Source organism: Acinetobacter sp. ANC_7634 (genome assembly GCF_056779875.1).
The window spans coordinates 115,343-169,244 of the sequence record NZ_JBWYIT010000005.1; the positions used below are offsets into that span (position 1 = coordinate 115,343).

47 protein-coding genes and 2 pseudogenes (1 of these 49 only partly in view) are annotated in these 53,902 nt (G+C 39.0%); 21 read left to right on the plus strand and 28 right to left on the minus strand.

The window, feature by feature from the left end:
* Positions 1-548: the 5' portion of a serine hydrolase gene (locus AC1M9A_RS07415; RefSeq protein ID WP_481597448.1), read on the minus strand. Its footprint begins 514 nt before the window's first position; 548 of the gene's 1,062 nt are visible here — the first part of the coding sequence; the start codon lies at positions 546-548; the stop codon falls past the left edge of the window.
* 217 nt (positions 549-765) lie between these two features.
* Between AC1M9A_RS07415 and gacA the strand changes: the two genes are divergently transcribed.
* The 4 genes and pseudogenes from gacA to AC1M9A_RS07435 form a co-directional block, all read left to right on the plus strand.
* Positions 766-1,401 (plus strand): response regulator transcription factor GacA, encoded by a 636-nt coding sequence (gene gacA / locus AC1M9A_RS07420; protein ID WP_092767334.1) that lies wholly within the window; start codon positions 766-768, stop codon positions 1,399-1,401.
* 18 nt (positions 1,402-1,419) lie between these two features.
* Positions 1,420-2,991 carry a sensor histidine kinase gene (locus AC1M9A_RS07425; RefSeq protein ID WP_481609959.1) on the plus strand — a complete coding sequence of 524 codons (1,572 nt, stop codon included), beginning with the start codon at positions 1,420-1,422 and terminating at the stop codon, positions 2,989-2,991.
* Between the two features lie 17 nt (positions 2,992-3,008).
* A pseudogene (locus tag AC1M9A_RS07430) lies at positions 3,009-4,137 on the plus strand (sigma-54-dependent transcriptional regulator); the annotation flags it as partial.
* 107 nt (positions 4,138-4,244) lie between these two features.
* Positions 4,245-4,424 (plus strand): annotated as a pseudogene (locus tag AC1M9A_RS07435) (helix-turn-helix domain-containing protein); the annotation flags it as partial.
* Between the two features lie 28 nt (positions 4,425-4,452).
* Here the strand turns inward: AC1M9A_RS07435 and AC1M9A_RS07440 are convergent.
* From AC1M9A_RS07440 to lptF, 4 genes are all read right to left on the minus strand, one after another.
* Positions 4,453-5,628, minus strand: coding sequence for a S41 family peptidase (locus tag AC1M9A_RS07440; RefSeq protein ID WP_228143113.1), 1,176 nt, complete (start codon positions 5,626-5,628; stop codon positions 4,453-4,455).
* Positions 5,629-5,647: 19 nt separating this feature from the next.
* Positions 5,648-7,192, minus strand: coding sequence for a 2,3-bisphosphoglycerate-independent phosphoglycerate mutase (gene gpmI, locus AC1M9A_RS07445; RefSeq protein ID WP_035263895.1), 1,545 nt, complete (start codon positions 7,190-7,192; stop codon positions 5,648-5,650).
* Between the two features lie 123 nt (positions 7,193-7,315).
* The gene (lptG, locus tag AC1M9A_RS07450) at positions 7,316-8,386 is read right to left on the minus strand and encodes an LPS export ABC transporter permease LptG (RefSeq protein ID WP_035263894.1); all 1,071 of its coding nucleotides are present in this window, start codon (positions 8,384-8,386) and stop codon (positions 7,316-7,318) included.
* A complete protein-coding gene (gene lptF / locus AC1M9A_RS07455) occupies positions 8,386-9,486 on the minus strand; it encodes an LPS export ABC transporter permease LptF (protein ID WP_035263893.1) in 1,101 nt (366 codons plus the stop codon). Before lptF ends, lptG begins: the two co-directional genes overlap by 1 nt.
* Positions 9,487-9,629: 143 nt before the next feature.
* Here lptF and AC1M9A_RS07460 point away from each other — a divergent pair, with 143 nt between their 5' ends.
* The 4 genes from AC1M9A_RS07460 (at position 9,630) to AC1M9A_RS07475 (ending at position 12,443) form a co-directional block, all read left to right on the plus strand.
* A complete protein-coding gene (locus AC1M9A_RS07460) occupies positions 9,630-11,069 on the plus strand; it encodes a leucyl aminopeptidase (RefSeq protein WP_481609960.1) in 1,440 nt (479 codons plus the stop codon).
* On the plus strand, positions 11,069-11,476 hold the full coding sequence (locus AC1M9A_RS07465; RefSeq protein ID WP_092767347.1) for a DNA polymerase III subunit chi: 408 nt from the start codon (positions 11,069-11,071) through the stop codon (positions 11,474-11,476). The genes AC1M9A_RS07460 and AC1M9A_RS07465 overlap by 1 nt, the downstream gene beginning before the upstream one ends.
* Positions 11,477-11,506: 30 nt before the next feature.
* Positions 11,507-12,115 carry a cell division protein BlhA gene (gene blhA, locus AC1M9A_RS07470; protein ID WP_481609961.1) on the plus strand — a complete coding sequence of 203 codons (609 nt, stop codon included), beginning with the start codon at positions 11,507-11,509 and terminating at the stop codon, positions 12,113-12,115.
* A 109-nt stretch (positions 12,116-12,224) separates the two neighbouring features.
* The gene (locus AC1M9A_RS07475) at positions 12,225-12,443 is read left to right on the plus strand and encodes a hypothetical protein (protein WP_481591496.1); all 219 of its coding nucleotides are present in this window, start codon (positions 12,225-12,227) and stop codon (positions 12,441-12,443) included.
* Positions 12,444-12,487: 44 nt separating this feature from the next.
* On the opposite strand, the gene AC1M9A_RS07480 is transcribed toward AC1M9A_RS07475, so the two are convergent.
* The 7 genes from AC1M9A_RS07480 to glnK form a co-directional block, all read right to left on the minus strand.
* On the minus strand, positions 12,488-13,036 hold the full coding sequence (locus AC1M9A_RS07480; protein ID WP_481609962.1) for a VTT domain-containing protein: 549 nt from the start codon (positions 13,034-13,036) through the stop codon (positions 12,488-12,490).
* Positions 13,037-13,147: 111 nt separating this feature from the next.
* Positions 13,148-13,807 carry a riboflavin synthase gene (locus AC1M9A_RS07485; RefSeq protein ID WP_092767353.1) on the minus strand — a complete coding sequence of 220 codons (660 nt, stop codon included), beginning with the start codon at positions 13,805-13,807 and terminating at the stop codon, positions 13,148-13,150.
* Positions 13,808-13,835: 28 nt separating this feature from the next.
* Positions 13,836-15,128, minus strand: a complete 1,293-nt coding sequence (locus AC1M9A_RS07490; RefSeq protein ID WP_481609963.1) for a DNA adenine methylase — start codon at positions 15,126-15,128, stop codon at positions 13,836-13,838.
* Positions 15,125-16,222 carry a bifunctional diaminohydroxyphosphoribosylaminopyrimidine deaminase/5-amino-6-(5-phosphoribosylamino)uracil reductase RibD gene (ribD, locus tag AC1M9A_RS07495; protein WP_481607885.1) on the minus strand — a complete coding sequence of 366 codons (1,098 nt, stop codon included), beginning with the start codon at positions 16,220-16,222 and terminating at the stop codon, positions 15,125-15,127. The genes AC1M9A_RS07490 and ribD overlap by 4 nt, the downstream gene beginning before the upstream one ends.
* Before the next feature lie 31 nt (positions 16,223-16,253).
* On the minus strand, positions 16,254-16,718 hold the full coding sequence (nrdR, locus tag AC1M9A_RS07500) for a transcriptional regulator NrdR (protein ID WP_092767359.1): 465 nt from the start codon (positions 16,716-16,718) through the stop codon (positions 16,254-16,256).
* 138 nt (positions 16,719-16,856) lie between these two features.
* On the minus strand, positions 16,857-18,251 hold the full coding sequence (locus AC1M9A_RS07505) for an ammonium transporter (protein WP_481591498.1): 1,395 nt from the start codon (positions 18,249-18,251) through the stop codon (positions 16,857-16,859).
* Positions 18,252-18,310: 59 nt separating this feature from the next.
* Positions 18,311-18,649 (minus strand): P-II family nitrogen regulator, encoded by a 339-nt coding sequence (glnK, locus tag AC1M9A_RS07510; RefSeq protein ID WP_004650081.1) that lies wholly within the window; start codon positions 18,647-18,649, stop codon positions 18,311-18,313.
* A 272-nt stretch (positions 18,650-18,921) separates the two neighbouring features.
* On the opposite strand from glnK, the gene AC1M9A_RS07515 reads away from it, so the two are divergent.
* Both AC1M9A_RS07515 and AC1M9A_RS07520 read left to right on the plus strand, forming a co-directional pair.
* Entirely contained in the window at positions 18,922-19,149 is a 228-nt protein-coding gene (locus AC1M9A_RS07515; RefSeq protein ID WP_092767430.1) for an accessory factor UbiK family protein, read from the plus strand.
* A gap of 89 nt (positions 19,150-19,238) precedes the next feature.
* Complete coding sequence (locus tag AC1M9A_RS07520; protein WP_092767363.1) at positions 19,239-20,723, plus strand: YifB family Mg chelatase-like AAA ATPase; 1,485 nt, start codon at positions 19,239-19,241, stop codon at positions 20,721-20,723.
* Positions 20,724-20,766: 43 nt separating this feature from the next.
* On the opposite strand, the gene AC1M9A_RS07525 is transcribed toward AC1M9A_RS07520, so the two are convergent.
* Entirely contained in the window at positions 20,767-21,507 is a 741-nt protein-coding gene (locus tag AC1M9A_RS07525; RefSeq protein ID WP_481609964.1) for a TorF family putative porin, read from the minus strand.
* 689 nt (positions 21,508-22,196) lie between these two features.
* Here AC1M9A_RS07525 and AC1M9A_RS07530 point away from each other — a divergent pair.
* The gene (locus AC1M9A_RS07530) at positions 22,197-23,510 is read left to right on the plus strand and encodes an OprD family outer membrane porin (protein WP_481609965.1); all 1,314 of its coding nucleotides are present in this window, start codon (positions 22,197-22,199) and stop codon (positions 23,508-23,510) included.
* A 101-nt stretch (positions 23,511-23,611) separates the two neighbouring features.
* Here AC1M9A_RS07530 and ppa read toward each other — a convergent pair whose 3' ends face one another.
* Complete coding sequence (ppa, locus tag AC1M9A_RS07535; RefSeq protein ID WP_005233448.1) at positions 23,612-24,148, minus strand: inorganic diphosphatase; 537 nt, start codon at positions 24,146-24,148, stop codon at positions 23,612-23,614.
* Between the two features lie 121 nt (positions 24,149-24,269).
* A complete protein-coding gene (locus AC1M9A_RS07540) occupies positions 24,270-24,668 on the minus strand; it encodes an MAPEG family protein (protein WP_035268067.1) in 399 nt (132 codons plus the stop codon).
* Positions 24,669-24,768: 100 nt separating this feature from the next.
* On the opposite strand from AC1M9A_RS07540, the gene AC1M9A_RS07545 reads away from it, so the two are divergent.
* Entirely contained in the window at positions 24,769-25,152 is a 384-nt protein-coding gene (locus tag AC1M9A_RS07545) for a hypothetical protein (protein WP_035268065.1), read from the plus strand.
* A gap of 39 nt (positions 25,153-25,191) precedes the next feature.
* On the opposite strand, the gene AC1M9A_RS07550 is transcribed toward AC1M9A_RS07545, so the two are convergent.
* Both AC1M9A_RS07550 and parC read right to left on the minus strand, forming a co-directional pair.
* Positions 25,192-26,865 carry a long-chain-fatty-acid--CoA ligase gene (locus AC1M9A_RS07550; protein WP_481591500.1) on the minus strand — a complete coding sequence of 558 codons (1,674 nt, stop codon included), beginning with the start codon at positions 26,863-26,865 and terminating at the stop codon, positions 25,192-25,194.
* Between the two features lie 150 nt (positions 26,866-27,015).
* A complete protein-coding gene (gene parC / locus AC1M9A_RS07555) occupies positions 27,016-29,232 on the minus strand; it encodes a DNA topoisomerase IV subunit A (RefSeq protein ID WP_180028852.1) in 2,217 nt (738 codons plus the stop codon).
* Positions 29,233-29,476: 244 nt separating this feature from the next.
* Here parC and AC1M9A_RS07560 point away from each other — a divergent pair, with 244 nt between their 5' ends.
* Positions 29,477-31,207 carry a hypothetical protein gene (locus AC1M9A_RS07560; RefSeq protein WP_092767373.1) on the plus strand — a complete coding sequence of 577 codons (1,731 nt, stop codon included), beginning with the start codon at positions 29,477-29,479 and terminating at the stop codon, positions 31,205-31,207.
* Between the two features lie 34 nt (positions 31,208-31,241).
* Here the strand turns inward: AC1M9A_RS07560 and niaP are convergent, their stop codons facing one another.
* The 4 genes from niaP to AC1M9A_RS07580 all read right to left on the minus strand — a co-directional run bounded on the left by niaP (position 31,242) and on the right by AC1M9A_RS07580 (position 35,519).
* The gene (niaP, locus tag AC1M9A_RS07565) at positions 31,242-32,561 is read right to left on the minus strand and encodes a niacin transporter NiaP (protein WP_481597437.1); all 1,320 of its coding nucleotides are present in this window, start codon (positions 32,559-32,561) and stop codon (positions 31,242-31,244) included.
* A gap of 143 nt (positions 32,562-32,704) precedes the next feature.
* Positions 32,705-33,349, minus strand: a complete 645-nt coding sequence (locus tag AC1M9A_RS07570) for a trimeric intracellular cation channel family protein (RefSeq protein WP_035268119.1) — start codon at positions 33,347-33,349, stop codon at positions 32,705-32,707.
* Positions 33,350-33,410: 61 nt separating this feature from the next.
* Positions 33,411-33,878: a YchJ family protein gene (locus tag AC1M9A_RS07575; protein ID WP_035268120.1), complete on the minus strand. Its 468-nt coding sequence runs from the start codon at positions 33,876-33,878 to the stop codon at positions 33,411-33,413.
* Positions 33,879-33,932: 54 nt separating this feature from the next.
* The gene (locus AC1M9A_RS07580; RefSeq protein ID WP_035268121.1) at positions 33,933-35,519 is read right to left on the minus strand and encodes a TerC family protein; all 1,587 of its coding nucleotides are present in this window, start codon (positions 35,517-35,519) and stop codon (positions 33,933-33,935) included.
* A 349-nt stretch (positions 35,520-35,868) separates the two neighbouring features.
* On the opposite strand from AC1M9A_RS07580, the gene AC1M9A_RS07585 reads away from it, so the two are divergent.
* On the plus strand, positions 35,869-36,495 hold the full coding sequence (locus AC1M9A_RS07585) for an LOG family protein (RefSeq protein WP_481609966.1): 627 nt from the start codon (positions 35,869-35,871) through the stop codon (positions 36,493-36,495).
* Between the two features lie 89 nt (positions 36,496-36,584).
* On the opposite strand, the gene AC1M9A_RS07590 is transcribed toward AC1M9A_RS07585, so the two are convergent.
* Positions 36,585-38,426, minus strand: a complete 1,842-nt coding sequence (locus tag AC1M9A_RS07590; RefSeq protein WP_035268125.1) for a choice-of-anchor I family protein — start codon at positions 38,424-38,426, stop codon at positions 36,585-36,587.
* Positions 38,427-38,590: 164 nt separating this feature from the next.
* Here AC1M9A_RS07590 and mdtD point away from each other — a divergent pair, with 164 nt between their 5' ends.
* From mdtD to AC1M9A_RS07615, 5 genes are all read left to right on the plus strand, one after another.
* Complete coding sequence (gene mdtD, locus AC1M9A_RS07595) at positions 38,591-39,982, plus strand: multidrug transporter subunit MdtD (protein WP_179998909.1); 1,392 nt, start codon at positions 38,591-38,593, stop codon at positions 39,980-39,982.
* An 88-nt stretch (positions 39,983-40,070) separates the two neighbouring features.
* The gene (locus AC1M9A_RS07600) at positions 40,071-40,835 is read left to right on the plus strand and encodes a glycoside hydrolase family 25 protein (RefSeq protein ID WP_481609967.1); all 765 of its coding nucleotides are present in this window, start codon (positions 40,071-40,073) and stop codon (positions 40,833-40,835) included.
* Positions 40,836-40,933: 98 nt separating this feature from the next.
* Complete coding sequence (locus AC1M9A_RS07605) at positions 40,934-41,944, plus strand: MBL fold metallo-hydrolase (RefSeq protein WP_481609968.1); 1,011 nt, start codon at positions 40,934-40,936, stop codon at positions 41,942-41,944.
* A 42-nt stretch (positions 41,945-41,986) separates the two neighbouring features.
* Positions 41,987-43,048, plus strand: coding sequence for a DNA polymerase IV (gene dinB, locus AC1M9A_RS07610; RefSeq protein ID WP_481609969.1), 1,062 nt, complete (start codon positions 41,987-41,989; stop codon positions 43,046-43,048).
* A 364-nt stretch (positions 43,049-43,412) separates the two neighbouring features.
* Complete coding sequence (locus tag AC1M9A_RS07615; protein WP_481591509.1) at positions 43,413-43,766, plus strand: RidA family protein; 354 nt, start codon at positions 43,413-43,415, stop codon at positions 43,764-43,766.
* Between the two features lie 47 nt (positions 43,767-43,813).
* Here the strand turns inward: AC1M9A_RS07615 and AC1M9A_RS07620 are convergent, their stop codons facing one another.
* Both AC1M9A_RS07620 and AC1M9A_RS07625 read right to left on the minus strand, forming a co-directional pair.
* Positions 43,814-44,359 carry a DUF2726 domain-containing protein gene (locus AC1M9A_RS07620; RefSeq protein ID WP_092767397.1) on the minus strand — a complete coding sequence of 182 codons (546 nt, stop codon included), beginning with the start codon at positions 44,357-44,359 and terminating at the stop codon, positions 43,814-43,816.
* A gap of 426 nt (positions 44,360-44,785) precedes the next feature.
* Positions 44,786-47,182 (minus strand): YgiQ family radical SAM protein, encoded by a 2,397-nt coding sequence (locus AC1M9A_RS07625; RefSeq protein WP_035268131.1) that lies wholly within the window; start codon positions 47,180-47,182, stop codon positions 44,786-44,788.
* 326 nt (positions 47,183-47,508) lie between these two features.
* On the opposite strand from AC1M9A_RS07625, the gene AC1M9A_RS07630 reads away from it, so the two are divergent.
* A complete protein-coding gene (locus AC1M9A_RS07630) occupies positions 47,509-48,534 on the plus strand; it encodes an alpha/beta fold hydrolase (protein WP_481609970.1) in 1,026 nt (341 codons plus the stop codon).
* A 489-nt stretch (positions 48,535-49,023) separates the two neighbouring features.
* Positions 49,024-49,566 carry a type 1 glutamine amidotransferase domain-containing protein gene (locus AC1M9A_RS07635; protein ID WP_481597428.1) on the plus strand — a complete coding sequence of 181 codons (543 nt, stop codon included), beginning with the start codon at positions 49,024-49,026 and terminating at the stop codon, positions 49,564-49,566.
* A gap of 40 nt (positions 49,567-49,606) precedes the next feature.
* Here the strand turns inward: AC1M9A_RS07635 and AC1M9A_RS07640 are convergent, their stop codons facing one another.
* The 4 genes from AC1M9A_RS07640 to AC1M9A_RS07655 form a co-directional block, all read right to left on the minus strand.
* Positions 49,607-49,918: an ankyrin repeat domain-containing protein gene (locus AC1M9A_RS07640; RefSeq protein ID WP_092767432.1), complete on the minus strand. Its 312-nt coding sequence runs from the start codon at positions 49,916-49,918 to the stop codon at positions 49,607-49,609.
* A gap of 30 nt (positions 49,919-49,948) precedes the next feature.
* The gene (locus AC1M9A_RS07645; protein WP_213032612.1) at positions 49,949-50,581 is read right to left on the minus strand and encodes a hypothetical protein; all 633 of its coding nucleotides are present in this window, start codon (positions 50,579-50,581) and stop codon (positions 49,949-49,951) included.
* Positions 50,582-50,646: 65 nt separating this feature from the next.
* On the minus strand, positions 50,647-51,996 hold the full coding sequence (locus AC1M9A_RS07650; RefSeq protein ID WP_092767403.1) for an aromatic acid/H+ symport family MFS transporter: 1,350 nt from the start codon (positions 51,994-51,996) through the stop codon (positions 50,647-50,649).
* A 372-nt stretch (positions 51,997-52,368) separates the two neighbouring features.
* A complete protein-coding gene (locus AC1M9A_RS07655) occupies positions 52,369-53,619 on the minus strand; it encodes an esterase-like activity of phytase family protein (protein ID WP_481609971.1) in 1,251 nt (416 codons plus the stop codon).
* Positions 53,620-53,902: the final 283 nt, after the last annotated feature.

A 53,902-nucleotide genomic window follows, 5' to 3' on the forward strand; every position in this document is an offset into this window, starting at 1 on the left:
TTCATTGTGTCACCTACACGCAATGTCGAGCTTGAGTTTTTACCACCCGCACCTGCAAAATCAATGCTTTGCAGCGTAATATTTTCAGACATATTTAATTGTGCATCTGCGATCACAACAGCTGTCATTAATTTTGTAACAGACGCAATCGGTAGAGCAGTATTCGTGTTCTTACTAAATAAGACCTCACCCGTATTTGCATCCATGACCAATGCTGCACGCGCGTTCACTGAAGGTTGATTACTATAGCGACTGTTATCAAGAATCTGCGTAGTTGGTGATGTTGAGGTTGCAGGGCCTGTAGATTTACGAATTGTTGTTGTAATTGTGGTCGTTGCTTGAGGTGTATACTCTTCTGATGAGGAAGTAGAAGCTTTGACACTATCATTATTTAAGAATTGGCTCGCATCTTCAGATGACCAACTGATATTCGCCTGCCCCGGTGCAGAATTAGCATGATTAATTAATTCTGCAAAGCTCAATGAGCTCATAGAGAGTAGTACTGATGTAGTCAGCACATGCATTAGCGTTAATTTCTGTTTTTTCACGATAACTTACTCATCTTACGGAGGCATTTTGCATCATTGCTAATCACCTCAAATATGACTTACATTTAGGTACAAACGTGATTAATATTAAACCACGTGATTATGCACAGTATTTTAGTAAAGATTAGGAATAGCATTGCTATTTTTGTTAGTCCAATGCAAGCAATTTTTGCATCATGTAACAAAAAAGTAAGAATAGATTTCAGAGGAGGTGTTTGTGATCACGGTATTAGTGGTAGATGACCATGAGTTAGTTCGTACAGGTATTTGTCGTATGCTTGAAGATCAAGCAGATATTCAAGTCATTGGTCAAGCAGAGTCCGGTGAAGAAGCCATTAGTCTTGTTCGTCAACACCACCCTAATGTCGTCTTGCTTGATGTGAATATGCCTGGTATCGGTGGCGTAGAAACCACTCGCCGTTTATTACAAACAGCACCTGATACCAAAGTTCTTGCCGTCAGTGGCCTAGCGGAAGAACCCTATCCATCACTACTGTTAAAAGCGGGGGCTCGTGGTTACATCACGAAGGGAGCTCCGATCACAGAAATGGTTCGTGCAATTAATAAAGTCATGCAAGGCGGTAAATACTTCAGTGCAGATATTGCTGAACAGCTTGCGAGTTCTTATTTATCTGATACACAAACTTCTCCTTTCGATGCACTTTCTGAACGTGAAATGCAAGTCGCGATGATGGTTGTGAATTGTATTAGTGCCCAAGAAATTTCAGACAAACTCTTTGTTAGCGTAAAAACAGTGAATACCTACCGCTATCGTATATTTGAAAAATTAGGAATCGATAGTGATGTCAAACTGACGCATTTGGCAATTCGTTATGGTTTGATTAAGCCTTAATTTGATCTGAGTATTCCAATGACGTCTGCTGCTTCAATTTCTATTTACCAAACGATCTACCGTCTTGGAACGTTATATTCAAGTTATCGTGTCATTATTGCCCTAAGCTTAACGCTCATATTCCTACTGACGATTGATTCTGAACGTTATTTTTATCAATACGAATCAATCTATTTTTACGCTTTACTCCTTTATGTTGCAAGCAGCATCATACAAACGATCGTTTTAAAATACTTACCACAAGCTATTTCTAAACAAATTATCACCTTATTTGCAGTTGACCTGCTCTTTCTAAATACTCTTACTTTTGCACTCGGTGGCCCCAATATCGCAATTGGGTTATTGTTTGTCATTTCCGTCTTTGCAGCAAATTTTTTACTCAGTAAAAACCAAGCCTTATTCATCACATTGGTCGCGGTGATTGGGGTCGTATATCAACAGTTTTTTGGTAGTTTGTTCTCCATTGAAAGTCTAAATAATATTGGTGACAGTGCCTTTCTTGCCTTTTTATTTTTTGTGGTTCATGGCATTGGTCAAGTATCAATACAACGGTTTCAAGTACTCGAATCGGTCAATACACATCAAGCTAACGAACTCTTTAAATTACAAAATATTAATCGTTATATTCTTGAGCAAATCGAAGTTGGTTATCTGGTCTTAGATGATCACTGTAAAATTATCGTCTGCAATCCTGCTGCATGTTCCCTACTCGGTATTTCGCCACTCTATGCTCATGAACAATATAATCTTGCCAACTTCCAACCAGATCTCTATGAAATTCTCAAAAACACATTGGTTGCTCATGGAGAGCGCTTTCAGTTTGAATCTCATCAATCATCCTATACAGTTGATATTCGTGTTCAAAAACTGGTTACGCCTCAACAAGCACTCACGCTATTAATTTTGGAAGATGCGCAAAAACTTAATCAGAAAGTTCAACAAATGAAATTAGCTTCTCTTGGTCAATTATCAGCCAGCATTGCACATGAAATACGTAATCCTTTAGCGGCAATCGTACAAGCTAATGAACTTAATGATGATTCAGATGAAGAACAAAAACGTATGCTCAATCAAATGATTGCCAAGCAAGCAAAGCGTATTGATAAAATCGTCAAAGACACATTGGATATGGCAAAGAATAAAAAAACTGCTGGTGTACTAATTCATTTTGAACAGTTTATGCATGATCTTATTCACCAAGATTTAGCAGATATCAGTTCTCATATTCAATTACAGCTTGAAGCAAATCTTGAAGTTTATTTTGATGAAATCCAACTGCGACAAGTTCTGATTAATTTAATTCGTAATGCTATTCGTCATAATGATCCGACCGCAGAGTACATTTTTGTCAGAAGCAGTTGTTCAGAAAATCAAATTTTTATTGATGTTATCGATTTTGGCAAAGGCATCCAACAACATGATTTATCTCAATTATTTCAACCATTTTTTAGTACTGAAACCAATGGAACTGGTTTAGGATTATATTTATCACAAAGTATTTGTGAAGCTAACCAAGCAAAATTGAGTTATATCGAGCAAGAACAGCAAGGTGCATGTTTTCGTATTACATGCCATAAGACAGACGTTTAGATGGATAAGATCAGGTTATGGTAAAGCAACAACCTTTAGTACTTTTAGTCGATGATGAACCTGATTTATGTATGTTGATGCAAATGACCCTTTCTCGGATGGGCATTAAAACGCATATGGCACATCATTTGAAACAAGCGCTACATTTTCTAAGCGAATATAAATACGATGCGTGTATCACCGATTTCAATTTACCGGATGGCAATGGCATCGATTTAGTTAAATACGTCACCCAGCACTATCCGAAGACGCCCATCGCGGTACTGACCGCCTATGCCAATATGGAGCTGGCAATCTCTGCTTTAAAAGCAGGCGCTTTCGATTTCGTCAGTAAGCCCATTAATCAACAGCATTTGCATCAATTGCTTAAGAAAGCATTACATACCCCTGCAGTGGATAATGATCTCAATCAGCTTCCACTTGAGGAACAACTGCTGATCGGTGTCTCAGAACAAACTCAACAGCTTCGTACAGCAATCAAAAAAATAGCTCGATCACAAGCACCTGTCTTTATTACAGGTGAATCAGGGACTGGTAAAGAAATCGTTGCGAATCTTATTCATCAACTCAGTAATCGTCATGATCATGCCTTTGTCGCGATCAATTGTGGTGCGATGAATGAAGACCTGATGGAAAGTGAATTATTTGGTCATATCAAAGGCAGTTTTGTGGGTGCTGACCAAGACAAACAAGGGTTAATTCAAACAGCTGACGGTGGGACATTATTTTTAGACGAAATTGCTGAGCTTTCACTCGCCATGCAAGCTAAATTGCTGAGAGCAGTTCAAGAAAAGAAAATCCGTCCGATTGGCAGTGATAAAGAGCTTGATGTTGATTTTAGGATTGTCAGTGCAAGCCATCAAAATCTTGAGCAATTGGTTCAACAAGGCAAATTTAGACAAGATCTATTTTTTAGAATTCATGTGATGGATTTACGTCTTACCCCACTCCGCGATAGACCCAAAGATATTCCCGTTCTAGCTCAACATTTTATTGATAAAATCAGTAGTGAATGGCGTATTGAAGCCCCTCAACTATCTCAAGAGGCGATACAATTCCTTAAACAACAACCATTTACAGGTAATGTACGCGAACTTAAAAATATCATCGAGCGTGCACTTACACTTTGCGATGATAAGCTCATAGCCGTCGAGCATGTTAAAAGCCCTTCATTAGGCTTAACATCCCCACCTTTAGCACAACAACCAAATAGTCAAATTGAAGCTATTACTGATTTACCTTCTCAGACACCCAAAGGTTTGCCCGAAGAGGGATTAGAACAATACCTTGAGAAAGTAGAAAAAGAAGTTTTAATTAATGCGTTAAACTCAACGCATTGGAACAGAACCCTAGCCGCCAAAAAATTAGGAATGACATTCCGCTCATTACGATATCGTTTAAAAAAATTTGGTTTAGATACTGAAGATGAATAACTTAGCATCACCACGATATTGATGATATTTAACGGCTTCTTAACAACAAATCAGCTGCATGTTGGAGGTAAACCTCCTCCTTCATATCCTGCGGCCAAGGATATTCGATATTAGGGGCTATGCCTTGCCCATCAATCTCGACACCATTCGGTGTTAAGTAATGAGATACTGTCATTTGTAGTGCCGCACCATTTTCAAGTGGAAAGAGTTTTTGCACAACACCTTTACCATAACTCTTTTCACCAATGATTACGGCGCGTTGATGATCTTTCATTGCTGCCGTAAATACTTCTGCTGCAGAAGCCGAACGTTGATTAATCAATACTCCGACTTTAAGCCCTGTAAATTCATGTCCAGGTAAAGCTTGGAATTGTTGATCACCTTCTGAACGGCTACGTGTAGATACAATCAAACCCTGATTTAAAAATAAATCTGCCGTTTCCACAGCAGAAGATAATAATCCACCCGGATTATTTCTTAGATCTATTAAAACAGCTTTGAGTTGTTGGCTATGATGCTCATCGATATAACGTTTTATTTCATTCGCAGTATCTTGCTGAAAAACTTTCACCTTTAATAGTAAAACTTGATTACTCAGCATATGTGCTTGTATATCGGCAACATCTAGTTTTTGATTTCTCACTAAAATAATTGGAGATGAGTTCGGTGATCTTTGTAAACTGATGGTTGATCCAATCGAGCCGCTGAGCAAGTCTTTGACTTGATCTTGGTTTAACAATCTAAGCTCTTGTCCATCAATTTTGTAAAGTGTAACGCCGTTGGCCAATCCTAATTTTGCCGAGTCACTATCGGGATCTAAATTTTCGATCTGCCATAAACCTCGTGAGGTATCAAAGCTAAGATCAAAATCGATACTCGCTAAATCCTCCTCGGTATATTTGAGGAGTTGGCGATAATCTTCTGGAGATAAATAGCGAGAGTAACGATCTAGCCCACTCACCAAACCTTGGATCGCTTGTAAAAATAACTGATCGTCAGTGACTTCAGTGACATAGTTTTCTTTTACTGTACCGTAAATCTGAACAAACTGCTGTATAGATTCAATCGGAACTTCTGAACTGTTAGATGACCAGTCTTCTTCTAAAGGATCAACTGCTGGACCCTTAGATCCAGCAGCGAAAGCATGAACCCCATTCAAACTTAAAGCTAGACCTAACATGAGTTTGAATAACAATGGATTCATACTGAATTCCTTCTTATTTTTAAACTAAAGTCACTAAATTGCGACCTTTCATTTCAGCAGGAACAGGCAACTGCATTAAATTCAATAATGTCGGTGCAACATCTGCAAGCACACCACCCTCTGCAATTTTCGCTTGAGTTGGACCTACATAAATAAATGGCACATGCTCAGTTGTATGTTGAGTATGGACTTGACCACTTTCATAGTCCTGCATTTGTTCAACATTACCGTGATCCGCAGTGATCAACATATGGCCTTTCTTCGCCATCACTGCATCATAGACGCGACCTAAGCTGACATCCACTGCTTCTACTGCTTTAACGGCAGCATCGAATACCCCTGTATGTCCAACCATATCGCCATTTGCATAGTTCACAACGAGTAAGTCAAATTCACCTGAATTAATTGCATTCACTAACTCATCAGTGACTTCATAAGCACTCATTTCTGGTTTTAAATCATAGGTTGCAACATTTGGTGATGGAATCAAAATACGTTTTTCACCTGGATACTCATCTTCACGACCACCACTGAAGAAGAAAGTCACATGGGCATATTTCTCAGTTTCCGCGATACGTAATTGAGTTTTACCTAAATTAGACAGGTATTCACCAATTGAATTGACCAACGGTTCTGGCATATATGCCACCGGCGCATTAATTGTCGCTTGATAGCGCGTTAACATGACAAATTTCGCAAGCTGAGGCACAACTTTACGCTCGAAACCATCGAAGCCTTGTTCAACAAATGCTTTTGTCAATTCGCGAGCACGATCTGCACGGAAATTCATAAAAACAACAGCATCACCATCTTGTACTGCGGCTACATCCCCAATACGTGTTGCTTTCACAAACTCATCTGACTCTTCAGCAGCATACGCTTGTTCGAGACCTTCCACAGCAGACTCAACTACGCGAACAGCCTCACCTTCTGTTAATAAACGATATGCTTGTTCGACACGATCCCAACGATTGTCACGATCCATTGCGAAATAACGACCGATCATCGTTGCGATTCGACCCTGACCTGGATATTGGGCAAATAATGCATCTAATTTCTCTAAAGATGGTTGTGCACTTTTAGGGGGAGTATCACGACCATCTAAGAAAGCATGTAAATAGACTTGAGCACCTCTTTTTAGTGCCAACTCTGCCATAGCAACAATATGGTCTTCATGAGAGTGAACACCACCTTCAGACAACAATCCAAAAATATGTACTGCTTTTTGATTTTCTTTTGCTTTTTCTACAGCATCAACCAATACTTCATGTTTATAGAAATCACCAGTACGGATATCTTTGGTAATACGAGTGAAATCTTGATACAACACGCGTCCAGCACCAAGATTCATATGACCAACTTCTGAATTCCCCATTTGGCCATCTGGAAGACCAACATCTTCACCTGAACCTGAAATCAGACCATGTGGATGATTCTGTTTCATTGCAGTTAAATTAGGTGTTTTCGCTGCAAGAAAAGCATTATCTTCGACCGCTTCACGATGACCCACACCATCCATAATGACTAAAACGTGAGGGATTTTGCCAGCAGTTGCATCCGTCATGATATACACTCTTTTCTGTTTACAAATTAATCAACGTATCTTAACGAATTTTTCATTAAGACTCTATCTGAACACGATGGCTTTGATTGATCTAGACCATCTATTTTTCAATTTAAAAATTCTCTAGCGCGCTCGATATAGCAAATAGCTACCTACCGCAAAGATAAGCACAATTGGCAGAAAAACAAACCAAGCGGGAGATGGTGAATACACCAAACTCGCATACCCTAAGAAGTCTTGTAGGTAGTAAAAACCAAGCCCTACAAATAACGCAATTACTAAACGAAATCCCATGGATTGTTGACGTAAAGGGCCAAAAATAAATGAGCAAGCAATCAGTACAAGTGCCAACAATGCAAATGGCGAAGCCACTTTTTGCCAGAATGCAAGTAAATACGTTTTAGGAACTTGACTATATTCATCCATATAGCGCATAAAACTGATCAATTGACTTGGAGCTAAATCTTCAGGATCAATCGTCACCATATGAACATATTTAGGTTGAAGCGCTAAAGCAACATCCTGCTGAGGAGTTTGAATCAGTCTCGAATAGCCTTCAGGAAAAATATCCATCTGACTGGCTTCAATTAAAGACCATTGTCCATTTTGTACAAATTGACCTTGATTCGCAGTCAAGACTGACTTCAGACGATAATCTTGATCAAAGTCCATCATCTCAACTTGACGTAACTGCCCTTGCGCATTTGCATAGTCAATATAAATAAATCGTTGACCTTCTCTAGTCCAATACCCTTTGACTTCGCCAAGCTCAGCAACAGAACGACGGTCTTTAATACTTTCCGCCCGCTCATTGGTGTAAGGAATAACATATTCACTGAGTAAAAATGAAAGCAATACCAAGAGCATTGCTGAGCGCATGACCCAACCCACAATACGCCACAGGCTAATCCCTGAAGCGCGCATGACAATCAGCTCACTATTTGAAGCCATTGAACCCAAACCGAGCACTGCACCAATCAATGCTGAAATAGGTAAAATTTCATATAAATATTGCGGTGAAGCCCATAGAACATGAATAAGTGCTTGCCAAGCTCCATATCCTTCTTTCAGGCTGCCTAATTCACCCATATAGGTAAAAAGAATTTGAAGGGCTGATAAAATCGCTGTAGCACCCAACATCGCCAGCGCTGTGGTTTTCGTCACATGTTTTGCGACAATTCGACGTGCCAACATTATGATTTCACCTGCTCAATTCGTTTTTTTAACTTAGGTGCTAGTTTTTGTTTACGCGAGAAAATCGCTGCACCCACTGCATAAACAATCAAGATAGCGGGATAAGCCCAAATACCAATCTCATCTTTACTAATTCTGGTTTTAATCGCCATTAATGCCACAATCAAACTGGCAAAAATTAAGAGTGCAGGAAATAATTTTAAATATCGTCCTTGGCGTGGAGTAACCTCAGACAATGCCGTTGCTAACATCAATGCCACAATCAATGTAAATGGCACAAATATTCTCCAGCCCAATTCACTGGCTACTACAGGATCTTCACGAGTTTCAATTAACTTCGAAATTGGTAACGCTTCTACATCACCACTTTCAAATTTCGCCTCTTTATCACTTTCAAGACGCAAACGATATGAAGCAAATTCAGTATGACTATATTTCGGACTATCTTGATAAATTTCGTAACGGCGACCTTGGGTTAAATCAACAACACTCGCTGTTTCACCGACCATTTCAACACGTGTCGCTTCTTTCGCTAAAATCATGATGTCAGGTTTTTCAGGCTTATCTGCTCGCTGATAGAAGAAAATTTCTTTTAAGTTTTTACGATCTTCTGAAAGTGCACCAGCATAAATGGTATAAGGACCTGAGGAAATAAACTCTTTTGGACGTACCAAATCAAAGCCTGATCGAACCGCTTGGGTCGTCGTAAGCTTTTCAAATTCACGTATACCCCATGGAGACATCCATACCATTAATACCGTTTGAATGGCCAAATAAATGGCTGTGAGAGGTAACAATAAACGAGCCAATTGATTACGACTAACACCACTGCCATTGAGAACCGCCATTTCATGATCTACATACAGTCGGCCAAACACCAACATGAGACCAATGAAAAAACCTAAAGGTAAGATCAATGTCAAAAATTCTGGAAGACGGTAGCCAATGATGCTAAATAAAATACTTGCATCCATTCGACCCTGAGCTGCCACGCCAAAATACTTGATCAAACGCCCACCCAACATGATGAGTGTAAGCAATGAAATCACAACCACAGAGGTAGATACCACTTGTTTGACGAGGTAACGTCTTATAATCAAAGTAATCTTCCAAAATTAGGTTAAATCGGCTAGCGCTAGTTTACCCGAATGTTAAAAATATAAAACCTCATTGAAATTCTATCATTGGTAGTGTTTCAATGGTTTAATGATTTAAACGGTCTCAATAGGCACACAACAAGCATATGAAACTTTCAATTAATACATCATTGGCACAAATTTCAGAAAGCCAACATTTGGTTATTTTAGTCGACTCTGAAAACACCCTTGCAGTTAAAAGCAACTATCAAATCAACAATTTAGACAGCCTAACTGAAGCAGCTCAATTCAAAGCAGGTTTCAATGAGTCTTTATCGTTATTGGGTCAAATTGATAATCAACCGAATAGCATTCTACTTGGCTTAGGTAATGCACAAGAAGTTAAAGCTGCAAAATTAGCAAAAATTGCACAAACTATTATCAAAGCTTCACAAAAAAAATTCAAACAAATCAGTGTTGATATTTCAGCTTTGCCGAATGAATTACACTACTTATTTGCACTTAAACTCACTCAATCTGCTTATGCTTTTGACGAGTTTAAGTCGAAAAAAAATGACTTTATACTCGAACAAGTTCATCTAATTGCATCAAACTCTACGCTAACGTCAAATCAACTTAACTTAATTCAAGCAATTGAAAGCGGTCAAAACGTTGCACGTGATTTAGCAAATCGTCCAGGAAATATTTGTTTTCCTGAATATTTAGCGGATCATGCAATTGCATTGGCAGCAGAATTCCCAGATTTATTGAAAGTAACCGTGCTAGATGAACAGCAAATTGCTGATCTTGGCATGAATGCATTTCTTGCAGTCAGCAAAGGTTCAGATCGCCCTGGACGTATCATTACTCTTGAATATCAAGGTCAACTTGAACAAGCTCCTATCGTCCTCGTGGGTAAAGGAATCACTTTCGATACGGGTGGTATTTCATTAAAACCAGGTTTAGGCATGGATGAAATGAAATACGATATGGGTGGTGCAGCTTCAGTTTTAGGAACCATGCGCTCACTCTGTGAAGCTCGCCTTCCGATTCATGTTGTAGGTGCAATTGCGGCGGCTGAGAACATGCCATCAGGTCATGCAACTCGACCAGGTGATATCGTCACCACGATGAGTGGTCAAACTGTTGAAATTCTAAATACAGATGCCGAAGGTCGCTTAGTCCTCTGTGACACGCTGACCTATGTCAAACGCTTTAACCCAGAACTTGTAATTGATATCGCAACATTAACAGGCGCTTGTGTTGTTGCTTTAGGCTCTGTTTTAACAGGTATGTTCACACCAGATGATGAACTGGCACATGAACTTTCTCAAGCTGGTGAACAATCCTTTGACCGTGTATGGCGTATGCCTGTCTATGATGACTACCAAGAACAGCTTGACTCTCCATTTGCTGATATTGCCAATATTGGTGGTCCAAAAGCTGGTGCTGTTACAGCTGCTTGTTTCTTGCAACGCTTCACACGTGAATATCGTTGGGCACATTTAGATGTTGCTGGTACAGCTTGGACATCTGGCGCAGCAAAAGGTGCAACTGGTCGCCCAGTTCCATTATTGGTTCAATTTCTCGCAAATCGCGTAAATTAATGTCTAAAATCAGCTTCTACTTATTTGAAAAGAGTCCAGAACGACAGGTCCAAAGTGCCTGTCGTTTATGTCGAAAAATTCTGCGTCACCCTGCAAAAATATGGATTCATTGTCCAGAATTGAGCATTCAAAACGAACTCGATGATTTACTTTGGAGTTTCGATCCGCAGAGTTTTTTGACACATGGCATTGATGATCAATCAGCAGCTATTTGTATTTCGTCTAAGCTCCCTGAAACTCAGGAATGGATCGTGTTTAATTTTCACATTCATGCACTTGAAGATCCTTCACGTTTCAGTCACATTATCGAAATTATTGAAAACAACGAGGCTGCCAAAGAAATTGGACGAGAGAAATATAAAACCTATCGAAAATTAGGTATCTCACCTCAAACACATAAACTTTAGCGCGTTGTCATTGGAAAAAGGAGAATCGCGGTGGCCATTAATGTCGGTCAAGATTTTAAAAAACGTTGGTTGAAAGCACCTGAAGCGGTTCGCCAAGCTTTTATTGACGACCTTAATCGCATCAGTGATTTACTCGAACCTCAAACTCAACCAGATCAATGGTTAGACCATGATAATCGTGCCCAACAAGTGGCTCAGTTAAAGGTTGAACAGTCTTATGCGGATGAAAAAGCACGATTAATTGAAGAAGCACGTATTCGTAAGCAATTGGCTTTAGAAAAATCATTAGCAGAAAAACGTGCACTGCAAGAGGCTTATAATCAAAAGCTTCTACAAGACGAATATCTAAAATTTCAACAACAAACCGATTCGCTCGTACAGTTACGACAAGTGATTGATGCAGAAATCGATGAATATACTGAAAAATACCAAAAAGTGACTACACCCCATCGGGACTTTTCAGGAAACTCTCCTGCGCATTTATCAATTCATCAAGATTTAGATACGATTCGTTTACGTCTCGAGCTTGAAGCTGAAACCATGATTGAAGATGCCGTACAAATCTTTAAATCAAAACTTCAAGCAGCAGCAAAAGAAGAGATCGAACTTATTTTAAAAAATACATCTCTACCTTCTTAGAGGCTCGAACGGTGGATGCTTAGTGTCATCAAAATGAAACATATTTGTCACACCATGAATGTGATTTAAATGCTCTCTGCGATTTGACGGACAGGAGGAAAGTATCACCATGGATCTTTTAAACAACATCTCTGAACGAATCACTCATTTGAAATCTGGCGAACATGTCACGATCAGTGCTCAAGAACTATTGATTAGTCGAGCAGATTTTCAATCGGTTTTAGTGTATTTAAAACATGAGTCGAAAAGAGGCGACTTTTTAATTCAAGATGAAGATTTGGTAGAGAATTGGTTTGATCGCACATCACTCACCATTAATAAAATTTAAAAGAGCCCACTGAGGGCTTTTTTTATCAGGTTTGAAGTATCAATTTAAGCAAAAAAATCTAAAACGGCTGAGAATATATTTCCCATGCCATACCCCATACCTAGTAAAAGTGCGATCCAAATCCAAGCACCAATAATATTGTAAAACATGAAACTGCTATAGCTCATATATCCAGAGCCAGCAGCGAATGGAGCAAAAGAACGTACAAAAGGGATAAAGCGCGCAATTAAAATGGTCTTACCACCATGTTTTTCGAAATAAGCATTCGTTTTGGCAATATAGTCAGGTTTTAACCAACGTGAGTGGTCGCTAAAATATTTAATACCAAGCCATCGCCCTGTATAGAAATTGAGAATATAACCAAGGACTGAGGCGATAAATAATAACAATCCCATATAGTGCAAATGAATCAACTCAGTGGTCGAACATAAAGCACCGATGGCGATGAGCAAACTGTCCCCAGGTAAAAAAAACATGAAAACGGAACCATTTTCCGCAAATATCACTAAAAATAAAATTGCGTAAATCCATACGCCATATTGCTCTAATAAACTAGGTAAAAGCTGCTCTAAATGCAGTAAAAAATCAATCATTCTGAAGTTCTCTGAGCATGTTGCTTTCTCCTTTAGATAGATTGTATACCTAATTTATTTAAACAAAAAAACAGCCTAAAAATTTAGGCTGTTTTCTATTTTAATCATTTTTTAACGTAAAAAGCCATTCTGTGCTAAAAATTCCATGCTTAATTTAGACTCAGGTTTATGTTCAGCAGCCTTATCCCCAAGCAATAAACGTTCAATATATCGTGCAAGTACATCGACTTCTAAGTTTACTTTAGTCCCGACTTTCCACGTACTAATATTGGTCCGCTCTGCAGTATGAGGAATAAGATTTAAACTCAACACATTGCCACGTAGATGATTGATTGTAAGACTAATTCCATCAACTGTGATGGAACCTTTCTCCGCTAAATATTTTGCAATTTCAGGCGGGGCCGTTACCTCAAAATAGAGTGAACGTGCATCTTGACGTTGCACCGTAATTTCACCAACAACATCTACATGTCCACTAACAATATGACCACCAAAACGAGTTGTTGGTAACATCGCTTTTTCTACATTGACGGTTTGCCCAACCTTCCAACTCGATAAAGTTGTACGATGAATACTTTCAAGTGACACATCTGCTTCGTACCATTGATTGCCCCATGCAATAACAGTTAAGCAGATGCCATTAGTCGCAATAGAATCACCCAAGTGAACATCAGACATATCAAGATCAGTCTGTATACGCAAGCGGATATCACCACCTACATTTTGTAAACTTTCGACTTTTCCTAAACTTTCAACAATGCCTGTAAACATAATGGGTACTCTTAAATTTGTTCTATTTTTACCATAAATCCAATTGTTCAGCGACGCCTGTAGTGTCAACTCCACCCAATTCAGCATAGTGGTGTAACTGACCAAGTAACTGTCGAATTGGCGGTCCTGATTTTGCGTGCGTGTCTGTAATCACGATAAACTCAAGAACGCGCGCACGCTCAGACTGACGCTGCTTACTCACACGATATCTTGGAACATCTTGAGTCAAAATTGTGACTCGTCCACGCTCTAAATTCGCTTTAAGTAAATCGCCAGCCTCAATATTTCCATCCGTTGAATAGCTGGTCAAAATATAGCGTGCATTAATGGTTTGCAAAAGCTTTTCATACGCTTCTTTGGCATGTTTAGAAGAATTGTATGGGCTTGGTCGTTCTTTACGCCAAGCACGGTCGATTCCACTCTTGAAACCCTTAGTATCTGGACTTGGTAAATCTACCTGATCCCATAAAGTCAAAGCATTCAATACATGATAGTTGCTACTATACGCATGCTGATTATAGGGTGGATCCAAATATGCCACATCGACTTCGAAACCACTCATTTGGTTTGCTAAGTGTTGAGCATCCACACACCACATTTCAGCTGCTGGGCCTGTCAGATTTGAATTTTCACAAAAACGACTTGGGGTCAGCCATAGTAATGATTCAATTCGCTCTAAAGCCGTCTGAGTTTTACCGCCCCAGCCGTGATGGAAACTCTTAAATACGCCTGACGTATTACTCACAAAACTTGCTGAATACAATAAAGGTGCAAGTAAAGCGCTCATTTCCACATCATCAATTGCACCTTGAGCTTGCCAGGTTGCAATTTGTTGACGAATTGCATCAATGCGCATGCCATTTCGACGTTTGAAGAATAAACGGTCTCGTGAAGGATCATAGATCTCATCATTACGAGGACAGAGATTGTGTGTTACCCATCCTTTGACCTCAGGCAAGCGATTAAGATAATCAATTGCTTTCTGATATCCGCCTAATTCTTTAAAAACAGGAGCTTCAGTACATGACAATATGGCATGATTGAGTGCGTGGCTGTAAGGCTCCCAATCATTCGCTATTACTCGGTAGCCATTTTGACGAGCCAAACGAGAAACCACACCACTCCCAGCAAAAAAGTCCGCAAAGATAGGCGCTCGACCTGAACTCGTATTCAAAGTTCCAGTGCTTTCTAATGCCTCAAGAATCAAATGTAATAAACGACGCTTGTTGCCTAAATAAGGCACAAGTTGATTAAACAAATACTCATCTGTCGTACGTGCTGCATGGCGACGTTTATGATAAACCGTTGACTCTGTACTCATAGCGACTCTTGATCAGGGATTAATTTTAAACGGATGTCATCACCTAACTGAGTTACATCTTGAAGTTTAAAACGGAGTTGTTCTGTCATTTGTTTAAATTCAGCATTAAACATTGGACGAGCTGATTGACCTAATAGTGTAGGCGCAATATAACTAATCAATTCGTCTACCAAATTTTCCTGCAAAAATGCAGTAGATAGGGTTGCACCAGCTTCCACCATCACATCATAGATTTGAAAATCTTTTAAGACTTTTAGCAACTCAACTAAGGGCTGAACTTCGAATTGAATCACGCCAAGTTGTGCAAGCTCTGCTCGAAATGGTCCCATGACCATGACAGTATCAGGATTCTCTAACACTTTAGCATCTAAAGGTAAGCGACCTTGACGATCTAAAATCACACGTTTTGGCTGCACAACTCGTTCTAATTGAATATTCGGTAGAGCTCTAACATTCAACTGACAATCATCAGCCAACACTGTTTCAATACCCGTGATCACTGCACCAGAAATTGCACGCCAATGTTGAACATCCTGACGTGCCAGTTCACCTGTAATCCACTTCGACTCCCCTGAAGCCATTGCTGTACGACCATCGAGACTCGACGCGACCTTTAAACGTACATAAGGTAATCCCTTAGACATAGCTTTAAAGAAGCCTAAGTTCAAAGGACGCGCTTCCAACTCACAGATCCCGACTTCAACGTCTATACCTGCTTGTTGTAGGATAGCCACACCTTTACCAGCAACCAATGGATTAGGGTCTGAACAAGCCACTATCACTTTTTCAATGCCCGCTTCGACCAAACCTTTAGCACAAGGAGGAGTACGACCATAATGCGCACAAGGTTCTAATGTGACATACGCGGTTGCACCCTGTGCTTGCTCCCCTGCTTGACGAAGTGCAAACACTTCGGCATGTGGTTGCCCAGCTTGGGGGTGAAAGCCTTCACCAATAATCTGTCCGTCTTTGACAATGACACAACCTACATTAGGATTTGGTTTTGTCGAATATTGACCTTTCTTCGCCAATGCTATTGCACGACGCATCCACATTTGATCTTGATCGATCTTTTGTTGCGAGAACTCAGACATTCATAACCTTGAAGTTGAATTTGGGGCGAGATTAATGTTCTTGATCTCGGTGTTGCATTTGTTCGATTTGACGGCGGAACGCTTCTACATCTTGGAAATCTTGATATACAGATGCAAAACGTACGTATGCGACATGATCGAGTGCAAATAAAGCCTTCATTACAATTTCGCCTATAGTACGCGAACGCACATCACGTTCACCTAGTCGACGAATTTGAAGTTGAATATCACTGACCACCGCTTCAATTTGTTCTTGTGTCACAGGACGTTTTTGTAAAGCATGCATGAGTGAACGACGAAGTTTCGCTTCATCATAAGGTTCATTTTTACCATCAGACTTGGTGACACGAGGCATCACCACTTCAAAACTTTCAAAAGTTGTAAAACGCTCATTACAACTAATACATTCACGACGACGGCGAATTTGGCAGCCTTCAGCAGCTAAACGTGAATCAATCACCTTACTATCAGCGGCGTTGCAAAATGGACAATGCATAGCGGTTTAATTGAACAAATTCTATTTGCACCAAGTGTATCAAAAAATTCTGCTCATGTTGAGCTTTCATCAATATATAGAAAAAAAACAGCCCCAAAGGGCTGTTTCACACTATATATTGATTGTTGTGTTTAATCGTTATTCAACGCGCTCACCATGTTGACTTAAATCCAGACCCATACGCTCATCGTCTGACTCAACACGAATACCGATGATTAAATCAATGACTTTTAAGATAATGAATGTCAGGATTGCTGAATAAGCGATTGTTGCAAGAACACCTTCAACTTGTACCCATAATTGGCTTAATACGTTTGTAGGTGCTGCATCGCCCATGATGAACTCACTTGCAAAGAATGCGGTTAGAATTGCGCCAACGATACCACCAACACCGTGAAGTCCAAAGGCATCTAATGAGTCATCCGCTTTCAATGCACGTTTTAATGCTGTAATACCCCAGAAGCATACGACACCACCAATTAAGCCCATCGCTAAAGCACCACCTACTGTCACGAATCCAGCAGCTGGCGTAATCACAACCAGGCCAGCTACCGCACCTGATGCGGCACCCAACACAGAAGCTTTGCCACGAACCACTTTTTCAGTGATTAACCATGAAATGGCAGCAGCGGCAGCAGCAACTTGAGTTACCACCAATGCATAACCTGCTGAACCATTTGCACCTAATGCAGAACCACCATTGAAGCCAAACCAGCCGACCCAAATTAAACTCGCACCAATGACAGTCAATGTAAGGTTATGTGGTGCCATTGATTCTTTGCCTAGCCCCATACGCTTACCAAGCATATACGCCGCAACTAAACCAGCAACACCTGAGTTAATATGAACAACAGTACCACCTGCAAAATCAAGTGCACCATCGTTACCTAACCAACCACCACCCCATACCCAATGTGTAATAGGAGCATAGACAACCACCACCCAAATTGCGATAAACGCAACAAAAGCACTGAATTTCATACGCTCAGCAATAGAACCACTAATAATGGCAACGGTAATGATTGCAAATGTCATCTGGAAGATGACAAATAAAATTTCTGGAATTGTTCCACTCAATGCTTCTGTAGTGATACCAGACAACATAAATTTATCTAGACTTCCAATAAAGGCATTACCTTCACCAAAAGCAAGTGTGTAACCAACCACCACCCAAGCGATACTGACTACCGCAGCAGCGACAAAGCTGTGTGCCATGGTACTTAAGACATTTTTTTTACGTACCATACCGCCGTAGAACAGCGCTAAACCAGGAATGGTCATGAGTAAAACGAGTGCAGTTGAAACTAAAATCCAGGCAGTGTCACCCGTATCAAGAACTGCCGCTTCTTCAGCAGGAGCTTCTTCTGGAGCTGCTGGTAATGTTTCAACCAAATTAGAATCTGTAGATGAAGCTTCAGTTTCAACAACTGCAACTTCAGGAGAGGTCGGTTCTGACACTGCTTCTTCAGCCCATGCGACAGAACCACCTAAGAGTGCGCCAGACAAGCTCAGCGCCATTAGCATTTTTTTCATTCGTATCCCCCAACCTAGTTTTTGTGAGTTATTCGCTACTCAGCAAACTTCATGCCAAATTAAACTGCGTCAGCACCAGTCTCACCAGTACGGATACGGATAACTTGTTCTAGATTCGTCACGAAAATTTTTCCGTCACCAATTTTGCCAGTACTAGCTACACGTGTAATTGATTCAATCACTGAATCAACCATTTCGTCACTGATTGCGATTTCAATTTTTACTTTAGGTAAAAAATCAACCACATATTCAGCACCACGATAAAGTTCAGTATGACCTTTTTGACGACCAAAACCTTTTACTTCAGTTACGGTGATCCCTTGAACGCCAATTTCAGAGAGTGCTTCACGCACGTCATCTAATTTGAATGGTTTTACAATTGCTGTTACGAGTTTCATGTTGTTTTCCTTCGGCTTTTTTCACCAGTAAGGTTTTATGTTCAAATTTCATGCCAAACTTCATAATGGTTGGGGATATTAATCAGCTAGCATGAACTTATTTATAACCTATTTTATACGCCTACATGGTCTTATGTTCTAAAAATATTGGGTATTTTGATGGATTTTTTTTATGTTGTTATTGGTTTAACCTATGAAATGTAGTTAACACTAGGGTCAAACCAAAACGAATGTTAAACTTCAATGTTGACGACTTATTATTCGGACGAACTATGATTGAAACTTTATTGCAGGCAATCTTAGAACAGGTTGACCAACCCAAAAAAGATTTAGAAAAAAATGTGAGAGCGTTGTTAAACGAAGCGATTAGTAAAATGGATTTGGTTTCTAAAGAAGAAATCGAGCGTCAGAAAACTGCACTAAACAATGCCAATTTGCGTTTAACAGAACTTCAAACGCAATTAAAATCATTAGAAAGCTTAATTTCCGATCAAAAATAAGCAACATTGCACCAATACAGTGCTTAAACACAAAGTTAGTGATTAAAAATAAAGCAATTCTAAAAATAATATAATAATGGTTCAGTTTTATGTCATTTGCCAAAATTTATACCCGAGGTCTTCTTGGTTTACATGCACCACTGATTGAAGTCGAGGTTCATGTCAGCCAAGGATTACCTTCACTCACCATTGTAGGTCTTCCAGAAGCTGCTGTTCGAGAAAGCAAAGATCGTGTCCGTTCTGCAATCATTAATAGCGGTTTTCAATTTCCAACCAAACGGCTGACGATCAATCTAGCCCCAGCTGATTTACCCAAAGATAGTTCAAGGCTTGATTTACCTATTGCTTTGGGGATTTTAATCGCTTCAGGGCAACTACATGATCAAAATATTGACCGTTTTGAATTTATAGGAGAATTGGCACTCGATGGTCTGTTAAGACCTGTAACTGGAACTTTGACTATCGCAATGGCATGTCAAACCGCAGGTCATGAGTTAATGATTCCTGTGAGTAATTTGGATGATGCAGCCCTTCTTCCCAATTTTGAGGTGTATACAGCCAAGTCATTAAAAGATGTTTGCCAACACTTTGATCAATCGAGTCCAATTCAACCCATATTAGCGAATAAAACGATCCAACCTCAAATAAATCGATTTGATCTCGCTGATGTCAAAGGTCAATTACGTCCAAGACGCGCCTTAGAAATTGCAGCAGCTGGTGGACATTCTATTTTATTTAAAGGCCCGCCAGGCACTGGTAAAACACTGCTTGCCTCAAGATTGTCTGGCATCTTGCCCCCATTAACCAATCAAGAACACTTAGAGGTCGCAAGTATTTACTCCATTGCAAATACACCTTATCAATTTGGTCATCGCCCCTTTAGAGCGCCACATCATACGGCATCCGCTGTGGCCTTGGTTGGTGGTGGATCACACCCTCGACCAGGTGAGATCACCTTAGCCCATTTAGGTGTACTTTTTCTCGATGAATTACCTGAGTTTGACCGAAAAGTCTTAGAAGTATTGAGGCAGCCTCTTGAGTCGAAAGAAATCGTCATTTCCAGAGCATCAAGACAAATTACTTTCCCGGCTAATTTTCAATTTGTCGCTGCAATGAATCCATGTCCATGTGGATATGCCTTCAATCAAGACAGTCGTTGTCAATGTTCACCTGAATCAATTAAGCGCTATCAAAATCGAATTTCTGGCCCTTTACTAGATCGGATTGACTTACATATTGATGTGCCACCTTTACCTCCCCAAGACATGCAAAGCACTACACCGATGGAGAATTCTGAAACAGTCAGAAAACGGGTGATTCAGGCCTATGAGTTGCAAATTCAACGACAAGGTGTGACAAATCAAAATCTAAGTTCTCAACAGCTTGATCAAGTGGCTCAACTAGATGATTCTGCAAAAAAGATTATCGCTATGGCTCAGCAACGTTTGAATTTATCAGCACGTTCTTACCACCGAATCTTACGTGTCGCTCGTACAATTGCTGACTTAGCGAGTTCTGAACATATACAAACAGCTCACTTAACCGAAGCACTCTCTTATCGTAAACAGGAATAAAAAAAGCGACTCAGTTGAGTCGCTTTTTTTATTTGAGTTGAGTTTAGAAGCTATAACCCAATGCTAATACCATTTTATTCTTTAAATTGTTTCCATAACGATCATCACCACCAATAATATAATTCATGCTTGCTGTGGCACCTGTTTCCCCTAAAGCTTTACTTAGACCAATATCAAAGTGACGGAAATTAAAACTTTCTGACTCTGGTGTTTCTGCAACATACTTACCGTCTTTTTCATAAACATATAAACCCAAAGCTGTGTCCAAGCTAAAATCGTTTGGTAGAGGATAACTATATGTAGCTTTTAAATATGTGTCTCCAGCGTTCCCCCAACCTGTATCTTCCAACAAAGTTTGAGCAGTTACTCCAACATCTTTGTAATTCAGACCAAGTAATAATTCAAAGCCATCATAAACTGACGTTTCAACGTCATAATAATAGTAATAAGTTGTACCTACAGTAAAACCAGTGTTTTCATTGATTGAACCGTTGTAACCCACATAAAAATTATTTTCCATTGGATTGGTAGTACCGTAAGCATCTGTACCTAACGTAGATGTCCACCACCCTGCGTACAATCCAGAACTATGGCTATAGTCTAATCCACCTTGTAATGTAGCTTCAGTATTTTCAGGAGCTGCCGTATTACCACGCAATATATAACTTGATAAAACACTGATATTACCCGATACAGAATGCGGTGAAGTTGGTGCCTCAGCAAAAGAAAATGTTGATGCAGATGCTACAACTGCTAGACCCAATGCTTGAATTGCTAATTTCATATTTATGTTCCCCCCACATCATGATTAGATGCTTTTTCGGTTTATTTGTTGAACTCATATGTGAATTAGCAATAGCTATGCCAAAGTTAAAGGTGTCTAGATACAAAGGAATTAAAACAACGAGATAAAATAATTTAAAGTAATGATTTTATTAATATATTTATTTAAATTTCTTATTTTCAAAAATATTCAAAGAAATTTTTTTTGACGATCCACTTGAGTTAAAGGCATATCTTTTTAGATTACACATTCATTTACAAGATGCATCATTTTAAGGCTATTTTTTAAACAAATTTAAAATTGGAGTATCAATTTAGTGCGGCATGAAAAGCCAATGATGTCTGAACCACATTAAAATTAAATGAAAATGAACTGAATAAATATCATTCTTATTTAAAATCCTTTATTCATCCTTATTTACTTCTGATGTTACAAAAAAAAACGTGCCATATTGACTAAATTAAAAAAAAAAAAGAATATCAGGTTAAAAATAAATATATGTTATTAATAGTTAAATTTAATTTTATAATAATTTTAATCTTTAATAATTCACAACTTAGTTTAATTTATATACTTTTTGCTTATGACTTTAGGTGCGAAATTGTGAATAATAGAGCCAATTTTGTTATACATTACGTATACAAATACTAAACATTAACCATAATCATTTTGTATGAGGCTCTCTCCCAATGCAAAAATTCCAAAAACTAAGCTTAGCAGTTCTTATTCAAACTGCTTTAATTTCTACTGCATTTGCGAGTGAGCAAAGTGAGTCAAAGGGATTCGTAGAAGATGCTGAAGGATCAGTATTATTCCGTACAGGTTTCTTGCATCGTGATAAAAAGAACGGTGTCGAAGATACCAGCTCAGCAGCTCAAACAGCCATGGTTAAAATTGAGTCTGGTTTCACGAAAGGTATCGTTGGTTTCAGTGTTGGTGTTATTGGTGATGGGTCTTTCAAATTAGGTGATAATGCCCATACCGGTAATGACATGATTCCAGTCGATAATAATGGTCATGCTTATGATCATTGGGCAAGAGGTGGTGCTTTCATCAAAGCTCGTATGTCGAACACCACAGCTACTTATGGGACTCAGATTTTAGATTTACCTGTTCTTGCAAGTAATACAGCTCGTTTGGTACCTGAATATTACACTGGCTTGTTAATCCAAAGTAATGAAATCGATAATTTGACTTTGGTTGCTGGTAAATTTACTGAAAACCAACGTTCTAGTCAAATCAATACCGATGGAAATGAATTAGATCGCGCGGTTGTTTGGGGCGCTAAATATAACTTTGGTGATGCTCTCAATGCGTCTTATTATGGTACAGACATTAAAGATCGTTTAGAACGTCACTATGTGAATGCCAACTATAGTTATGCCGTGGCTAAAGGTAAGTTGACTCACGATTTCAGTGCATATCGTACTGAATGGGATGCTGCACCAAATAATACGGCATATACTTATTCTCATACTTCAAATGATTTCAATAACTTAAGCAATAATATTTGGGCAATTTCAACAACTTACAATACTGGTCCACACAATGTAATGCTTGCTTACCAACAAAATACAGGTAATACAGGTTATGACTATGGTTTGGGCAAAGGTGTTGGTGATGGCCATCAAACGATTTATATGCCTAACTCGTATTTATCTGATTTTATTGGTAATGATGAAAAATCCCTACAGCTACAATATACCTATGATTTTGGTGCATTAAATGTTCCTGGCCTGTCATGGACTTCGGCATTTGTTTATGGATGGGATATTGATGTATCTGCAGGGGGTACTGACCGCTCAGTATTGCTAACCAATGATGCACAGGAACGTGAATTCTTTAATCAAGTGAAATATACAGTCCAATCTGGTTTTGCTAAAGATGCAAGCTTACGTGTTCGTCACTCTTACTACCGTGCAAGTGATGAATATCAAAGCGCTTATATCGGCGACACCAACGAATGGCGTATTTGGTTAGACATTCCCGTGAAATTATTCTAATTTTCAACTAAAAAGATCAATAAAAAAACCTGCACTTTGTGCAGGTTTTTTATAAAAGCTACAAGATCAAAGTTTGTAGCTTTATTTATACATCAGGCAAATTATTTGTTTGCTTCTGCATAAGCAGCAATTGAGCTTAACACTTCTTGTTTAGCAACATCTGCACCTTCCCAACCACTTAACTTGACCCACTTACCTGGCTCTAAGTCTTTGTAGTGTTGGAAGAAATGTTCAATTTGGCTAATCAATAAAGGAGGAAGGTCAGTATATTCCTGAACATCTTTATAGATTGGCGTTAATTTATCGTGTGGTACAGCGACAAGTTTCGCATCAACACCACCATCATCTTCCATATTTAATTTACCCACTGGACGACAACGGATAACCGAACCTGGTTCTACAGGATGTGGTGTAACAACTAATACGTCTAATGGATCGCCATCAAGAGATAATGTATTTGGTACATAACCGTAGTTTGCTGGGTAGAACATTGCAGTACCCATGAAACGATCTACGAAAAGTGCATCTGAATCTTTATCAATTTCATATTTAATTGGTGCTGCATTTGCAGGGATTTCGATAATTACATAGATATCGTTTGGTGCATCTTTACCTGCAGGGATATTACTGTAGCTCATAGCAAACTCTTTACTGTCAGTGTTCATTAAAATGGGGTTGATTATAACGCTTTATTCAGCAATCATCATTCGATTATACAAGCTGAAGATGTATTTTAGGTATGGTGTTAGTCTGTTTTTCTTAGAGCAATCGAATAATTAATAAAAGCAATAAGATCGGACAAAGCATTGATAAGAACCAAACAATTGATCTAAGGGTCGCCCAATTACATAAATAACAAATCCCATAGATGATTCGTAAGACGATATACGCCGAACCTAATAGAATCACCAATTGTTGTTGAACAACCATATACTCAGCCATCAAAACTGCCGCAATAAATAATGGCAAACTTTCAAAGCTATTTTGCTGAGCTGCATTTGCTCGAGCCGCTAAGCCTGTGGTTTTAGACATGAATTCACGCGGATTTTGATTATCCTGCCCTTTAAAACCACCTGCAATTTTAGCAATGACTGTAAATAAATAAGGGAGTAAACAAGCAATTAAAATAAGGTAAATAACACCTTCAATACCGTGCATGGATTTCAGTCCAATGATTTAAGCTGGTTTTATCTTAGCATGATGTTTGTGCGATAATTTTAGTTAAATTATTTTGTTTATTAAAATTCTGAGTAATGGCATGACCAATTCTGACCAAAAAAAGTTATTTGATGTTCTCGAGTTACAAAAGCAACATCAAAAACGTGTCGATCGTGTGCTTTATATCGTTCTTCCGATTATGGCTTTCTTGATCAGCGTAATTTGTGCCAATATGAATTGGCAATCGACTCTCGGCACATTGCTGGTTCTCATCATCGCCTTTATCGCGGTGGGGATTAAACGAGCGAATAAATGGATCTGGCTGAGCATTATTTCAGTATATAGCTTAGTTGATATTTACTTCAGTTATTCAGGACAGTTACCGAGTTCTGCTGTAGGACGTCATTTAGGTACAATGCTGACATTCACATTTATTATTGCAACAGCGCGACCTTATATCGACCGTTGGCTAATGAAAGAATAAATTAAAAAAAGCGCCTTACGGCGCTTTTCTGAATTTGAATTATTTGCGTAAATCTTTACGAAGGATTTTACCGACATTCGATTTTGGCAATTCATCCATGAATTCAACATAACGAGGACGCTTATATCCTGTTAAGTTTTCTTTCGCAAAAGCTAATACTTCTTCTGTTGTTAATGATGGATCTTTCTTCACAACAAACAGCTTAGGCACTTCACCTGATTTTTCATCAGCTACACCAATCGCTGCAACCTCGAGTACTTTAGGATGTGTTGCAATCACTTCCTCGATTTCAGATGGGTATACGTTAAAGCCTGATACCAAGATCATATCTTTCTTACGATCAACAATCTTGAAGTAACCACGAGCATCCATGATACCGATATCACCAGTACGGAAGAAACCATCTGCGGTCATCACCTTAGCTGTTTCATCTGGACGGTTCCAATAGCCTTTCATGACTTGAGGACCACGGATTGAAATTTCACCTTGCTCACCTTGTGGAACTTCATTGCCATCGTCATCCAAGACAGCGACATCCGTTAAAGGTAATGGGATACCAATCGTACCGCTAAACTCTTCAGATGCCGGTGGGTTTGCCGTTGCAATAGGTGAAGTTTCAGAAAGACCATAGCCTTCAATAATATTTGTACCTGTGATTTTTTTCCAAGCTGCAGCAGTTGACGGCAATACAGCCATACCACCACCCATCGCCATTTTTAATTTGCTATGGTCAAGTTGTTTGAATTCTTCATTATGAACGAGTGCGTTGAATAAAGTATTCACTGCTGGGAAGAAACCAGGCTGATATTTGCGTAGCTCTTTAATGACTGCAGGGAGATCACGAGGGTTAGGAATCAGTACGTTTGCTTGACCCTTGTACATACCATAAAGTGCACAAACCATGAATGCAAAGATATGATATAGCGGTAATGCACAGAAAATGCGATCGTCGCTCGCACCATCTTGAGCACCAAATTTAGATTGGAAAATACCATCTGCTTGCATTAAGTTTGCAACAAGGTTGCGATGTGTTAATTCCGCACCTTTTGATACGCCTGTTGTACCACCTGTATATTGCAATACAGCAGTGTCGCTCAACGTTGTTGCTGGACGCTTATAATGTGCAGTACTGCCTTTAGACATCGCAGTCGTGAATTTCACATGTCCTGGGATACTCCAAGCTGGAATTTGCTTACGCACTTTACGTAAAACAAAATTCACGAGTGTACCTTTTAAGGTACCTAACATATCACCTACTGTCGCCACGATCACATGCTTAACTGGCGTTTTACCAAGAATTGATTGATAAACAGAAGCGAAGTTTTCAATAATCACAAGCGCTTCAGTGCCTGAGTCATTCAGTTGATGCTCAAGTTCACGAGCTGTGTAAAGTGGGTTCACGTTGACAAGAACTAAGCCCGCACGGAATACACCAAGTGCCACTACTGGATATTGCAGTACGTTTGGCATCATGACCGCTACGCGAGAACCTTTTGCTAAACCAAGGCTTTGAAGATAGGCTGCAAATTGACGGCTCGCCGTATCAAGTTCATTGAACGTTAATGTTTTATCCATAAAGATAAAAGCATCACGCGAACCAAATTTCTGGAAGTTTCTCTCAAAAATATCAACAAGAGAGGTATTTTCTGGTGGTAACTCTACTGTTTGTGGAATTCCAGTTTTTTGGTATTCAGCGAACCAAATCTTTTCCATAATGCCATATTCTCCAATTAGTAATACTTGGTTTTAAACTCTTCTTTTCGATAATGTATTGAGCATCTTATTTAATTTATTGCTCAATAAAGCATCCATAGCCATAAATACATTTCATATATAACGTATTTTGTCGACTAGATGCTAGCTTTATCTTTGAATGAAGAGTTTATTTGCTTTTTGATAACCTCGTGGTAATACCTGCCCTTTTGAAGCACGTTTACCGATGTATTTCAGCAGATCATCACCTTTTAATTTCAATTGTTGTTGTCCAGCAACGACCTGAAGCACATCATCCAAGTTAAGTGTTGTCATAGACACAATGCGTTCCTTTGCATCCAACTGCATCAATTTATTACCTTTTCCTTTATTGAGCATTGGTAACTCTGTCAGCTCTGTCAGTAATAATCGTCCAGAACTGCTGAGTACAGCGATATGTGTACCATCAATTTGTTGCAATGGCATTGCGCTTGCATCATCTGCAAGCGTTAAAAACGCTTTACCCGCTTTAGCATTGGTGTCCAATTGTTTCGCTTGTGTTTTAAAACCATATCCTTTGGAGCTGATCGCTAATATTTCCACCTCATCTTCAGCAATCAGAATTTGTTGGAAATTTACTCCATTTGCTGGCGATAATTTCGAGCTTAATGGTTCACCTAAGCCGCGCGCTGAAGGTAATCCTGTAATTGGTAATGCGTAACTTCGACCAGATTGATCTAATACATACACTTTTTGATTAGATTTACCTTGTGCATGACTTAAATATTGATCTCCTGCACGGAAATTGACTTTATCTAGATCGATCTCATGTCCTTTCGCACAACGAATCCAACCCGCTTCCGATAAAATGACAGTGACAGGATCAGCTGGCATCAAATCTTGTTCACTAATCGCGGTCGCTTCTTCACGCTGAACAATTGGAGATCGGCGATCATCACCAAACTTTTTCGCATCTTCTTTTAATTCTGAAATGATCAGATTTTTTAAAGATTCAGGATTCGCCAATTGCTCTCGAATCACGGCTGCTCGAGCTTCAAGCTCTTCTTGTTCACGGCGAATTTCCATTTCTTCGAGACGCGCCAAATGACGTAATTTAAGCTCTAGAATGGCTTCGGCTTGAATTTCATCAATACCGAAATGTGACATTAAGACTTCTTTCGGATGATCTTCCTCACGAATAATGCGAATTACCGTATCAATATCTAAATACGCAATTAAAAGTCCCGCCAGAATATGTAGACGTTTTTCAATTTTATTCAAATGGTATTGCAAGCGTCTCGTCACAGTCGTTTTACGAATTTCAATCCATTCCAACAAAATACGACGGATAGATTTTACTTGTGGACGACCATCAGCACCAATCATATTCATATTGACGCGGTAGCTCGACTCGAGATCGGTCGTAGCAAATAAATGGCTCATGACCGCATCTGCATCGATACGATTTGAACGCAAGACAATTACCAAACGTGTTGGACATTGATGATCTGATTCATCTCGTACATCACTTACCAACGGTAATTTTTTTGCCTGCATTTGATCAGCAATTTGGCTGATAATTTTAGAGCCAGAAACCTGATATGGTAATTCACTGATGACAATTTCATTTTTTTCAACCGAATATACCGCACGCATGCGATAACTGCCGCGCCCAGTGCTTTGTAATTTCAGTAATTCATCAGCAGGTGTAATAATTTCTGCTTGAGTCGGTAAGTCTGGACCAGGAATATATTCAGCAACTTTTTCATCAGACAAATTCGGGTTACGAATCAGTGCAATTGTACCCTTAACAACTTCCCGTAAATTGTGTGGAGGAATATCTGTTGCCATTCCCACCGCAATTCCCGTCGTACCATTTAAAAGAATATTCGGTACGCGTGCTGGTAAATTTACAGGCTCTTTTAATGAACCATCAAAGTTATCTTGCCAGTCGACAGTTCCTTGACCTAACTCAGAGAGCAGGACTTCACTATATTGTGATAGTTTGGCCTCGGTATATCGCATTGCAGCAAACGACTTTGGATCATCTGGTGATCCCCAGTTGCCCTGCCCTTCAATAAATGGATAACGATAACTAAATGGCTGTGCCATTAAGACCATTGCTTCATAACAAGCAGAATCACCATGCGGATGATATTTACCTAAAACATCACCAACTGTACGTGCTGATTTTTTGGGTTTACCACTATGCTTTAGACCAAGCTCGCTCATCGCATATACGATACGGCGTTGTACAGGTTTTAATCCGTCACTAATATGAGGCAATGCACGATCCATAATCACGTACATCGCGTAGTTTAGGTAAGCTTGTTCTGTAAATTCTGCTACAGAACGATTCTCTGTCGCTTGGTGCGCAAGGCTTGTCATTGAATCGTGAAATCCTAATGAATGAATAGTTTAAGGGTGTATGCTAGTCTCCCAAACTGCGAAGAACAAGCAAGGTTGGACACTTTGTAAAGATAAAATAACAAAAAAAAGGCCAGTTGGTTTTATTTCATTTTAAATTGGACTTTTTTCTTGTATCCAATTAATTTTATTGAATATACAATAATCAAAACACAACTTTATAACAAATGCTTTTACATACGCTCATCGTATGAACGGAACAAACATGCATAATTACATTCCTTATGATCTTCGCTCAAAATTATTTCAAATTGACCCTAATCTAGATGTTCATTGGCAAACGCGTTTAAAAAATATTTTTAATAGTGTTCCCGCACCAATACAAGGTCTGATCCAGGAACAATTCCTTACTGCGAAGAATATTTACTGGGATCAACATCGACAATCATTCACTTTTAAGGGCATTGTTGGTCTTCAGGATTTAAGCAGTCATTTAATCTCACCGAAAATGCGAACTTTGGCTGAAAAGATCGCAGCCACTTTAGAAACGCTTAAATCATATCAAGACGTAATTAAAATCGCCGATTACTTAGAAACTGTACAAAATCAAATTGATCGTATTGAAACAGAAGAAGATCAAAGTTTTCTTAGAGACAAACAACTCCTACGAAAAACTTTTTTATATGATGCTGCAAATATCATCAAAACACTCGACTTAAATGTTCCTGATAATTGCCGACATTTAACAGCTGAAGAAATTCGTACTTTTATTCTTGAAGTTCATATTAAACATCAAATTTTAGGCTATTGGTTTAAAACCATCCTCCCGAGACAACTGAAGCAAATTAGCCATCCATTATTCCAAGACTTTATTATTCAAGAACAAAAAATTCGTGATTTTGATGTCATTGAAAGCAGTCAGTATTTATATCTGGTCGCGACCATTCATGACTTTAGACAGAACCCATATTCTATCCGCCGCTTTTTAATGGAAGAAAAGCTAGGTCTTGAAGATCGAGTTTACCTAAATGGCGTGGTGTTGGATAAGAAACGTTTAAATGATCCAAGTTATTTAGAACAATTTAAATGGCAAGTCAGTCGAATTATTACGATTCAACGACAGATCACGACTCCTATTTTGGATCTGATGGAAAAATTTCATAACGTCAATTTTGATCTGTTATTACCGTTACTCAAAAAACCGCTCGATGCCTCTGGATTTTCAGTCGAACAAGTCATTAACGAGCGCCTTTTAGATTTCGAAAAAGCTTTAACTCTTGAGATCTTGCAACCTTTTCAATATGCACTGCGTCATTCAATTCGTCACCCTGATGAGTTTGATTATTGTTTTATCAGTATGCATCGTCTGTTCTCTGATATTGCGAGTTTTTATAAAGACTTTTCAAGTGAACCCATTATCGCCTTCAATACTCAAGCTCAAATTTTCGAATATAAAATTTTATCCTATTTAAAATTGATGGAAAAAAGACGACATACTATTTTTGTGAGTTTAGATGCAGAGTCTTATGCGGCAAGTCACAGCAAATCTCAAGCAGCGATTGAGCAAGTTAAAACAATTATTGCCGATGCTCTAGACCAACATAAAGTCAATCAAATTGCTTTCAATCAGAAAAAAAGAGAACTCGAAAGCCAATCAAACAAAGGATTCTTTCAAAAAATGTTTGATAAAACTGAAAAGTTAAAATCGGATCTTGAAGCGCTTAAATTGGCTGGAATTAATAATCGACGAATTGCATATTTAGATCTCGTGAAAGTGCCCAAAAAACATGATGAAACGACGGTGTACCTTGAGTTTGAAAGTTTGATTTCAATTAATCAGACTGAGCGTCACTATGCTTTTGTCAATGGCGACAATGGGGTATCAGCTTTGCCTATTTTAATTCAACTCCCTGAAGATAAAGAAAAGTTCAATCTTCAGCAAGTGTCGAACACATTACATTTTGACTTAACTAAAGCACGTCAAAAATGGGTCTAAAAAAGAGGAGCTTAGCTCCTCTTTTTTCACAGATTTACATCCCCATAGACTCAAGTGTCTTACCTTTGGTTTCCTCACCGAGCACCAAGATCACGGCTGCAACTGCCAATAATACAGCGGTAAACATCATAAATACTTGGCTAAATCCATTTGAAGCCACCATCATATGGGTAACCACTAAAGGTGCAACAATCCCACCAATACGCCCAATTGCTGCTGCCCATCCTGATCCGAAAGCACGAATATTTGCAGGATATTGTTCAGGCGTGTAGGTATATAAAACGCCCCATGCACCAAGATTAAAGAATGACATCAAGCATCCCCAGAACATGATCATCGCTACGGTATCAGCTTGCCCAAAGAAATATGCTGATATTGCACACATTGCAATAAAGCCTGAAAGCGTCGCTTTACGCCCTAACTTTTCGACGAGCCATGCCGCGACAATATAACCTGGCAATTGTGCTAAAATCATCCCGAGAACATATTCAAAAGACTGCACAACGGTATATCCCTCTTTGACTAAAAGACTTGGTAACCACGTGAAAATACCGTAATACGAATAAACAATCCCAAACCAAATTAACCACAGCATTAAACTGCGCTTAGCGAAACCGCTTGACCATAACTGACCAAAACTGACATTTGAATGTGTTGAAACTGGTTTCACTTCAATTTTTTCGATGACTTCGACACCACACTGTCGCTCGATTTTTTGCACAATCGCGTGCGCTTCATTAATACGACCTCGATTGATCAAGTAAGGAACAGATTCCGGAACTTTTTTTAGAATGACGAAGACATAAAGTGCAGGCAAACCACCCAATAAAAATGCAACATGCCAGTCAAATTTAGGGATGACAAAATAAGAAACCAGTGCAGCACATAACCAGCCTAGCCCCCAGAAGCTTTCAAGTAACACAATAAAGCGACCACGAACATGGGCTGGAATGTATTCACTCACTAAAGTCACGGCAACTGGTAACTGTCCGCCTAAGCCTAAACCTACAATAAATCTAAAGATTAATAACCATGTTAAATTTGGTGCGAAAGCACAAAGAGCTGTTGCTATACTATAGATGACCAATGTCGTAGCAAATACTGCTTTACGTCCGATTCGATCCGCCAGTCCACCAGAGAATACTGCACCTATCGCCATTCCCACAAAGCCGATGGATACAACCCAACCTTTTTCAGCAGGCGTCATTTGCCAGTCTTCAGCCATCTTCGCCAAGATAAAGGAAATTAGTCCAGTATCCATTGCATCAAACATCCAGCCTAATCCAATCACCCACAACAAGGTGTAGTGAAATTTACCAATAGGTAAACGCTGTATTCGTGAGATTAAATCCATAGCATGCTCTCTGTGAGGAGTGATTTAAATACAACCAATGACAATCGCTGTTTTCTCAACACTGCTTTTTTTTATTTTCTAAAGAACCATATAAAAATGACCGATCACATTATCGGCCATTTTGAAAGATGAGTGTAAAAAGTTTAATTTACATCTTTTGATGACGCCGACTGTTCATCATCATCTTTATAAATAAATTTTGGCATTTCAAGGCCAAAGTAAATTGCGATACAACGCAATGTGAAACCAAAAACAAGAGTAGAAATAATGGTGATATCTTGTGAAAAACCGACTTCGATACAGCCCCAATAGAAAATGACCGCAACAAAAGAAATACTGGCATAAAGTTCGCGACGGAAGACTAAAGGCACATCGTTACATAAGATATCTCGTAAAATACCCCCTGAAACGCCTGTCAATACACCTGCCACTGCACAAACCACGAAACCCTGTTCCATTTGAATCGCAATTTGACAACCAATAATGGTAAAACCTATCAGACCTAAGGCATCTAGAAGTAAGAATACCGAACGTAGATGTCGCATCCATTTTGCGATAAAAATCGTAAATAATGCTGCACAACATGTAAGTACTAGATATTCAGGATGTTTCACCCAAGTTAAAGGATAGTGCCCTAGCAAAACATCACGAACTGATCCTCCGCCCAAAGCAGTCACACAGGCAATAATAATGACACCAAACCAATCCATACTTCGTCGACCTGCAGACAAGGCGCCTGTCATCGCTTCCGCAGTAATCGCAATAATATAAATAACGGTGAGTAACATTGCCCTACTTCCAAATGAGGGTTTTTAATGCGCAATATTCTAAGTTAATTAAAAATTAATTCTAGAGAAATCGCGCACAACATTGCTTAAATTTTTTTCCTGATCCACAAATACAAGGCTGCTTCATCGTCACAGTTTGATCTGTCGTTGGGTCTAAAAAATACCACTGTCTATTGATGAATACGAAATTTGAGGTTTCATGATGGACATGTACCTGATCGACATGTTGGTAATGTGCTTTGAATTCAACTTGAGCATGGGTTTTATCCAGACGAGGTAAATGCTGAATAACCTCTAATTTTAACCACTGATTGCTCATCGCCCAATCCCGAATGGCAGCAATGTCTAAATGACTTTGCTGACCTGATGCTGTGGTACTCACAATATAGTCGATTTCATGTTTAGCGAATGCACTATAGCGAGAACGCATGAGCTGTTCAGCACTTTCTGCATCACGCTGACCACGATGTAAAGGTTCACAACAGTGTGTATAAATTCCACGCCCGCAAGGACAATTGAGTTCGGACATCAATATTCCAAAAAAAATAGCACCTAATCAGATGCTATTTTAACTGAGTTTAAATCATTCTGATGGGTCTTGTTTTACGATGGGTACAATATGTACTTTTTCGATTTTATGACCATCCATTGTAACCACCTCAAATAGATATCCTTCTGCTTCAAAGGTTTCTCCATTTTCAGGTAAATGTCCTAAATGGAATAAGATATAACCAGACAGCGTAGAATACTGTTCTGACTCATCAACTAAATCACGATCAAGCAATAATGAAATATGACGAATATCAGTTGAACCCTCGAGCATGAGTGAACCATCCTCTAAGCTTTCAACTGCAGTTTCTATTTCATTTTCGTTCGGGAACTCACCGGCAATCGCTTCTAAAATATCAATCGGCGTTGCAATACCCTCAATGGAACCATATTCATTGAGCACAATCGCCATTTGTAAGGGTGCCTGACGCAATTGATCCATCACCATTAAGACTTGAGCGCTTTCATGGACAATGACAGGCTCTCGAATGTGTTTTTCGAAATTAAAATCGCCTGATTCAATATAGTCATTCAAAACGTTATGCGTGAGCACCACCCCAGCAATATTGTCTAGCTCGCCATGTGCAACGATCAAACGTGAATGTTTCATAGAAAGCACTTGATGTTTAATACTTTCAGGATCGTCATCTAAATCGATCCATTCGAGTTCTGGACGTGGGGTCATTAATGATTTGACTGGTCGCTCAGATAAACCTAATACTCCTTGCAACATCACGCTTTGGTATACAGCATTCTCATCCGAGAACATTTCCTCTACCAACGCTTGGGTAGCCAAAACATCATCCGTATTTGCCGATTGAGCATCTGCCGTTTTTGACTTACCACCCAGCATACGAATGACGGCAGATGCTGTTTTGAAACGTAAATCAGTCGTTGTTACCGTTTTTTCTTGGTTACGGCGCATCAATTGATTTAAAAACTCAATCAGGACAGAGAAACCAATTGCAGCGTATAGATAACCCTTCGGAATGTGGAAGCCTAGGCCTTCGACAACCAATGAGAAACCGATCATCATCAAGAAACATAGACACAGAATCACCACAGTTGGATGCTTATTCACAAAGTCCATGAGGGCTTTAGAGGCCCATAGCATGATTCCTATCGCAATAATTACGGCGATCATCATGACCGAAAGATCTTTGACCATACCGACTGCTGTAATCACACTGTCGAGTGAGAACACTGCATCCAATACCACGATCTGTACAATGACCATCCAAAATGCAGCATGAACAGGATTTTCTTCTTTAACATGAACTTTACTTTCTAGACGTTCATGTAGTTCTAAAGTTCCCTTCATTAACAAGAAAATACCGCCAAAAATCAAAATAAGATCTCGGGCTGAAAACGGATGATCAAAGATATGGAATAATGGATTCGTTAATGTGATAATCCAAGCGATTGACGCCAAAAGGATTAGGCGCATGCCAAGCGCGAGCGTTAAGCCTAAAATTCTGGCTTTATTGCGTTGCTCAGGCGGCAGTTTTTCCGCCAAAATCGCGATAAAGACGAGATTATCAATCCCGAGAACAATTTCTAAAATAATTAAAGTTAAGAGTCCCACCCATGCGGAAGGATCAGACATCCATTCAAAAATCATGAGTTACACTCCCACGTTTCAGGAAGATGGGATTCATTTAAACCAAAGTGATGAGGCAAAGTTATAAATGCAGTATTTAAATTTAGAAAATAAATAATATTTTGTTCTATTGAGCGATGTCGATCACTACTCATATTGATGTATTGGTTGCCGAACAGATTTTCAGTATAGAAAAGATTTTATTGCAATTCACTATTTTTTCGGTGAATCAAGATTGGCTTTATCAATCATTTTGGAATGAAACTACAAAATATTTCAAAAAAATCTTATTTATCTATACAGTTGTCACCTTTCTTGCTTAGATTAAACTACATGATGAAGTTAATTTAAAAAAGGTGAGTAAATAAATATGAATACAAGCATTCTTAATAACACCTTAGAGACCGATACATCAGTTAAATCAAAAGCAACTCAATGCCTTATTGCACTTTATTGTGGTTCTCGTTTTGGCAATAATCCTATTTACCAACAAAAAGCCATTGCTTTGGCTGAAAAAATTGCAAGGCAAGGATTTGGCATCGTATATGGTGGTGCAAGTATCGGATTAATGGGACAAGTCGCAGATACAGTCATTGAAAACAATGGTGAAGTTGTTGGTGTTATTCCTGAATTTATGCTTGATTACGAGGTTGCCCATAATCAGTTAACAGAACTTCACGTGGTAAGAACAATGCATGAACGCAAAGCCATGATGGCTGAACGTGCTAGTGCTTTTGTTGCGCTCCCGGGAGGTTTAGGTACATTTGAAGAAATCTTAGAAATCGCAACTTGGGGACAGTTAAATCAACACCAAAAACCAATGATTATTTATAACGTCAATGGATTCTATAATGCCTTGATTGCACAACTCGATCATGCAGTAAAAGAAGGTTTTCTACCTGCTCAACATCGGGCAAAAATCATCGTATGCGAGCATTCACATCAAATCATCAATGCCATCGCAAACATGAAATGCCCTGAACAATTCGTGGTCTAAATTCGACAAGACTTTAAAGCATTACGCATGACGAGTAAAAAATAAAAGAGCCATATGGCTCTTTTATCATACATCTACACGATCAGGCTCTATTTCAACGTGATTTGATACGTTGCTGTAGTACCACTGACTTCATTCCCTACAATCAGTAAAGGCGTACCCGTTGGAGATTCTTTTGCGGAAACAAAGGTTAATCCTTCAGGACCTAAGTCTCCTGCCTGACCTTCCTCGATATCGGCAGTGGTTGCATCAAGTTTTCGCGAATGAATATATTGTACAAATTGGGGTTGGGCAGGATTGGAGATGTCATATACCATCACGCCTCCAACTCGTTCTAAACCAATAAATGCATAAGTTTTCTGGCCGATTTGACCTATCACCACGCCTTCTGGCTCTGGTCCCTTATTGTCACTACGATTATCGAACCCTGCTTCTTCATGGTTTGCATTAAAGATCTCAGGATGGTGCTGAGCAATATATTGTTCAAAATCATCACCCGAATCCCAAACCAGCTCTAATCCTGTTTGAGCATCATTTTCTGTCCAAATACTGACAGATCGTGCCCCGAAGCTATATAAATGATCATAAACCAAATTGCCTCGAGCATTGAGTTTAGGTGTGCCATCAGTATTCTTTTGATAACCTTCAGTCCAAGTGATATTCAAACGACCAAGCATCTTGTCTTCACGGCATCCTTTAGCATCTCCATCGATCGCTCCACAATATGCAAAATGCAGAGGATTCAATTCAGCACCTTTCGCCAGTGCTCGTAACTGTGGTGGCAGATCTTCCCCTTGTCGTCTATCGAAACCATCTTTATGGACTAGATGCTTCACACGCCATTCTTCAACAAAACCCTTTTTAATATTACCTTGAGCACTCGGATTATCCTTTAATTTTTCTCCCCAATATTCAGGATCATCTTCACCCCAAGCACGAGCATCCCCTTCATTGGCAGTGACAATATACGTTTTACCATTGACTTCGTAACTTGAGATCGCATCTGGCATATATAAGCCACGAACATGCTGCCAAGTTTGAATATTGATCTTCGCAAGACCATTTTCACCATCGGCATCACTGACATCTAAACCATGACCTTGTAAGCCATGATCTTTAAAACCGAGCGGATAAACAGCCATGACTTTGGCATTTAAAACATCCACCTTAGCTAAGGCATTATTTTCCTGTAATGCGACCCATGCAATTTTGCCATCTGTGCTGAGTGTGATGTATTCAGGTTCAAAATTTTGCGCTACTGTTGCATTTGGACCATAAATTCGCACACCTTGATCACGTAATAGTTGAGCTTGACTATTAAAGGCTTTGAAGTCAGCTGTTTTTGCAACTGGTTTGTTCAAATTTGAGAGATCAATGATTGAAATCGAACCTTCGGGATCAATCGCATAATCATGAGATGGCTCTCCTTCATTCGCCACCAATAAGGTTTTACCATCTGTACTAAAGGTCAGCATATCGGGTAGAGAACCCACTGGAACTTGGGCAATAAAGCTCGAATCATTGGCATTAAAAAGTGCCACGATTCCTGGATCTGTTTTATCTTTGGCTTGTACAGCCAAGGCAACAATTCCATTTTTTACAGCAACACTATTTACTTCTGAGTCTGTTAAATAAGATTTAGCATCTAAAGAGCCAATCCATTTAGGTTGCTGAGGTTGGCGATAATCAAAAATATCAACCACGCCTTCTTTTGCGTTTACAACAAACAATCTTTGGCTTTGTGCATCATAGGCAGGTATCTCTGCTGCGCTGACCGCAAAACCACGACTTTCTGTACGACTGAGATAGTTGAGTTCAATCGATTCAGGCGTAATATTTGGTACTGATGTGATATTGTTAGTGTCATCATTACATGCCCCTAGCCCCAATGCACACATTGCGATCACAAGTGCGTTAGACTTTAGCTTCATTTTTTTAATCTTCTTATGATGTTGTTGGCAACAACTCTATGACCATGCGATGACAATGCTGTGACCATTAGATTGCAATTTTGTTGCAAATCCTTCGTAAATAAACCACAAGTGATACTGAGAAACTGTTTTAAAATATTAACTTACTAATATGATCCTACAAGATGAGCAGCACAGCACACCAACCCTTACAGCCTGAGTTTAGATTATTGGTGTTTTTGGTTTCGATCGGCTTTTTTATGCAAGGTCTAGACACAACTATCATCAATACTGCGATTCCTGCAATCGCTCATCACCTCAATGAAGATCCTCTACACATGCATAGTGTCGTGGTGGCTTATGTATTGTCAGTCGCAGCCTGTATTCCACTCAGTGGTTGGCTGGCTGACCGATTTGGTGTCCGAAATGTTTATTTTTCTGCAATTATCATTTTCACTTTGGCATCGCTCGGATGTGCATTTTCTTCTAATTTAAATGAGCTTTTATTTTTCCGAGTGATTCAAGGGATTGGAGGTGCTTTACTGCTTCCAGTTGGGCGTCTTGCAATGTTGAAAATCATTCCTAGAACCCAATTCCTTGCAGCCATGTCTCTGATGAGTCTTGCAGGTCTGATTGGCCCCTTAATCGGTCCTACTCTTGGCGGATGGTTAGTGGAGTACGTGACTTGGGAGTGGATTTTCTTAATTAATATTCCTATTGGACTCATTGGAGTTTTTCTCACATTTAAAGCCATGCCAAATGTGACCGAGACCCATGTTGCTAAATTTGATTTTTTTGGCTTCTTGTTATTAGTCATCGCGATGGTTGGCTTAAGTTTAGGGATTGAAAATTTTGCTAGCCCCTATCTTCCACTATGGTGGAGTATTGTTCTTATTGTGTTTGGTTTATCTGCAAGTGCTTGGTACATGGTGCATGCCCATACCCACCAAAATGCTCTATTTCGTGGGAAACTATTCAAAAATCAAATTTTCGCGATTGGTATTGTAGGCAACTTTTTTGCCCGCTTAGGCGGCAATGCGATGCCTTTTCTTATCCCCTTAATGCTACAAGTTGCTTTTGGTTTTGAACCATTTATTACCGGTTTACTTATGATTCCAACGGTATTGGGTTCACTGGCATCAAAACCGATCATTCGCCAAATTATTCAACGATTTGGGTATCGTCGGGTGTTATTAGTCAATACCTGCCTTATTGGCTTATGTATTGCAAGTTTTGCCCTCACCTCAGCCGAAACACCTTTATGGCTAAGAACATTACATTTCTTCATTTTTGGTATGTTGAACTCACTGCAATTTGTTTCTATGAATACGCTAACCTTAAAGGATTTGCCTCAACAAGATGCTAGTAGTGGTAACAGTTTTCTCTCGATGATTATGATGGTATCCATGAGTATTGGTGTAGCGCTTGCAGGTACACTGGTCAATGTATTCACCGCTTATCTTGGTACTGCACAAATGCAACAAGCCTTCCAATGGACATTAATTTTAATGGGCTCAATTAATATTATTACCATGTTTATTTTTTGGAAAATTCCGAAAGAAATGGATGATGACTAATGAATATGGATTCTAGATACTGTCGCTACCATTTACGTTTATTCGCGTTATGATATTAATCATATTTCGCACCAATCTTTAAGTGCTCATGAATTCAAAAAATAAGCAGCATATCTATTCGCAGAAGATTATCTTGTGGACTTCCCTTTTAGGTGCAGCCCTGATCGCACTCATGGTCGGATTATTGAGCTTTTTCTTTTTGCCGTTTCAACCAGCAACAGCTCAAGAATATCCAATCAAAGGATTTGATGTCTCACATCATCAAAAAGAAATTCGCTGGTCACAAATTCCCAAAAAGGAATATCAATTTGTCTACCTCAAAGCGACAGAAGGTGGCGACTTTAAAGATCGAAAATTTCAGGATCATTGGCTGAAAGCACGCGAGCATGGTTTTAAAGTCGGAGCGTATCATTTCTATCGACTTTGCCGTGATGGTAAAGTTCAGGCATTAAATTTCATTGATTCTGTGCCACTTAAAGAAGATGCCCTTCCTCCAGTCATTGATTTGGAATACGACAGCAATTGCATCAATACCTATAGCAAAGAACAACTGTTATATGAAATCGATGTTATGCACGATTTGCTGCATCAACATTATGGCAAACAACCTATCTTTTATGTTTCTAAAGCCTTCTATAACATCGTACTTGCGGGTGCTTTTACGGATACCCCACTCTGGGTACGTGAATACACCACTCAACCTGAATTAAAAGACAATCCAGATTGGATCTTTTGGCAATACACCAATAAAGGCAAAATTAAGGGTATTTCTACACCAGTGGATTTGAATGTATTTAATGGCGATCAAAACGACTGGATAAAATTTCTAAAATTAAATCAAATTGAGCCATAAATCTTAAGGAGTCAGTACGTTACAACTAAAGAGATCTAACAAAAAATAGAGTGCAGCTGGGCTCAAGCAAGCGAGTTACGCTTTATAAGGATGACATGATGTCGCTTAAAAAATGGATTTTAACAGTGGTTGGTCTTTTGGCTGTCACGCTCATGGCTGCGTTTTTTTATTTATGGCAACCATCAGGAAAGCTCTCCGAATTTAATCAATGGAAGGCTAAAATAGACCAACCCGTCAGTGAACAAAAATTAAATGTTCGCTTTTTTGGCGTTTCCACATTGCTATTTGATGATGGTAATTCACAAATTCTAATTGATGGTTTTTTTAGTCGACCATCTCTCATGAACATTGCTTTACAACGCCTCTCCAGTGATCAAGCACTGCTTCACAATATGATTCAGGACCATGAGCTTAAACGCCTCAAAGCCATATTGGTGACCCACAGTCACTATGATCATGCTTTGGATATTTCAGTGCTCGGAAGTTCACTCCCAAAAACTCACATCATTGGTTCGTTGAGTACACTAAATATAGCACGAGGCGGCAAAGTGCCTGAGCATCAATTGAAACTGGCTGTGCCTTTTCAAGCACTACAATTGGGTGCATTTCGTATTACGCCTATTCCCTCACAACATACGCCACCTACAGCAGTGAACAATGATTTAGGTGAAGAGATTCTGCATCCACTGCCTCAGCCAGCACGTTTTTATGAGTTTAAAGAAGGCGGTAGCTTTGACTACTTGATTGAGCACAATAATCACAAAATTTTAGTTAAAGCCAGCACAGGTGCGCTTCCTAATCAATTTCAAAAGTTAAATGTAGATGTCTTGTTTTTAGGAATTGCTCAGCTTTCAAAACAATCACCCGAGTTTCAACAGCAGTATCTCGCTGAAACCATTGATCAGTTACAACCGAAAGAAGTCATTCCAATTCATTGGGACAATTTCTTTAAACCACTTTCACAACCTTTAGAGTTTCTACCACGAATAGCAGATCATTCTCCGAAAAGCCTACAACTCGTGATTGATCATGCACAGCATCAAGGTCGAAAGGTGACTTTACTGACGGAGCCTTACGCATACCCAATAATCAGCTCAACGATGCCTTAATTATGGGTTAAAATTAAGGCATCTCATGATTGATTGAACATTTTGCGAAAGATAATTCATATCGATATGGATGCTTTTTACGCTTCTGTGGAGCTTAGAGAGCGTCCAGAATTACAACACTTACCTGTGGTCATTGCATCTCATCACCCACGGGCCGTCGTTGCAGCAGCATCATACCCAGCTCGTGAGTATGGCTTACGTTCGGCCATGTCGATGACACAAGCCAAAAAACTTTGCCCACAAGTGATCGTCATTGAGCCAAATTTTTCTAAATACCAACATGTGTCATCCCAAATTCATGAGATATTTCAAAAATATACCAGCATCATCGAACCCTTATCGCTGGATGAAGCATATCTGGATGTCACTGAAAATTTACAGCAGATCCCAAGTGCTACTGAAGTTGCGATGCATATTCGTGATGAAATATTTCAGCTTACTGGATTGACCGCCTCAGCAGGCGTTGCACCAAATAAGTTTTTAGCCAAAATTGCATCTGATTGGAATAAACCGAATGGCATTTGTGTGATCAAACCCAATCAGGTGCAACAGTTCATCTATGATCTTCCACTCAAAAAAATCCCTGGTGTAGGAAAGGTCACACAGGAAAAATTAAAAGCTTTGCAACTCGAAAAACTCGGGGATTTACAGCAAGTCGAAGAAAACTTTCTCACTCATCATTTCGGAAAATATGGCAAACAATTATTTCTCTATGCTCAAGGGATCGATGAGCGACCTGTTCAAAGCGAACGCCAAAGACAGCAAATTTCTAAAGAAACCACGTTTGATGAAGATCTTTTTTTAAACCAATGTGATCAATTTTGGACTTCACTGCTTTCTCGTGTTTGGCAAAATCTTCAAAACAAGGAAATGATCGCTAGAGGTATCAGCGTCAAACTCAAACTTAAAAATTTTCAAGTTTTACAACACTCTAAAAGCTTTAAACAACCTTTCAATCACATAGAGGATTTGCAACTGGCACTCAAATTATTGTTAATGGAAATGAATATTCCTGATGAATATCAGTTTAGACTCATTGGTGTTGGGGTGTATCAACTTTCAGAAAAACAACAAGACACGCAACTCAATTTATTCGGATTGTAAATTTCGTCTAGTTTTCATGCAAAAGAACAAAATTAAGTCAATTTTTTTCGCCTTTTTTTCCTTTTTAGAGTAATCTAATCGCGCAATACATTTACCCATGTGTCTGCTGAGATGTTGTTAGAAGACCTATATCTAACACATTTGTCCTGTGATTGGCGTGACAATCCATCCGAATATTACAGGGCACTCTAATCTGAATGGGTACAATGTCTTTTTCCTCCAAATATTTCTGATCTCCTCCCATAAAAATAAACTTTCAGAGATACAGCAATTAAACCGAATTTATAGTTCCACTTACCCTATACTTTCTAAATCCTATACGGCATTTCATAATCTATATTTATATCTATAAGGGATGAGCTTTATGTCTGTTCAACGTTTACACGTTCAAAAACGTTTTTCTGAGGTTGCTATTTTTGGTCACTTCGTTCATCTGGCAGGTCAGTTAGCAGAAGATACGTCTCTCGACATTCGTGGACAGTCACAACAAACCTTTGACATTATTGACCGTTTATTGGCTGAAGCAGGTACAGATAAAAGCCATATCATGTCTGTGACAATTTATCTAAAAGATATTGACAAAGATTATGCAGCATTCAATGAAGTTTGGGATGCATGGGTTTCTGATATTCAAGCTCTACCGCGTACATGCGTAGAGGCTAAACTGTATCATCCCGATGTTCTTGTTGAGCTAACGGTAATTGCCGCGAAACCTTGATAAAAAAAAAAAGCATGCCTGAGCATGCTTTTTTATTTCAAAGATGATTAGCTAAATGCGCGAATATCTGCCAATCGCCCAGCACTATACTTTTCTAATTTATGCTCAATCACGGATTCATCTCCCCATTCAATTGGCATATCCTCAGTGTATTCATCCAAAAAATCACGTCTTAACTGCACATATTCTGGGACAGCATGGTAAGAGATCACTTTGTATCCCGCGGTTTCAAGTAATGCATTTTGAAACTGTAAAGTATGTCCACGTTTGAATGAAAATTTATCTTCTAAACTGACAATGGCAAGAACTTTACAATCCTTATTCATCACCACAAAATCAGCAAACATTGACTCATATTTACGGCGTGTACGCGGTAACTTTGTGGTCAGTAAGGCGTCAAAAGAGACATGTGCCAAAATATGCGCATTTGGCATGATTTCTTTAAGACGATTGAAAGTTACTTGCTGATAGGGGCTAAACACTGCTCTTTGACGGAGCATGCTATCAGAGGGTTGTTGATGCTTTAATCCTTTATAAGCAATGAACAACACCACAGCGAGTATGATCACACTCGCGATGATCATGATATCCATGACTAGTATCCTTATTTGAATTCTTATCGTTAATTTCTTTTTTAAACTACTTCAAAAAACACAACTTTTATTATTGTTTCATTATGCTGATGTTATACCGCATAGTCCAAGTGAAAAGCGCTTCAGACCAAGCTTATATTAAACATGTTCTGCACTTATTGGCTATAGTTTAAAACATGAACCACATCACACTATTACATAATTGTTGGACAATGATGAAAATTTCATTTGAAGATAATACAATATCACCTGAAATGAAAAGCTCAAAACCTCACTAAACTACTAATTTAAATGATTATTTTAAAATAAAAAAGAGACTTACCCAAATCAAGCCCAATATTTCGATAAAATGAGCATCATCGAAAATATTGTATAGAAAATGTTCAAAAAAGGACGCCGCAGCGTCCTTTTAAAAGAAATTATCATTTATGCACGAGACTTGGGTTTGGATTTACCCTTAGGTTTCCCCTCGCCAAAAGGTTTTTTGCGATCTCCAGTCTCACGTGGTGGCAAACCAGTGTGCTGTGTCAAGATTTGGCCTTTCTTCGGACGATTATTTTGTCCTTGTGATTGACCACGATTAGCGGTTTGACCCGTACGTTTTTGTGAATCACCTGCAACAGTTGAATTTTTCTTACGTGCAGATTGATATTGACCATCCGTGCCCTGAGGCTGATACGTCGGAATCAAATGTTGCTTAGAATTACCAATTAAGTCCTGACGACCCATTTCTTTCAAAGCTTCACGCAGTAAAGGCCAGTTATTTGGATCATGGTAACGTAAGAAAGCTTTATGTAAACGGCGGCGTTTTTCACCTTTTACAATGTCGACATCTTCAGTATAACGTGCCACTTTCGCAAGCGGATTTTTACCGGTGTAGTACATGGTGGTCGCAGTTGCCATTGGTGATGGATAGAAGGTTTGTACTTGGTCAGCACGGAAACCATTCTTTTTCAACCAAATTGCAAGGTTCATCATGTCGTAATCGGTTGTACCCGGATGCGCCGCAATAAAGTAAGGAATAAGATATTGTTCCTTACCTGCTTCTTTACTAAAACGATCAAACATTTGCTTAAAGCGGTCATACGTCCCAATACCCGGCTTCATCATTTTATTGAGAGGGCCTTTTTCGGTATGTTCAGGTGCAATCTTTAAGTAGCCACCGACATGATGCGTGACTAATTCTTTGACATATTCAGGGTTCAATACTGCAAGGTCATAACGTAGACCCGAACCGATCAAAATCTTTTTAATACCTGGTAAAGCACGAGCTTTACGATATAACTGCGTAAGAGGAGCGTGATCAGTATGCAAGTTTTGACAAACACCTGGGAACACGCACGATGGCTTACGACAGTTCTTTTCAATTTCTGGATCTTTACATGCCAAACGATACATATTGGCTGTCGGACCACCTAAGTCCGAAATAATACCTGTAAAGCCTGGCGCCGTATCACGAATCTTTTCAACTTCACGTAAGATCGATTCTTCAGAACGGTTTTGAATAATTCGACCTTCATGCTCCGTAATCGAACAGAAGGTACAACCACCAAAACAACCACGCATGATGTTCACGGAGAATTTGATCATGTCAAACGCTGGGAAACGCGCATCTCCATAAGATGGATGTGGTAGACGTGCATAAGGCAAGTCGAACACATAATCCATTTCTTCTGTGGTTAGTGGGATTGGCGGTGGATTAATCCAGACATCACGCTCACCATGCTTCTGCACGAGTGCGCGCGCATTCCCTGGATTGGTTTCTAGATGCAAAATACGGTTTGCATGGGCATAAAGCACTGGATCATTGGCAACTTCTTCAAAAGAAGGCAGACGAATCACAGCCAATTCACGTGGTGGCAATTTATGTTTAATCGCCTTAGATGATGGCTGTAACTGCACGATTTGCGTATCTGCATCCAAATTGTCGCCTTCACGAACAATCGGATTGCTGACCACTTCTTTTTGGAAATTCTGATACTGCGTTAAGCTGTTGCCTTTGTCTTTCTCAATTTCACAGCCATCAATATCTTCGGTCATCACATATGGATTGATGATTGGATCAACACGGCCTATGGTATCGACATCATTTGATGCGATCTCAACAAATTTAGCTTTCGCTGCACGGTTATGCTTATTAATAATAAATGCAGTACCACGAACATCAGTAATGTCTGTAATTTTTTCGCCTTTGGCTAGACGGTGCATCACTTCAATGATTGAGCGTTCACCATTACCATACATCAATAGATCTGCTTTTGAATCCATTAAAATAGAACGACGAACTTTGTCAGACCAATAGTCATAATGCGCAATACGACGTAATGAGCCTTCGATACCGCCTAGCAGAACAGGAACATCAGGGAACGCTTCACGACAACGTTGACAATAGACTGTTGCTGCACGGTCAGGACGTTTATTCGGTTGGTTATCTGGAGAATAAGCATCATCTGAACGGATCTTACGGTCAGCCGTATAACGGTTGATCATAGAGTCCATGTTACCTGCCGATACGCCCCAAGCAATATTTGGTTTACCAAGTACACGGAATGCTTCAACATTCGTCCAGTCTGGTTGGGCAATAATACCAACACGGAAACCTTGCGCTTCAAGCACACGGCCAATGATACCGGTTACAAATGATGGATGATCGATATAAGCATCACCACAAACAAAAATAAAGTCACAACTATCCCAACCGAGTTGGTCCATTTCCTCGCGTGACATCGGCAAAAAAGGCGCGGGTTCAAAACAAGACGCCCAATATTTGTCGTAATCAAACAACGCTTTTGGCGCAGTCTGAGCGGTATAAGCAGTAGACATGGCTAGCAATTCTCGGCTGGCAGATGGAAGATCAAAAATTAGATCAAAGATGAAAGCCGATCATTTTACCATGAATTCAACTCAACTTGCTTGATTAAAAAACAATCAAATACAACTGCTTAAATTTTCTATTCATCACTGATGACCTAAGACCTAGTTGTGTACACTTAACATACAACCAAATCTAAACAAAAAATAATATGCATTTAATTTCAGTAACTTGAGCTTAGCAATTGACTCGATTCCTTTACGACTGATGATTTGGGTAATAAACAAAGTTGCTTTTCATTTTTATAGTGTTTGAAAAAAACGAAAGGCGTTTAATCGTGCTCAAAATAATACTCACAACCGTTGCCACCATGATGGCTTTATTAATTTCCAATTTGGCTTGGACTCAAACTAAAATTCCACAGTCTTACCAGCAACAAGCAGCTTGGCAACAATTACAACAAAGACTCCCTTCGAAGTTTCGTATCAATGACCAAAACAAACCACATGAGTACTACTGGAGTTGGAATGATTACCGTGTACATGTCGATGCTTATCCCAATACTAAAGCGCCAGCCAAAGTCATTTTATTACATGGCGTAGGTACAAATGGTCGTCAGATGAGTTTAATTCTTGGGCGTCCACTTGCCCAAAAAGGGTATGAAACCTTCGCATTGGATTTACCCGGTTATGGTCTGACGCAATACCCTTCAAAAAAAGAAATTCGTTATGATCATTGGGTGAAATTGGTCAATGATTTTGTGAACGAACAAGCGCAAAAAGATGATCGTCCTATTTTCCTTTATGGACTCTCAGCAGGTGGAATGATCACGCTACATGTGGCCATGCAGAATCAACATGTCGATGGCATCATCGGAATGACCTTTCTCGATCAAGAATTTAAAGACGTTCAAAAAGGAACCATGCGTTTTAGTGCTCTAAGCCCTGTTCTTTTGCCAAGTATGAAAGCAGTTGCACATACCCCTTTTAAGCAAATCACCTTACCTATGTCCTTGGTCTCAAAGATGTCAAAACTCACCAATGACCCTGAAGCCCTACGCATCATGCTGGCTGACAAAACATCTGCAGGTAATAGCATGAGCGTGGAGTTTTTAAACAGCTATATGCATTACCAAAAACCATATCCTTTGACTCAGTTTAATCAAGCACCTGTGTTACTGACCCAACCTGAACAGGATCAATGGACTCCTTTAAAATTGAGTCAACCTGTTTTGAAACAGTTGAAAGTACCTTATCGTGTGATGAGTTTACAAAATGGCGGGCACTACCCTGTTGAGCAACCTGCATTAGATCAGCTGGTAAAATACAGTGATCAATTCATTCGTGAAAATTTACAACGCTAAATTGATCTATTGAGCGATAAATGAATCACTTAGACAGTTTTGTAAGCATTTTCCTACAATCATCTCTTCTATTGTCGGCTATGCATATCAACGTCACTGCACTATTCTTAAACCATCAGGAAACAGGAAGTTTCCCAAACAAAAAACAACAATAATAAGTTTGAGCATCAGGACGTGAGGTACGACAGGAGTTATACCTAAAAGCAGCCGATACGAAGAAAAGCCCATCAGGAAGATGGGCTTTTCTTTTTCTTAGACGTAGAATTTTTTAAGCACACTACACGTTGTCACGCTTGTAAAACAATTATTCATCATGCTTTTTCGCTTTCACAACACTTTCATGCATTCCATTTGTTAGTTTTAAAGTGTGTCACGCAACAACTCTGACTGTAATTTCCAAAGTGCAAGCAACTTATGCTGTTCCTACAATACGGAATAGCCTAGTGCAAACGGCTTGCATACAAAATTTTAAAGATTGAGGATGTGAACATGGCAAAAGCTTTATTTATTACTGCAAATTTTGGTGTTGAAAAAGATGAATTAATCAAACCCTTAGCATTTTTAAAATCAAAAGGGATTGAAACCTATCATGCTGCTGAAGAAAAGAAATCTGTTCAGACTGTGGTTGGGGATCAAGAGCCTTCTGATCAAGTTCAACCTGATTTAAGCTTCGATGAAGTCATCGCAAATGACTATGACATCCTGATTATTCCTGGGGGAACGGTGAATGCGGATAACTTGCGAATTCATCCACAGGTTCAAAAATTGATTCAAATTTTTGCTGACCATCAAAAACCAATCGCAGCTATTTGTCATGCGCCTTGGACATTAATTGATGCGCAACGTATCAAAGATAAAAATCTGACGTCTTATAAGTCAGTAAAAATTGATTTAGAAAATGCAGGCGGTAAATGGGTCGATGAAGAGGTGCATCGTTGTAATACTGGCGGTTGGCCGCTCATTACTTCACGTTGTCCTGATGATATTCCTGCATTTAATGAAGCCATTTATAAAGAATTGACGCAGTCTTAAAAGATTAAAACCCCTTTTTAGGGGTTTTATTTTGTATGTTTTACAGACTTTTTAAGTAATCTACGATTTCTTGCTCGCCTGCCATTTCAGCGAGTTCTAATGCAGTAAATTGACCTTTGTAAGCAACATTTGCACCTTTTGCGACTAGCAGTTGTACTACATCTAAGTACCCATTCTCTGCGGCTGCTTGAAGTGCGCTATAACCTTCATCATCAATTTGGTTTACATCAGCTCCGTTGTTTAAAGCTGTTTCAACTTCTGTGATTTCGCCTAATGAAGCCCAATAGATGAGTTCAGGAAGATGAAGTTCGCTATCATCGTCAGGGATTGGGGAGAATGAGTTAAGTTTCATGTCTTGTTCCATAATGAAAAATTCGTTTTTTCATTTAGTTTGAGTAGATAAATATAAGTCTTTCATTTCTGCTGAATCAGACATAAACCATTCTATCATTTCCCAATTATCTAATTCAGTCGAAGCATTACCCATGCTTTTTCTAATTGCCAATAACATTTCAGATAACAAAGAAATCCAGACTGATGTTTGGACTAACACATGCTCAGGGGAATTATCTTTCATCTTGTTATAAGAATAAGCATGCTGCATCAAGGCATTGTAAGCACGAATTACCGAATCATCAGCAACTAATGAAAGCTTAAAAGCAATTTTACGATAGTCTACACTCAGCATTCTTCCGATACTTAATTGATCCTTAGTCTTTCCCTTATATTTTGGATCTGAATTAAAGATAGCATCACTTGTGAACATAATGATGAACGGCTCTAATAATAAATTATATGTTTCAATTCTATCTACATGTAATTTATCTTCTAACTCTTTAATGCGTTCTAAATTTTTTAATTCTAAATCTGTATTTTTTTCGACATTATTTTTTATATGCCATCCAACGCCAGTTAATGCTAAAACTAGCAAAGGTGTTAATGTATTACTTAAAGCCACAACATAATCTATCCAATCTTTTTCCATATCAATGATAATAATTTTAAATATTATCATTATATTAGCTCCTGCTACTTTAATAAAAAAGCCCCCTTACGGAGGCTTTTAAATCATTCAATTATTTAAGCTTTGGCAATACTTGGCTGACTTGAACCAATCTTTTCAGATTCACTTTCATTCATAATCAGAGCCACTGCAATTGCGGTAATCAACACAGGTAAACCTACTGCCATAAAGTTAAAATGCGCTGGTAAGTTCATCCCTAATAAGCCACCAATCAAGATTGGACCAACAATTGCTCCCATACGACCAATCGCAGATGACCAGCCAATCCCTGTTGAACGAACTGCCAATGGATAGTACTGAGCTACGTAGCTGTATAACAACATCTGTGAACCAATCGATGCAGCACCTGCCAAGAACACCAAGATGTAAAGTAACAGCATATTCGACTGGAAGCCCATTAAGCTCATCACAATCGCACCCATTAAACCCAAGAACATCAATACAGGTTTTAAATGGTAACGGTCTGCCAAGATACCACCGCCAACGATCCCCACTACCGCTCCAACATTCATGACCATCATGAACATTAAGCTATTATCCATTGAGTAGCCCGCAGCCATCATCAATTTCGGTAACCAGCTGCTGAGTGCGTACATGGTTAATAAGCATGTAAAGAATGCAACCCAGAACAACAATGTATTTACAGCGCGACCGCGACGGAACAAGCTGACAACAGTTGCCGATTCAGGCTCATCTACTTGATCAAGCTCGAAAGTTGTATCTTTCTCAACTTTTACTTTAGGTTCAATCTTCGCCACAATTTGACGAGCTTCTTCCTGACGATTTTCTTTTACGATGAAAGTTAAAGACTCAGGTAAGAATTTCCAAATAATTGGAAGTAAAAGTAATGGAATACCTGCGATAAAGAACATGATTTCCCAACCAAAACTTGGTGTAAACCATGAACCTAATAATGCAGCCATCACACCACCTACCGCATAACCACTAAACATAGTAGTTACCAAGGTGCTACGCATTTTTTGAGGTGCATATTCTGAGGTCAAAGCCACAAGGTTTGGCATAACACCACCAATCCCTAAACCTGCCAAGAAACGCAAAATACCGAACTCAGTTGGATTGGATGCAAAACCACCCGCAAAGGTTAATCCACTGAATAAAATAATACAGATCATAATGACTTTTTTACGGCCAATTTTATCTGCTAAAGAACCAAAAATCATTGCGCCAAACATCATCCCTGCAAGTGCAGTACTTGCGAGCATGCCTGCTTGAACAGCACTTAAACCCCATTCATCCATCAATAATGGTAAAACTACGCCATTAATTGCTAAGTCATAACCATCAAACAGGATAATGAGTAAACACCAAGCGACAACATTGAAGTGAAATGGTGTGAATTTAGCATGGTCAATAATTTTATTGACGTTCATTGCTTGCTGTGACATTCCTCACCTCCTGTGAGAGATCGTATTTCAATAATCTTTAAGCACGATCCAACCAACTTTGAATTTAATTGTTGTGAGCCACGCATCAAAATTGTGTGCTTAAAGTCTGTGAGGTAAATTTCACATAATTCTGTGTTAATAAAAATTGAACGTTAGTCTAAAATCCAATCAAAATTAGGCTTTTTATCTAAATATCGCATTAGACCAAAGTTTGTTTGACTTACGAAAATCAGTGTTTCCATCATTTTATTGGTGAGTAATGATGATATCTCGCTCAAATACGAATTTATTAAATTACTTATTTCATTATGATATTTTTCACTTAATTTAATAAAAAACCTCATAGATCAAAATCCATGAGGTCTCGAACAATTAATATAACTTTTTGTCTAATTTAATCTGAATAATTTCATTATCATCTGCAAGTTTTGCATTACGTCCACTCGAACCAGGGAAATTATTGTCATTCAACACTGTGATTAAATCAGGTCCTTCAATCACAATATCTTCAATGGTAAAGAATGGAAAACCGAAACGCTCACCCGTCATAATATCGCCCTCACGTGGCGTACCATATAATAGATTTGGATTCGCAATATCCATTAAATTGACCAAGTCAGTCTTATTAACCAACCTCTTCGGTTCATTCAGTTGTATGCGAACTAATTTCTTGAAACCACCAATATTATTTTCAGAATCATCGCGCTCAATCACAACACCTTCATTTTGACTAAATAACTGGAAATCACCAATTGCTGTTGCTTTAGGGTCGAGCTCAAAATAGTAATGGTCATTTGTATATGCTTTTTTAGCAATATCAAATTTTGAAATTAATAAATGTCTTTGCACATTCTTGCTTAATGGTTTTTCCAGCATTGGATATAAATATTGACCATCTGGAGAAATAGCCATGCCTTCAAATCCACCACTTCTTTGCACGAGCGCATTTTCTATTTCAGCCGCACTTTGATGAAGTTGATTTTGTGGAGATCGAAGCTCCTCTCCTTCTTTTTCAGGATGAGGCAATGCAATCGGAGCACTCTTTAAAACACCATCAGCACTAAAATGCAGTAAAAATGGACCGAATTCATCTCCTATCCAAATATCGCCATTTTTATCACGCTGTATAGATTCCGGATCAAAATCAGCACCTGTTAAAAGGCGTTCTGGCGTACTCTCATTGACAATTTTGAACGGTACTAACTTATTCGGATCACGAAGCTGTATATGAGACAGTACTTTAACGTTATTTGAGTTGGTCTTAGCAGTTCTAAAATCTACTGAAATATTATAAAGACGTAATAGGTAGTCTGCTGAGTTATCTTGTGCCCCAAATCCATTATCAGACATTACAAGATACGTTCCATCAGCATTTTTTAATGCCCCAGAAAATCCTTGAACTGGCTGACCTTTAAATGGTGGATAAATACCATTTGCACCTTTAACATAAAGTCCCGAATCTGGTCCATCGGCATAGGTAGCTACATCAAGCTTTGCAAATGAAACAAGTGTAGGTTCCTTTATCTGATTTTGTTGATCTGAGGTGATCTTATCATCAGAATCATTACAACCGCTAAGGGCTAAAAATGACAATAGTACTGTGCTTAAAAGTGTCTTGTTCATAAATCCATATGTATCACTTAATTAAGGACTCATGATTAAACGGCATGATGGTGTCATTCCTCTGACAGATCAATGAAGATTTGATGAAGGCTTTTATTATTAGTTCCTCACTATATAAAAATCTTTATCAGTGAGTTCTAAAATACATTTCCCTTTATATTTGTATTTATATCTTTATTTCAATTTATATATATAAAAAAACACCCCCTTGTATTGAAGGGGGTGTTTAGAATAATGAGCTGGCGATGACTTACTCTCACATGGGTAACCCCACACTACCATC

Excerpts from the sequence above, each read along its gene's own strand:
- mdtD (WP_179998909.1), top strand. The coding sequence starts at position 38,591 with ATGAGCAGCACAGCACACCAACCCTTACAGCCTGAGTTTAGATTATTG.
- AC1M9A_RS07485 (WP_092767353.1), bottom strand. The coding sequence starts at position 13,807 with ATGTTTACAGGCATTGTTGAAAGTTTAGGAAAAGTCGAAAGTTTACAA.
- AC1M9A_RS07600 (WP_481609967.1), top strand. The coding sequence starts at position 40,071 with ATGAATTCAAAAAATAAGCAGCATATCTATTCGCAGAAGATTATCTTG.
- AC1M9A_RS07640 (WP_092767432.1), bottom strand. The coding sequence starts at position 49,918 with ATGAAACTTAACTCATTCTCCCCAATCCCTGACGATGATAGCGAACTT.
- AC1M9A_RS07525 (WP_481609964.1), bottom strand. The coding sequence starts at position 21,507 with ATGAAATTAGCAATTCAAGCATTGGGTCTAGCAGTTGTAGCATCTGCA.
- parC (WP_180028852.1), bottom strand. The coding sequence starts at position 29,232 with ATGACAAGCCTTGCGCACCAAGCGACAGAGAATCGTTCTGTAGCAGAA.
- AC1M9A_RS07475 (WP_481591496.1), top strand. The coding sequence starts at position 12,225 with ATGGATCTTTTAAACAACATCTCTGAACGAATCACTCATTTGAAATCT.
- AC1M9A_RS07650 (WP_092767403.1), bottom strand. The coding sequence starts at position 51,996 with ATGTCACAGCAAGCAATGAACGTCAATAAAATTATTGACCATGCTAAA.
- AC1M9A_RS07570 (WP_035268119.1), bottom strand. The coding sequence starts at position 33,349 with ATGTTACTCACCGTTATTTATATTATTGCGATTACTGCGGAAGCGATG.
- nrdR (WP_092767359.1), bottom strand. The coding sequence starts at position 16,718 with ATGCATTGTCCATTTTGCAACGCCGCTGATAGTAAGGTGATTGATTCA.
- AC1M9A_RS07625 (WP_035268131.1), bottom strand. The coding sequence starts at position 47,182 with ATGTCTACTGCTTATACCGCTCAGACTGCGCCAAAAGCGTTGTTTGAT.
- AC1M9A_RS07580 (WP_035268121.1), bottom strand. The coding sequence starts at position 35,519 with ATGATTTTTGAATGGATGTCTGATCCTTCCGCATGGGTGGGACTCTTA.
- AC1M9A_RS07585 (WP_481609966.1), top strand. The coding sequence starts at position 35,869 with ATGAATACAAGCATTCTTAATAACACCTTAGAGACCGATACATCAGTT.
- AC1M9A_RS07540 (WP_035268067.1), bottom strand. The coding sequence starts at position 24,668 with ATGCACGGTATTGAAGGTGTTATTTACCTTATTTTAATTGCTTGTTTA.
- AC1M9A_RS07615 (WP_481591509.1), top strand. The coding sequence starts at position 43,413 with ATGTCTGTTCAACGTTTACACGTTCAAAAACGTTTTTCTGAGGTTGCT.
- AC1M9A_RS07515 (WP_092767430.1), top strand. The coding sequence starts at position 18,922 with ATGATTGAAACTTTATTGCAGGCAATCTTAGAACAGGTTGACCAACCC.
- ribD (WP_481607885.1), bottom strand. The coding sequence starts at position 16,222 with ATGTCTGAGTTCTCGCAACAAAAGATCGATCAAGATCAAATGTGGATG.
- AC1M9A_RS07620 (WP_092767397.1), bottom strand. The coding sequence starts at position 44,359 with ATGGATATCATGATCATCGCGAGTGTGATCATACTCGCTGTGGTGTTG.
- gpmI (WP_035263895.1), bottom strand. The coding sequence starts at position 7,192 with ATGACGGATGCAACTGCTGGCAAAATCCCTCACGTTTTAGTCATTATG.
- AC1M9A_RS07530 (WP_481609965.1), top strand. The coding sequence starts at position 22,197 with ATGCAAAAATTCCAAAAACTAAGCTTAGCAGTTCTTATTCAAACTGCT.
- AC1M9A_RS07520 (WP_092767363.1), top strand. The coding sequence starts at position 19,239 with ATGTCATTTGCCAAAATTTATACCCGAGGTCTTCTTGGTTTACATGCA.
- AC1M9A_RS07505 (WP_481591498.1), bottom strand. The coding sequence starts at position 18,251 with ATGAAAAAAATGCTAATGGCGCTGAGCTTGTCTGGCGCACTCTTAGGT.
- AC1M9A_RS07635 (WP_481597428.1), top strand. The coding sequence starts at position 49,024 with ATGGCAAAAGCTTTATTTATTACTGCAAATTTTGGTGTTGAAAAAGAT.
- niaP (WP_481597437.1), bottom strand. The coding sequence starts at position 32,561 with ATGGATTTAATCTCACGAATACAGCGTTTACCTATTGGTAAATTTCAC.
- AC1M9A_RS07550 (WP_481591500.1), bottom strand. The coding sequence starts at position 26,865 with ATGGAAAAGATTTGGTTCGCTGAATACCAAAAAACTGGAATTCCACAA.
- AC1M9A_RS07605 (WP_481609968.1), top strand. The coding sequence starts at position 40,934 with ATGTCGCTTAAAAAATGGATTTTAACAGTGGTTGGTCTTTTGGCTGTC.
- AC1M9A_RS07545 (WP_035268065.1), top strand. The coding sequence starts at position 24,769 with ATGACCAATTCTGACCAAAAAAAGTTATTTGATGTTCTCGAGTTACAA.
- AC1M9A_RS07440 (WP_228143113.1), bottom strand. The coding sequence starts at position 5,628 with ATGAATCCATTGTTATTCAAACTCATGTTAGGTCTAGCTTTAAGTTTG.
- AC1M9A_RS07480 (WP_481609962.1), bottom strand. The coding sequence starts at position 13,036 with ATGATTGATTTTTTACTGCATTTAGAGCAGCTTTTACCTAGTTTATTA.
- AC1M9A_RS07460 (WP_481609960.1), top strand. The coding sequence starts at position 9,630 with ATGAAACTTTCAATTAATACATCATTGGCACAAATTTCAGAAAGCCAA.
- AC1M9A_RS07655 (WP_481609971.1), bottom strand. The coding sequence starts at position 53,619 with ATGAACAAGACACTTTTAAGCACAGTACTATTGTCATTTTTAGCCCTT.
- AC1M9A_RS07560 (WP_092767373.1), top strand. The coding sequence starts at position 29,477 with ATGCATAATTACATTCCTTATGATCTTCGCTCAAAATTATTTCAAATT.
- AC1M9A_RS07465 (WP_092767347.1), top strand. The coding sequence starts at position 11,069 with ATGTCTAAAATCAGCTTCTACTTATTTGAAAAGAGTCCAGAACGACAG.
- glnK (WP_004650081.1), bottom strand. The coding sequence starts at position 18,649 with ATGAAACTCGTAACAGCAATTGTAAAACCATTCAAATTAGATGACGTG.
- AC1M9A_RS07645 (WP_213032612.1), bottom strand. The coding sequence starts at position 50,581 with ATGATAATATTTAAAATTATTATCATTGATATGGAAAAAGATTGGATA.
- AC1M9A_RS07425 (WP_481609959.1), top strand. The coding sequence starts at position 1,420 with ATGACGTCTGCTGCTTCAATTTCTATTTACCAAACGATCTACCGTCTT.
- AC1M9A_RS07590 (WP_035268125.1), bottom strand. The coding sequence starts at position 38,426 with ATGAAGCTAAAGTCTAACGCACTTGTGATCGCAATGTGTGCATTGGGG.
- lptG (WP_035263894.1), bottom strand. The coding sequence starts at position 8,386 with ATGTTGGCACGTCGAATTGTCGCAAAACATGTGACGAAAACCACAGCG.
- AC1M9A_RS07575 (WP_035268120.1), bottom strand. The coding sequence starts at position 33,878 with ATGTCCGAACTCAATTGTCCTTGCGGGCGTGGAATTTATACACACTGT.
- ppa (WP_005233448.1), bottom strand. The coding sequence starts at position 24,148 with ATGAGCTACAGTAATATCCCTGCAGGTAAAGATGCACCAAACGATATC.
- AC1M9A_RS07490 (WP_481609963.1), bottom strand. The coding sequence starts at position 15,128 with ATGAGTACAGAGTCAACGGTTTATCATAAACGTCGCCATGCAGCACGT.